Here is a 57,671-nt window from a genome sequence, read left to right as displayed (position 1 = left end):
ACGGGCGGCCAGAAGGGCATCATGATCGACTCGGCCGAGGGGGTGGTCATCGACTCGGTGACCGTGCACGACCTCGACATGGAGGGCGTCCACTTCCGCGACTCCAGCAGCGACGGCGTCATCAGGAACTCGAAGATCTACGACACCGGCCACGACGGCCGCGGCATGGGCGAGGGCGTCTACGTGGGCACGGCCAACACGCTGGACGACAGAAGCGACAACGTGCAGATCCGGGACAACGTCATCGGCCCGGGGGTGGGCGGCGAGAACGTCGACATCAAGGAGGGCACCACGGGCGCGGTGGTCTCCGGCAACACCTTCGACGGCAGCGGCCTGACCGGCGCGAACTTCGACGACTCCTGGGTCGACGTCAAGGGCAACGGCGTCGTCGTCGAGGACAACGAGGGCACACACACCACCAACGACGGCTACCAGACACACACCCAGCAGGACGGCTGGGGCTGCGGCACCGTCTTCCGCGGCAACACCTCCGACCTGACGGGTGCCTCGGGCCCCGACCAGCTCGCGATCCACGTCACCAACCAGAGCGACGACTGCCGCACCACGGTCTACGCCGACAACACGGTGACGGGCGGCAAGGGCCTGACCAACGTCGACGTCACGAACTGACCGCCCGAGCCCTGGAAGCCGACTCGCGCCCCGAAAGGGGCGCGGGGATGGGGGTACCTCCCACGCCTTTAGGGCAGTGGGGGAGCGAACAACCACCCACTCCCCGCAGACCGCAAACAACGGAGAGTCCCCTTGGGACCCGGCCGGCCGGAACGGCCGCGCCCACCGGAAGCGGAAACGGCGCTGGGGCCCGCACCCCAGATGGATGCGAGCCCCAGTACCAGTGTCCGTAACCGGCTCAACCCGAGCGGTCAGCGATCAGCTCTGGCCTCCGGCCAGCTTCTCGCGGAGCGCGGCAAGCGCCTCGTCAGAGGCAAGCGCACCGGAGTTGTCCTGCGACTCCGAGGAGTAGGAGCCGCCGCCGGACGCCGCCGGAGCCGGCTGCTCGCCGCCGCCCTCGGCCGCGGCCTGCGCGTCCGCCTCGCGGGACTTGATGACCTGCGCCTGGTGCTGCTCGAAGCGCTGCTGGGCCTCGGCGTACTGCGTCTCCCAGGCCTCACGCTGCTGCTCGTAGCCGGGCAGCCAGTCGTTGGTCTCGGGGTCGAAGCCCTCGGGGTAGATGTAGTTCCCCTGGTCGTCGTACGACGCGGCCATGCCGTAGAGCGTCGGGTCGAACTCGACCGAGGCCGGGTCGGCGCCGAAGGACTCGTTGGCCTGCTTCAGCGAGAGGCTGATGCGGCGGCGCTCCAGGTCGATGTCGATGACCTTGACGAAGATCTCGTCGTTGACCTGGACGACCTGCTCCGGGATCTCCACGTGGCGTTCGGCCAGCTCGGAGATGTGGACCAGGCCCTCGATGCCCTCGTCCACCCGGACGAACGCACCGAACGGCACCAGCTTGGTGACCTTGCCGGGGACGACCTGCCCGATCTGGTGAGTGCGGGCGAACTGCTGCCACGGGTCTTCCTGGGTCGCCTTGAGCGACAGGGAGACGCGCTCGCGGTCCATGTCGACGTCCAGGACCTCGACCGTGACCTCCTGGCCGACCTCGACGACCTCGGAGGGGTGGTCGATGTGCTTCCAGGACAGCTCGGAGACGTGCACCAGTCCGTCGACGCCGCCCAGGTCCACGAAGGCACCGAAGTTGACGATCGACGAGACCACGCCGGACCGCACCTGACCCTTCTGGAGGGTGGTGAGGAAGGTCTGGCGGACCTCGGACTGGGTCTGCTCCAGCCAGGCACGGCGGGAGAGGACCACGTTGTTGCGGTTCTTGTCGAGCTCGATGATCTTGGCCTCGAGCTCCTTGCCCACGTAGGGCTGCAGGTCTCGGACACGGCGCATCTCGACCAGGGAGGCCGGCAGGAAGCCGCGGAGACCGATGTCGAGGATGAGACCACCCTTGACGACCTCGATGACGGTACCGGTGACGATGCCGTCCTCTTCCTTGATCTTCTCGATGGTGCCCCAGGCACGCTCGTACTGGGCACGCTTCTTCGAGAGGATCAGGCGACCTTCTTTGTCCTCCTTCTGGAGGACAAGGGCCTCGATCTCGTCGCCCACGGCGACGACCTCGTTCGGGTCGACGTCGTGCTTGATCGAGAGTTCGCGGGACGGGATGACGCCCTCGGTCTTGTAACCGATGTCGAGCAGGACCTCGTCCCGGTCGACCTTCACGATGACGCCGTCGACGATGTCGCCGTCGTTGAAGTACTTGATCGTCTCGTCGATCGCGGCGAGGAACGCGTCCTCGTTACCGATGTCGTTGACCGCTACCTGCGGGGTGGTGGCGGTGGTCTCGGTGCTGCTCGTCATGTGGGAAAGGGCTCCGGTACGGACATTGAAGTCGTAGGTACTGCTTTGCGCCGGGAGCCCGTTTCGCTCTGATGAAGCCGGACAGCTTAGGAGGCGCGATCCTGACTTCTCACCGGGAACCGGAGGAACCGGAATACGCCTCGACAACCGAGGGGACATACAACAGATGCGAGCGCACCTGCTCCGTCTGAGGCGCGCAGGCCCGCAGCGCAACTTGTAGCATACGGGGGCAGCCGGACAGGGTCAATGCACGAAGAGGCACACCCGAGGCAGATCGCCACATATCCGGCACATATCCTGTTGCCTCAGGCCAGACGGGTCACGCACCATGCCGCATCGCCCGATCCCGGCGGGTCGCGCCGCGGGACCGGCAGCGGAGCTGGACCGGAGAATACGACGATGGAGCCGATCATCCAAGACCGCGATCCGATGCGGCCCGCACGGCGTTCCGCCGGGGAGAGCGCCGTCGCTTGGCGGCCGGAAACCGAGCCCGACACCGAACCGGAAGCGACCCGCCGTACCGCCTCGGCCGCGGAGAGCAGCCGGGCCAACCGCGGCTGGTGGGACCGGAACGCCGACGAGTACCAGCACGACCACGGCGTGTTCCTCGGGGACGACCGGTTCGTCTGGGGGCCGGAGGGCCTGGACGAAGCGGAGGCGGGGCTGCTCGGCCCGCCTGCCGCCCTGGCGGGCCTGCGGGTGCTGGAGGTCGGCGCGGGTGCCGCCCAGTGCTCGCGGTGGCTGGCGGCGCAGGGTGCGCGACCGGTCGCCATGGACCTCTCGCACCGGCAGCTCCAGCACGCACTGCGGCTCGCGGACGGGCCCACCGAGGACGCGCCTGCCGCAGGACAGGGCGGCTCCAAGGCCCCCGATGGCTCGCATGGCCCCAGCGGCGGGGTGCGCCTGGTGCAGGCCGACGCCACGGCGCTGCCCTTCGCGGACGGCTCCTTCGACCTGGCGTGCTCGGCGTACGGGGCGCTGCCGTTCGTGGCCGAGCCGGTACGGGTGCTGGCGGAGGTGCACAGGGTGCTGCGGCCGGGCGGCCGGTTCGTCTTCTCCGTGACGCACCCGATCCGCTGGGCCTTCCCGGACGAGCCGGGCCCGGAGGGCCTCTCCGTCAGCGCGTCCTACTTCGACCGGACGCCGTACGTGGAGCAGGACGAGGAGGGCCGTGCCGTCTACGTGGAGCACCACAGGACGCTCGGTGACCGGGTGCGGGACGTGGTCGGCGCCGGATTCCGGCTGGTGGACCTGGTCGAGCCGGAGTGGCCGTCCTGGAACGGCCAGGAGTGGGGCGGCTGGTCCCCGCTGCGCGGGAACCTGATCCCGGGGACGGCGATATTCGTCTGCGAGCGCTGAGGGCGGCTCCTCGCGGCCGCGGGAACGCTCCCCTCCGAGCGTCCGGGAGACTGGCCGCGTGATGCGTACCGATGCCGTGGACCGGCTGCCCGTCCGCACCGTGCTGCCCGAGCTGCGGGCCGCCCTTGAGGGGCCCGGCACCGCGGTCCTGAGCGCGGCCCCGGGCACCGCCAAGACCACCCTCGTGCCGCTGGCCCTGGCCGGGCTCCTCGGCGACGGTGCCCCGCCGCGGCGGGTCGTCGTCGCCGAGCCCCGGCGCATCGCGGCCCGTGCCGCGGCGCGGCGGATGGCGTGGCTGCTCGGCGAGCGGACCGGCGAGAGCGTGGGGTACGCGGTGCGCGGCGAACGCGTCATCGGGCCGCACACGCGCGTGGAGGTCGTCACGACCGGTGTGCTGATGCAGCGCGTCCAGCGCGACCAGGAGCTGGCCGGCGTCGACGCGGTGGTGCTCGACGAGTGCCACGAGCGGCACCTCGACGCGGACACGGTGGCCGCGTTCCTGCTGGACGTGCGCGCGGCGCTCCGCCCCGAGCTGCGGTTGGTGGCGGCGTCGGCCACGACGGACACCGCCGGCTGGGCGGAACTGCTGGGCGGCGCCCCCGTGCTCACGGCGGGCGGGGCCGCGCATCCCGTGGACGTCGTGTGGGCGCCGCCCGGGACGCCCGTGCGCCCGCCGCACGGCATGCGGGTGGATCCGGCGCTGCTCGCGCACGTGGCCGCGGTGGTGCGCAGGGCGCTCGACGAGCGGGACGGGGACGTGCTCTGCTTCCTGCCGGGCGTCGGGGAGATCGGCCGGGTGGCCGGACTGCTGGGAGGGCCACCCGGGATCGAGGTACTCCAGGTGCACGGCCGGGCTCCGGCGGCGGTCCAGGACGCGGCGCTGAAAGGCGGCACCGATCGGCGGGTGGTGCTGGCCACGTCGGTGGCGGAGTCCAGCCTGACGGTGCCGGGAGTGCGGATCGTCGTGGACTCGGGGCTCGCCAGGGAGCCGCGCACGGACCATGCACGCGGGCTCACCGCGCTCGCCACCGTGCGTGCCTCGCGGGCCTCCGCGGGCCAGCGCGCGGGCCGTGCGGGCCGCGAGGCGCCCGGCGCCGTGTACCGCTGCTGGGCCGAGGCGGAGCACGCCCGGCTGCCGCGGTTCGCGGCCCCGGAGATCAGGGTCGCTGACCTGACGGAGTTCGCGTTGCAGGCGGCGTCCTGGGGCGACCCCGGCGCCACGGGCCTGGCGCTCCTGGACGCGCCTCCCGCGGGCGCTCTGGCTGCCGCCCAGGAGGTTCTGAGGGCCCTGGGCGCGGTCGGCGAAGGAGGCCGGGCGACCGAGCGCGGTGCGCGGATGGCACGGATCGGCGTGCATCCCCGGCTGGCGCGGGCCCTGCTGGACGGGGCGCGGGAGGTGGGCGTCCGGCGCGCGGCGGAGATCGTCGCCGTCCTGAGCGAGGAGCCGCCGCGTGCCTACGGGGACGACCTGACGGCGGCCTGGCGGGCGGCACGGCGCGGCGGGGACGCCTCCGGGGACGGCTATCCCGCCCGGTGGCGGCGCGAGGCGGACCGGCTGAGCAGCGCGGCCCGGTCGGCACAGCGGGAGAGCGGGACGGGGCGGGGGAAGGGCCACGCCGCGAGCGAGAGGGAAGGTGGCGGCGGGGCCGGGGAGCCGCGGGCGGGGTCCGGGGACGACCGGGCTGCCGGGCTGGTGGCGGCTCTGGCGTTTCCCGAGCGGCTGGCGCGGGACCGGGGCGACGGCACGTACCTGATGCTGTCCGGCACCGGAGCCGAGGCGGCGGAGGGCTCGGCCCTGCGGGGCACACCCTGGCTGGCGGTGGCCGTGGCGGACCGTCCCCTGGCGCGGGCACACGCGCGCGTGCGGCTCGCAGCGCCGGTCGACGAGGACACCGCCCGGCGCGCGGCCGCCGCCCTGCACGGCACGGCCGAGGAGGTCGGCTGGTCGGCGGGGGACGTGGTGGCCCGCAGGGTGGAGCGGCTCGGCGCCGTGGAGCTGGCGGCCCGGCCGCTGTCCAGGCCCGCGCCCGAATTGCTGCGCTCGGCACTCCTGTCGGGCCTGAGGCAGGAGGGCCTCGGGCTGCTCCACTGGACCCGCGAGTCCCGGGAACTGCGCATGCGGCTGGCTTTCCTGCACCATCTCTCGGCGGAGCGGGAGGACGGCGGGAGCGGCGTGTACGGCGACGACGGGTACGCGCGCGTGCCGCACGGTTCGCCGGGCGCGCGCGTACCGGACGGTCCCCCACGCGTGCGCGTGCCGGACGGTTCACCATCGGCGGGAGATGTGCCGGGGGCCGGGGCGGGGCCGGTGCCCGCGCACGGTGAGTGGCCCGACGTGTCGGACGAGGCGCTGCTCAGGCGCGCCGGCGAGTGGCTGGAACCGGAGCTGGGGCGCGCGCGGCGCCGCGCCGATCTGGGGCGGATCGACGCCGGCGCGTGTCTGCGGCGGCTGCTGCCGTGGGCGTCGGGCGAGGCCGCCCGGCTGGACGAGCTCGCGCCGGAGCGCCTGGTGGTGCCGAGCGGTTCCCGGGTCCGGGTCGACTACGCGGATCCGCGGCAGCCGGTGCTCGCGGTGAAGCTCCAGGAGATGTTCGGGCTGGCCAGGACGCCCGTGATCGCCGGGGTGCCGGTGCTGGTGCATCTGCTGTCGCCCGCGGGCCGGCCGGCGGCGGTCACCGCGGACCTGGCGTCGTTCTGGCGGGAGGGGTACCGGGCGGTACGGGCGGAGCTGCGCGGGCGCTACCCGAAGCATCCCTGGCCGGAGGACCCGACGTACGCGGAGCCGACACGGCACACCAATACGCGGGCGCGCCGCTGAGCGCGCCGGCGCGTAACGGTCCCATCGGGCCGCCCCCGATTTCCGGCCGGACCGCCGGCTTTGGGCCTCCCCGGGCGGGCCACGTACCCCTCGGGCGAGGGCCGTGGCCCGACCGGGGCCAGGTCTCAGGCGGCGGGCCTCACACGCATGTGCCCCACCCGTGCCACCCGTGCCACCCGTGCCACCCGTGCCACCCGTGCCACCCGTGCCACCCGTGCCTTGAACGTGCCGGAGGCCGCCTCAGGCGCCCAATCCGCCGCTGGGCTGCTGCGAGGGCTCACCGGTGGGCTGGTCGTCGGCCTTCTGGACGGTCAGCTTGACGTCGAGGCTGGCACCGCCGGCCGTGGTGATGCGGAGCGTGAAGGTGCCGGTGGTGTCGTCGGCGTAGAGCGTGGGGAGCTTCAGGATGCCGTTCTTGTCGGTCTTGAGGGTCTTCAGGGTGCGGACCGTCTTGCCGGCGTCGTCCTTGAAGTAGGGGCCCTTGTCGTTCTCCATCGGAATGAGGGGGGACGCGATGAGGGTCGCGGTCGCCGCGACTCCGGAGGCCACGGCGCCCTGGTCGGTGGCCTTGACCTCAACCTGGTTCTCGAAGGTGCCGCCGGGCGTGCAGATCAGGTCCGTGTCGGTGGTCCTGGCGAGCTTGTCGGCCTGCCGCTCGGCGACGGTGGCGTTGAAGTCCAGGGCGGTCACCGGACGTCCGACGACGGTGGCGCGGACCGTGAAGCCGCCGGTCTTCTGACCCGCCTTGAGGGCGGGGGCCGTGGCGACACCGTCGGTGTCGGTCTGCACGGTGGCGACGGTCTCGCCGCCGTCGAAGGTCGCGTCCGTGTCGCCGACCAGGGTGAAGCTCACCCGTACCCTGCTGACGGGCTTGTTCTGGGCGTCCTCGGTGCGCGCCTTGATGCGCTGGGCGAAGGTGTCGCCGGTGAGCGCGGAGAGCGTGCCCGTGCCGGCGTTCTCGATCTTCGTGACGGTGTCGGTGGGCGTCTGGCTGCCGGTGTCCCCGCCGGGGCCGCTGGCGGGCGGGCTCGGCTGGTCCGTGGAACCGTCGCCCGGCGTGTTCGGCCCGCTGGGCTTGCCGGGGGTGCTCGGCGTACCGGGAGCGCTCGGCTTGCCGGGCTTGTCCGGGGTGGCGCTCCCGCCCGGGGTCGGGGCGCCCGGGGTCTGGTCGCTGCGGCCGCCGGGCTGGACGCCGGTGCCGTTGGGGACCTCGTGCGTGCCCTTGCGGTAGTACTCGTACCAGGACAGGACCGTGTCCAGGTAGTTCTGCGAGTGGTTGTAGGCGAGGATCGCGGCGTTCAGGTCGCCGGTGCCCGCCAGGTCGCGGCCGCCCGCGCACAGGTAGTGGCCCGCGGCGAGCGCGGCGTCGTAGACGTTGTTGGGGTCCTTCTTGCCGTCGCCGTTGCCGTCGGCGCCCCAGCCGGTGTGGTCGGGTCCGCCGAAGTTCCAGGTCGAGGGTATGAACTGCATGGGGCCGACCGCGCGGTCGTGGACGGAGTCGCCGTCGAGCGCGCCGCCGTCGGTGTCGTTGATCGCGGCGAAGCCGTTGCCGTCGAGCACGGGGCCCAGGATGGGGCTGAGAGTGGTGCCGTTCGCGTCGACGGCGCCGCCGCGCGCCTGGCCGGACTCGACCTTGCCGATGGCGGCGAGCAGCTCCCACCGGAGGTTGCAGCCGGGCTGCGACGCCGCGAGGGCGTCCGCGGCCTTCTTGTAGGCGTCGAGCACCGAGGCGGGTATCCCGGCCTCGGGGCCGCCGACCGCCGGCGGCTGGTCTGCCGCGGGCGGCGGCGCGGGGCTGTTGAGCGGCGGCAGGTCCGTGTAGTACGGGGAGTCTCCGGTCGCCGACGAGCTGTCAGGAGGAGGAGTCGTGGTCTCCGACGCCTGTCCATGGTGGCCGTCGTCGCCGGTCACGGTGGAGGCCTGCGACGCGGACAGTGCCGCGACCGCGGCCGCGGCCACAGCTGTGGTGGCCGCTCCCCTGCGAAGCCTCCTGCCGAAATGCGCCGCCATCCCTGTGCACCCCTCCGTTGGTCGACTTCCCTCCGCGCGCGTTCCCCCGGCACGGACGGCCCTCGTGACCCTACGGCAACTTGCTGTGCGCGGGCAGCCGTTCGTGCCCGAAATTCACCAGTTGACTACATGCGCGGCACCTGCACGTCAGGCACACGACGGTGCCCCGGAAACGTCCGTATGGTGCGGACTGCCGGGGCCGGCGGGCCGGGTGGGCGGCTCATCAGCGGCGAACCCGGGGCGCCTTCGCCGGCTCCTCGCGCTCCGGGACCGCGGGAGCCGGGGGCCCAAGAGGGGCGCGCGGGACGGCCCGTGCAACCACCCGCCGGCCGGCGAACCGGAACACGGCCGAAACGGCCTCCTGAGAGGGAGGGGAGGAGGCGCGGCCCACCCGTTGCGGGGCGCCGCGCACGGCCTTCACGGCGCGGACCTCCCGTCCTTCTCGCCCGGGACGGGGCCTCAGTGGGCCGCGGACTCCCAGTTGGGACCGACGCCGACCGAGACGTCGAGGGGGGCGCGGAGCTCGACCGCCGAGGACATCTCGCGGCGCACGATCTCCTCGGCCGCCGCCTGCTCACCGGGGGCGATCTCCAGGACCACTTCGTCGTGGACCTGGAGCAGCATCCGGGACCTGAGCCCCGCCTCGGTCATGGCGCGGTCCACGTTCAGCATCGCGATCTTGACGATGTCGGCGGCGGTGCCCTGGATGGGGGCGTTCAGCGCCATACGCTCGGCCATCTCGCGGCGCTGGCGGTTGTCGCTGTTGAGGTCCGGGAGGTAGCGGCGGCGGCCGAGCATCGTCTCGGTGTAGCCGGTGTCCCTGGCCTCGTCGACCGCGCGGCGCAGGTAGTCGCGCACGCCCCCGAAGCGCTCGAAGTAGGTGTCCATCAGCGCGCGGGACTCGGCGGCGTCGATGCCGAGTTGCCCGGACAGGCCGAAGGCGGACAGGCCGTACGCCAGGCCGTACGACATCGCCTTGATCTTGCGGCGCATCTCCGCGTCGACCTCGGTGGTGGCCACCCCGAACACCTGGGAGGCGACCGTGGAGTGCAGGTCCTCGCCTGAGGTGAAGGCCTCGATGAGGCCCGCGTCCTCGGAGAGGTGGGCCATGACGCGCAGCTCGATCTGGCTGTAGTCGGCGGTCATCAGCGACTCGAAGCCCTCGCCGACGACGAAGCCGCGGCGGATGGCCCGGCCCTCGTCGAGCCGGACGGGGACGTTCTGGAGGTTGGGGTCCGTGGACGACAGGCGGCCGGTCGCCGCGACCGTCTGGCTGAAGTTGGTGTGGATGCGGCCGTCGGCCGCGATGCACTTCAGCAGGCCCTCGACGGTGACCCGCAGCCGCGCCTGCTCGCGGTGGCGGAGCATGATGACCGGCAGCTCGTGCTCGGTCTGGCCGGCCAGCCAGGCGAGCGCGTCGGCGTCGGTGGTGTAGCCGGTCTTGGTCTTCTTGGTCTTCGGCAGGGCCAGTTCGCCGAAGAACACCTCCTGGAGCTGCTTGGGCGAGCCGAGGTTGAACTCGTGCCCCACGGAGGCGTGGGCCTCCTTCACGGCCTGCTGCACGGCCGCGGCGAAGGTCTGCTCCATGACCTCCAGGTGGGCGCGGTCGGCGGCGATGCCGTGGCGCTCCATGCGGGCCAGCAGGGCGGAGGTGGGCAGCTCGATGTCCGTGAGCAGGCCGGCGGCGCCCACCTCCCTGAGCCGGTCGCCGAAGGCGGCGCCGAGGTCGAGGATGGTGCGCGCCTGCACCATCAGGGCCTCCGCCTCCTCGTGGTCGTCGGTACCGAAGGCGAGCTGGCCGTCGGCCTCGCCGGCCGGCACCAGCTCGCGGCCGAGGTACTCCAGGGACAGGGCGTCGAGCGCGAAGGAGCGGCGGCCGGGCTTGACGAGGTAGGCGGCCAGGGCGGTGTCCATGCTGACGCCCTCGATCGCCCAGCCGTGCTCCGCGAAGACCCGCATGGCGCCCTTGGCGTCGTGCACCACCTTGGGCTTGGCGGGGTCGGCGAGCCAGCCCGCGAAGGCGTTCTCGTCGGCCTCGTCGAGCTCGGAGGGGTCGAACCAGGCGGCGGCGCCGCCGGCCGCGGCCAGCGCGATCTCGGTGACCGAGCCGGCGCCGAGCTGCCAGGTGTCGACCGTGGTCATGCCGAGGACGGCGTTGCCGTGCTCCGCGAGCCAGGGGGCCAGCTCGCCGCCCGAGAGCACCGAGCCGTCCAGCTCGATCCCCTCGGGAGGCGGGGCGGCCTCGGCCTCGGCGGCACCGGGGTCGACGGCGAGCAGCCGCTCGCGCAGCGAGGGATTGCGGATCTCCAGGGTGTCCAGGACCATCGCCACGGCCTTGCGGTCGTACGCGGCGCGCTCCAGGTCGACGACCGTCCTCGGGACCTCGACGGTGCGGCTGAGCTCCGTGAGGCGGCGGTTGAGCTTGACGGACTCCAGGTGGTCGCGGAGGTTCTGGCCGGCCTTGCCCTTGACCTCCTCGACGCGCTCCACCAGCTCCGCGAACGACCCGAACTGGTTGATCCACTTGGCGGCGGTCTTCTCGCCGACGCCCGGGATGCCCGGGAGGTTGTCCGACGGGTCGCCGCGCAGGGCGGCGAAGTCGGGGTACTGCGAGGGGCTGAGCCCGTACTTCTCGGCGAGCTTCTCCGGGGTGTAGCGGGTGAGCTCGGAGACGCCCTTGGTGGGGTAGAGGACCGTGACGTTCTCGCTGATGAGCTGGAACGAATCGCGGTCGCCGGTGACGATCAGCACCTCGAAGCCGGCCTCTTCGGCCTGGGTGGCGAAGGTGGCGATGACGTCGTCGGCCTCGAAGCCCTCGATCGCGAAGCGCTCCGCGTGCATCGCGTCCAGCAGCTCGCCGATCAGCTCGACCTGGCCCTTGAACTCGTCCGGGGTCGTGCTGCGGTTCGCCTTGTAGTCGGTGAACTCCTGCGAGCGCCAGGTCTTGCGCGAGACGTCGAAGGCCACGGCGAAGTGGGTGGGCGATTCGTCACGGAGAGTGTTCGCCAGCATCGAGGCGAAGCCGTAGATCGCGTTCGTCGGCTGGCCGGTGACCGTCGTGAAGTTCTCCGCGGGCAGCGCGAAGAACGCACGGTAGGCCAGCGAGTGCCCGTCCATGAGCATCAGACGGGGGCGGGCCTGCTTGGTCGCCTTGCCGGACGACTGCTCGGTCGGCTTCTTGCTCTTCTTCGATGCGTTCTCTGCCACGTGTCCGATCCTGCCACGGAGCACTGACACTGTGAGCCGCCGCCGGGGTGCCCTCGTCCTTCGGGGTCCGGCAGGGGTCCGGCTTGAGCCCGGCTGGGCTCGGGGGCCTGCCTCCGGCCAGGGGTGCGACCTGCCGGTCGCCACCCGCCCCGACGCGGATCTTCCGGTCGTGTTCGGATCTATCTGCTGCGTGTGGTTGCTCGCGCAGTTCCCCGCGCCCCTGGTCGGGCGGGGCTCGCCCCAAAAGAAGCTGCGGGAAAACCGCACTCCCAGCCACAAGCGCGACCCTGCCGGTCACCACCCGCCCCGACGCGGATCTTCCGGCCGCATCCCGATCTATCCGCCGTGCGTGGTTGCTCGCGCAGTTCCCCGCGCCCCTGGTCGGACGGGGCTCGCCCCGAAGGAGGCACAGGGAACCGTGACTCCTGCCACAGCGCGACCCGCCGGTCGCCGGCGGCCCGAAGGGAGTGTTGCGGGCTGCATCCGGATCTACCTGCCACGTTGGGTTGATCGCGCAGTTCCCCGCGCTCCCACCGGGGCACCGGACGCGGGGGTCCGGCTTGCCGGTGCGTCTGATTCGCGTGGCACGATCATGATTGCACCCAGGTGCGCAGCACACGCTCGAAAGGGAGCCGAGATGGCCAGTAAGCCGCCCACGGGCGATCCCGTTCAGGACGCCCCCGAGGTCGCTGAGCCGAAGCACGCCGCCGCGGGCCTGCCCGCGATCAAACACTCGCTACGCATCGCGCAGCAGCAGATGGGCGTGCGCCGCACGGCGCTCACCCTGCTGCGGGTCAACCAGAAGGACGGGTTCGACTGCCCGGGGTGTGCCTGGCCCGAGCCGGGCCACCGGCACGCGGCGGAGTTCTGCGAGAACGGCGCGAAGGCGGTCGCGGAGGAGGCGACGCTGCGGCGGGTGACGCCGGACTTCTTCGCCGCGCACACGGTGGCCGACCTCGCGAACCGCAGTGGCTACTGGCTGGGGCAGCAGGGCCGCCTCACCCAGCCGATGTACCTGGCGGAGGGCGCGGAGCGGTACGAGCCGGTGTCCTGGGAGCAGGCTTTCGACATCGTTGCCGAGGAGCTGACGGGGCTCTCCTCTCCCGACGAGGCGGTCTTCTACACCTCGGGGCGCACCAGCAACGAGGCGGCGTTCCTCTACCAGCTCTTCGTGCGGGAGTTCGGCACGAACAACCTGCCGGACTGCTCCAACATGTGCCACGAGTCGTCCGGCTCCGCGCTCGTCGAGACCCTGGGCGTCGGCAAGGGCAGCGTGCTGCTGGAGGACCTGTACAAGGCGGACCTGATCGTCGTCGCCGGGCAGAACCCGGGCACCAACCACCCCCGGATGCTCTCCGCGCTGGAGAAGGCCAAAGCGAACGGCGCCCGGATCATCACCGTCAACCCGCTGCCCGAGGCGGGCCTGGAGCGCTTCAAGAACCCGCAGACGCCGAAGGGCCTGACCAGGGGCGCCGCGCTCACCGATCTCTTCCTCCAGATCCGGCTCGGCGGCGACCAGGCGCTCTTCCGGCTGCTGAACAAGCTGATCATCGAGACGGAGGGTGCGCTCGACGAGGAGTTCGTCCGCACGCACACGCACGGCTACGAGGCGTTCGAGAAGACCGCGCTGGCCGCGGAGTGGGACGAGACGCTGGCCGCGACGGGCCTGGAGCGCCACGAGATCGAGCAGACCCTGAGGATGGTGCTGGAGTCCGAGCGCACCGTCGTCTGCTGGGCCATGGGCCTCACCCAGCACAGGCACTCCGTGCCCACCATCCGCGAGGTGGTGAACTTCCTGCTGCTGCGCGGGAACGTCGGCCGCCCGGGCGCCGGCGTGTGCCCGGTGCGCGGGCACTCCAACGTGCAGGGCGACCGCACGATGGGCATCTTCGAGCGTCCTGACAAGGGCCTGCTGGACGCCCTGGAGCGCGAGTTCGGCTTCGCGCCGCCCCGGGAGCACGGCTACGACGTGGTGCGGGCCATCCGGGCGCTGCGCGACGGCGAGGCGAAGGTGTTCTTCGCGATGGGCGGCAACTTCGTCTCGGCCTCGCCGGACACGGAGGTCACCGAGGCGGCGATGCGCCGGGCCCGGCTGACGGTGCACGTCTCCACCAAGCTGAACCGCTCGCACGCCGTGACGGGGGCGCGCGCGCTGATCCTGCCGACCCTGGGCCGCACCGAGCGCGATCTCCAGGGCGGTGGCGAGCAGTTCGTCACGGTGGAGGACTCCATGGGCATGGTGCACGCCTCGCGGGGCCGCCTGGAGCCGGCGAGCGCGCACCTGCTGTCGGAACCGGCGATCGTGTGCCGACTCGCCCGCAGGGTGCTGGGCCACGAGTCGCTCACGCCCTGGGAGGAGTTCGAGAAGGACTACGCGGCGGTCCGGGACCGCATCGCGCGCGTGATCCCCGGCTTCGAGGACTTCAACGCGCGCGTGGCCGCGCCCGAGGGGTTCGCGCTGCCGCACGCCCCGCGCGACGAGCGGCGCTTCCCGACGACCACGGGCCGGGCCAACTTCACCTCGGCGGAGGTCGAGTACCCGCACCTGCCCCAGGGCCGGCTGCTGCTCCAGACGCTGCGCTCGCACGACCAGTACAACACCACGATCTACGGCCTCGACGACCGCTACCGCGGCATCAAGAACGGCCGCAGGGTGGTCCTGGTCAACCCCGAGGACGCGGCGGCGCTCGGCCTGGCCGATGGCGTGTACACGGATCTGGTCAGCGAGTGGGAGGACGGCGTGGAGCGGCGGGCGCCCGGTTTCCGGGTGGTGCACTACCCCACCGCGCGCGGGTGTGCCGCCGCGTACTACCCCGAGACGAACGTGCTGGTCCCGCTGGACTCGACCGCCGACACCAGCAACACGCCGACGAGCAAGTCGGTGGTCGTGCGCCTGGAGCGGTCCGCCGTGGCTTAGGGCCTGCCGTCAAGCTCCTGTCGGCCGTGCGACACGGCTCCCGTCCGCCGTGCGACCAGGCTCCGTCCCCCGTGCGACGTCAGGCCCTAAGCACTTGCTCAGCGGCGTCCTGGCGTATGAGATGGGGCAGCAACACGCACCCGAGGATCGGAGCCTGGCAGATGGGCGAGCAGGGCGGCGCGCCGCGCACCGTGAAGTTTCCGCAGGAGGTCATCGAGGAGTACGCAGCGTCCGGGATCGACCTGCCCGCGATGTTCTCGCCGGGCGCGCTCGACACCCGGATGGGCATCGAGGTCAAGGAGGCCTCGGCGGAGCGGGTGGTGGGCACCATGCCGGTCGAGGGCAACACCCAGCCGTACGGCCTGCTGCACGGCGGGGCCTCCGCGGTGCTGGCCGAGACGCTCGGCTCGGTCGGCACGATGCTGCACGGCGGGCCGAGCCGCGTGGCGGTGGGCGTCGACCTCAACTGCACCCACCACAGGGGCGCGCGCTCCGGCCTGGTCACCGGTGTCGCGACCCCCGTGCACCGGGGCCGCTCCATGGCCACGTACGAGATCGTGATCACCGACGAGGAGGAGAACCGGGTCTGCACCGCCCGCCTCACCTGCATGCTGCGCGAGACGGCGACGAACGGCAGCGCCGCCTGAGCGCGACGGGCGGCTTCACCCCGCGCGCCTCGCCCGGTGCCCGAACCCGGGCGAGGCGGCCGTGTCCGGCACGTCAGCGTGGCCCCTACACCCATCCACCGGCCCATCCACCCGACGGCCAAGCCCCGCACCGGCACCGGGCGTTGGCAAACCCGGGCACACCGCTGCCCGGTGGCGCGGAGGAAGAACCGGGCACAGGGCCGCCATCCGGTTGGCCGTCCGTGAATGGGCAATGGCCCCACGGAATGTCTGACTTCCTTTCCCGGACCTAACACTGCGTAATACGGTTGCAAAGCAGGGCGGAGTTTCATCCAGGCTTCATGGACGCTTTGGAAGCCTTCCAAGGCCACCACAGAGCAGCCCCACGAGCGGCCGCGTCATGACCAAAACCCCCGGACAGTCCTGCAGGTTCTCAACTGGTGGACAGAACGCCGCGAAGCATCCACACTCATCCGTCCCTTTTAGCGCAGCATTTAGGTCAGGTCATAACAAGAACGTCACAGCATCGGCGTGGACACTCCACTGTCTTCAAACCCCCGTTTAGAGTCACAGCCAGTCACCGCGCCACCGGATTCATTGTCAGTTCGGTTCTCGCGCTCGACCCGGTCGCCCCACAAGGGAGCGCCGCGCCCTGGGAAAGGACTGATCGTGCGCCAACGTTCGCTCATAGCCATCACCGCCGTGCTCTCCGCGGGAGCTCTCACGCTCACTGCCTGCGGTTCGCGCGACAAGAAGGACGACAGCAGTGGTGGCGACGGCGGCACCACGGTCGTCATCGGTGTTGACGCCCCGCTGACCGGCCAGAACTCGGCCACCGGCCTCGGCATCCAGTTCGGCACGCAGATCGCCGTCGACGAGGCCAACGCGAAGAAGACCGTCCCCGGCGTGACCTTCAAGGTGCAGGCCCTCGACGACAAGGCGCTGCCCGCCACCGGCCAGCAGAACGCCTCCCAGCTCGTCGCCAACAAGAAGGCGCTGGCCGTCATCGGCCCCCTCAACTCGGGCGTCGCCACCTCGATGCAGCAGACGTTCGCGGCCGCCAACATGGCCGAGATCTCGCCCGCCAACACGGCCCCGGAGCTCACCCAGGGCAAGAACTGGCAGACCTCGAAGAAGCGGCCGTTCAAGACGTACTTCCGCACCGCCACCACGGACGCCCTCCAGGGTGGCTTCGCCGCCCAGTACGCGGTGAAGACGCTCGGCAAGAAGAAGCTCTTCGTCGTCGACGACAAGCAGACCTACGGCGCCGGCCTGGCCAAGCTCTTCAAGTCGAACGCCCTGAAGCTCGGCGGCAAGGTCATCGGTGAGGACCACGTCAACACCGGCGACCGCGACTTCTCCAGCCTGGTCACCAAGATCAAGAACTCGGGCGCCGACATGGTCTACTACGGCGGCCAGTACGACGAGTCCCAGGTCATCACCAAGCAGCTGAAGGACGCCGGCGCCAAGATCCCGCTGTTCGGCGGCGACGGCATGTTCTCGGACACCTACATCAAGACCGCGGGCAAGGCCGCCGAGGGCGACCTCGCCACCTCCGTCGGCGTCCCGCTCGACACCGTCGACGCCGCGAAGAGCTTCATCAAGACCTACAAGGACAAGAAGTACCCCGGCGACTACGGCACCTACGGCGGCTACTCGTACGACGCCGCCAACGCCGTGATCAAGGCGGTCGGCGAGGTCGTCAAGGCCAACAGCAACAAGCTCCCCGACGACCTCGACAAGAACCGCGCGGACGTGGTCGCCGCCGTCCAGAAGACCAACTTCCAGGGCATCGCCGGCCCCGTCGCCTTCGACGAGTACGGCGACACGGTCAACAAGCAGCTCACCGTCTACCAGGTCAAGAGCGGCAAGTGGACCGCCGTGAAGAGCGGCACCTTCAACGCCGGCTGACCCTCCCGCGGTCGGCCGGCACCGGCTGACCTCCCGCGCCCGGCGCGGACCGCACCACGCGTCACGCCCGGCACCCCACCGCGGTGCCGGGCGTGACGCACTCGGGGCCCGGCAAGGGCGCAGACACCCGTCCCGGCCTCCCCGCCCATCCCCATCACTCACCCAGACACGGAGGCCACGCGGTGCATGCTCTGCCGCAGCAGCTGGCCAACGGGCTGTTCCTCGGCTCGATGTACGGGCTGATAGCCATCGGTTACACGATGGTCTACGGCATCGTCCAGCTCATCAACTTCGCCCACGGCGAGATCTTCATGACCGGCGGCTTCGGCGCACTCACGGTCTACGTCTACATCCTTCCCGCAGGCACCTCCATGTGGGTCGCCGTCCCCCTCATGATCGTGGGAGGCGGGCTCGTCGCGGTCCTCGTCGCGATCGGCGCCGAACGCTTCGCCTACCGGCCACTACGTGGCGCGCCCCGGCTGGCCCCGCTCATCACGGCGATCGGCCTGTCCCTCGCGCTCCAGCAGCTCGTCTTCAACCTCTACCCGCACGCCAGGTCCGCGATCTCGTTTCCCGGACTGCCCTTCGGGCCGTACCACCTGGGCAGCGTCCGCATCCAGGCCGGCGACATCTTCCTGCTGATCGCCGCCCCCGTGTGCATGGCCGCCCTGGCGTTCTTCACCAAGACCTCGCGCACCGGCCGCGCCATGCAGGCCACCGCCCAGGACCCGGACACGGCGCAGCTCATGGGCATCAACACCAACAAGATCATTGTGATCGCGTTCGCGATCGGCGGTTTCTTCGCCGCCATCGCCGGTGTCGCCTACGGGTTCAAGATCGGCAGCGTCTCGTACGACATGGGCTTCCAGGCAGGTCTGAAGGCCTTCACCGCGGCGGTCCTCGGCGGCATCGGGAACATCTACGGCGCCATGCTCGGCGGTCTGGTACTCGGCCTCGCGGAGGCCATCGCCACCTCCTACATCTCCGACATCCCCGGGATGCACCAGCTCGGCGGGCAGGCCTGGGCGGCGGTCTGGGCCTTCGTCCTGCTCATCCTTGTCCTGCTGTTCAGGCCACAAGGCCTCCTAGGCGAACGCGTCGCTGACAGGGCGTGATGAACACCATGACCACCACCACGAAAAGCACCCCACCGGCCATGGACACTCCCCCGGCGCGGGGTCTGCTGCCCCTGCCGGCCGGCCTCGCGCGGGCCCTCGTCCCGGCCGGCGGTCTGATCACCGTCGTCAGCGCGTTCCTGCCGTGGACCTGGACCTCCGACTTCGCCGGTGACCTCACCTACTACGGCTATCCGGCGGGGCTCCAGCTCCTCGCGATCGTCGCCGGAGTCATCACCGTCGCCTTCGGCCTCGGTGCCCACGGCGTGAAGGGGCTGCGCTGGCTCAACCCGGGCAAGAGCCCCAACGCGCTCTTCCTCGCCGCCCTCTCGGCGTTCGCGGTCACCTGGTACACGGGCATCGCCATCACCATCGAGCTCGGCGGCCTGGTCAACCTGGAGCCGGGCGGCCTCCTCGCCATGGCCGGCGGGCTCGTCGGGGTCCTGGGCGCCCTCGGCCTGCCGCAGCCCGCGGACAACGAGGCGACGGGCCTCGCCGCGTACTTCAGCAGGCCGGCCCACATACCCGAGGCCGACCTGCCCAGCGACTGGGTCCAGCGGGTCATCCTGACCCTGGTCGTCGCCCTCGGCCTGGTGGTCTTCACCTACGGCATCGGGATCGACCCGGAGGAGAGCGAGACCTTCATCGGCTTCGTCCTCCTCCTCGCCATCGGCGCCTGGGCCCTGAACACCTCCGGCCTGACCGTGCGGTACTCCCGGCTCAACGCCGGCCACCGCGGTTTCTCCACCACCATGGCCTTCATCGCCGCGGTGATCTTCCCGTTCACGCAGTCGGACGACCACAACGCCAACCTCGGCGTGAACATCCTGATCTTCGCCACGGTCGCCCTCGGCCTGAACATCGTCGTCGGCCTCACCGGCCTGCTCGACCTCGGCTACGTCGCCTTCCTCGGTGTGGGGGCCTACGCGGCGGCGCTGGTCTCCGGTTCCGAGTTCTCCCGGTTCTCCGGCGTGCACGTGCCCTTCTGGGGCGCGGCGCTCATCGGGATGGGCTCCAGCCTGGTCTTCGGTGTCCTCATCGGCGCCCCGACGCTACGGCTGCGCGGCGACTACCTGGCGATCGTCACCCTGGGCTTCGGAGAGATCTTCCGCATCGCCGTCAACAACATGGACGGCAGCTCGGGCCCGGACATCACCAACGGCCCGGACGGCATCACCAACGTGCCGGACCTCAACGTCTTCGGGTTCGACTTCTCCCAGTCGCACGATCTCGGCCCCTTCACCATCGGCCGGTTCGCGAACTACTTCTTCCTGATGCTGATCTTCACGGCGATCGTGGTGCTCGTCTTCACCCGCGCTGCCGACTCCCGCATCGGGCGGTCCTGGGTCGCCATCCGCGAGGACGAGACCGCCGCCACCGCCATGGGCATCAACGGCTTCCGGGTGAAGCTCGTCGCGTTCGCCCTCGGCGCCACCCTCGCCGGCCTGGCCGGCACGGTGTACGCGCACGAGACCTACGGCGTCGTGCCCAACCCGTACCAGTTCGCCGGCGCGGCCCCGCCCAACTCGGCGTTCCTGCTCGCCGCCGTGGTGCTGGGCGGCATGGGCACGGTGGGCGGCCCGCTGCTCGGCGCCAGCCTGCTGTACCTCATCCCGGAGAAGCTCGGCTTCCTCAAGGAGTACGAGCTGCTGGCCTTCGGTGTCGCCCTGGTCCTCCTGATGCGCTTCCGCCCCGAGGGGATCATCTCCGACAGCCGCAAGAAGCTCGAGTTCCGGGCGACCGGGCAGATGGACGTCCCGGACCAGACGACCCTGGAGCCGGCCACCGGCGTCGCCAAGGCGGGGGGCTGAACCAGCATGACCACCACCACCGAGACCACCACCGTCCTCCAGGCGGACGGCGTGACGATGCGTTTCGGCGGCCTCACCGCCGTCCGGGACGTCTCGCTCACGGTGAGCGCCGGCGAGATCGTCGGCCTCATCGGCCCCAACGGCGCCGGTAAGACCACCTTCTTCAACTGCCTCACGGGCCTCTACATCCCCACCGAGGGACGCGTCGCCTACCGGGGCACCACCCTGCCGCCCAAGCCCCACCTGGTCACCCAGGCCGGCATCGCGCGGACCTTCCAGAACATCCGGCTCTTCGCCAACATGACCGTCCTGGAGAACGTCCTCGTCGGCCGGCACACCCGCACCAAGGAAGGCCTCTGGTCGGCCCTGCTGCGCGGCCCCGGGTTCCGCAAGGCGGAGGCGGCCTCGCGGGCCCGCGCCATGGAGCTGCTGGAGTTCACCGGCCTCACCAGGAAGGCGGACCACCTGGCGCGCAACCTCCCCTACGGCGAGCAGCGCAAGCTGGAGATCGCCCGCGCCCTCGCCAGCGAGCCCGGGCTGCTGCTGCTCGACGAGCCGACCGCGGGCATGAACCCGCAGGAGACCAGGGCCGCCGAGGAGCTCGTCTTCGCCATCCGGGACAAGGGCATCGCCGTCCTGGTCATCGAGCACGACATGCGGTTCATCTTCAACCTCTGCGACCGCGTCGCCGTCCTCGTCCAGGGCCAGAAGCTCGTCGAGGGCACGCCCGACGTCGTCCAGGCCGACGAGCGCGTCATCGCCGCCTACATCGGCAGCCCCATGGACGACTCGCCGGAGGACGAGGCACTCGCCGAGGTCGAGGCCGCCGAGGCGGCGGTCGGCGCCGCGGACACCCAGGAGGACGCCAAGTGACCGCGCTCCTAGAGGTCGACGACCTCCGCGTCGCCTACGGCAAGATCGAGGCCGTCAAGGGCATCTCCTTCCAGGTGAAGGCGGGTGAGATCGTCACCCTCATCGGCACCAACGGCGCCGGCAAGACGACCACCCTGCGCACCCTCTCCGGGCTGCTCAAGGCGCGTTCCGGCACCGTCACCTTCGACGGGGAGCCGCTCAAGAGGCTGCGGCCCGACCAGATCGTGGCCCGCGGGCTCGCCCACTCCCCCGAGGGCCGGCACATCTTCCCGCGCATGACGATCGAGGAGAACCTCCTCCTCGGCGCCTTCCTCCGCAAGGACAAGGCGGGGGTCGCGGCGGACGTGCAGCGTGCCTACGACCTCTTCCCCATCCTCGGGGAACGCCGCAGGCAGGCCGCGGGCACGCTCTCGGGCGGTGAGCAGCAGATGCTGGCCATGGGCCGGGCGCTGATGTCCCGGCCGAAGCTGCTCATGCTCGACGAGCCCTCCATGGGCCTCTCGCCGATCATGATGCAGAAGATCATGTCGACGATCCGCGAGCTCAGCTCCGAGGGGATCACCATCCTGCTCATCGAGCAGAACGCGCAGGCAGCCCTCTCGCTGGCCGACCAGGGCCACGTCATGGAGGTCGGCACGATCTCCGTCTCGGGCACCGGCCAGGCCCTCCTGCACGACGAGTCCGTCCGCAAGGCGTACCTCGGCGAGGACTGACGCCGCCGGCGGCCCGCTCCCGGAGCGATCCGGGGACGGGCCGTCGGCCAGGCCGGAGCTGAACGGGCCCCCAGGGCCCGCCACCGGCTCCGGCCTGCCCGCTCCCGGCTCCGCGGACGGAAAACGGCCCGCCCTTCCCTTTCCGGAAGGGCGGGCCGTTTTCCGTCCGCCGCTACTTGTCCTTGGCCGCCTTCTTCTCCTCGGCGTCCTCGATGACCGCTTCCGCCACCTGCTGCATGGACATCCGGCGATCCATCGAGGTCTTCTGGATCCACCGGAACGCCGCCGGCTCGCTCAGCCCGTAGTCGGTCTGGAGAACGGACTTCGCGCGGTCCACCAGTTTCCTCGTCTCCAGCCGCTGGGTGAGGTCGGCGACCTCCTTCTCCAGGGCGCGCAGCTCGGTGAACCGGGAGACCGCCATCTCGATGGCCGGGACCACGTCGCTCTTGCTGAACGGCTTCACCAGATACGCCATGGCGCCCGCGTCCCGCGCCCGCTCGACCAGGTCGCGCTGGGAGAACGCGGTGAGCATCAGCACCGGCGCGATCGACTCCTCGGCGATCCGCTCGGCCGCCGAGATGCCGTCCAGCTTCGGCATCTTCACATCGAGGATGACCAGGTCGGGGCGGTGCTCTCGGGCCAGCTCGACGGCGCGCTCGCCGTCTCCCGCCTCGCCGACGACGGAGTAGCCCTCCTCCTCGAGCATCTCCTTGAGATCGAGGCGGATCAATGCCTCGTCCTCGGCGATGACGACGCGGGTCGTCGCCGGTGGGACGTGTTCCTTCCCATCGTCGGCAGAAGGCTGAGGGGACTCGGGGGCGGTCACGGGGACTCCTCGGTGCGGGGCAGGTTCCTGCTCGTACGAGCCTACCCAGCTACGATATGGTGGTGGCGCGAGGGGGTTGGGCATTCCTCTTGATTTCCAGGGCCCCAGTACTCCAACTGGTCAGAGAGGCCGCTCTCAAACAGCGGACAGTGTGGGTTCGAATCCCACCTGGGGCACTTCGTTTTCCTCCGGAAATCCGCCGCCCGTTCCGGGGCCCGCGGAATCATTCCGGGATTCCATGTCGGCCATGACACGCGACGGCCCTGCCGGAAGGTCCGACTCCACAAATCCGAGCCGGACCGTGACGTGTGCCACACCTGCTGTCCACCGCGCCGAATCGCTGCCCACCGCCATGGCCTTTTCCGGTCACCGCGATGGGCCCTGGCCGTTCCACCGCGGTGATCCGTGGCCGTCCGGTGGGACGCCCGGTCCACCGCGGTGGGCCGTTGCCGAGCTAGCGCGGTGAGTCGTCCTCGCCGATGTGGTGCACCCGGAGCAGGTTCGTGGTGCCGGACACCCCGGGCGGCGAGCCTGCCGTGATGATCACGATGTCGCCCTTGGCGCACCGCCCGAGCCTCAGCAGCTCGTCGTCCACCTGCTCCACCATGGCGTCGGTGGAGTTCACGTGCGGGCCGAGGAAGGTCTCCACGCCCCAGGTGAGGTTGAGCTGGGCCCGGGTGGCCGGGTCGGGGGTGAAGGCGAGCAGCGGGATCGGCGAGCGGTAGCGGGACAGGCGCCGCACGGTGTCGCCGGACTGCGTGAAGGCGACCAGGAACTTCGCGCCCAGGAAGTCTCCGATGTCGGCGGCCGCGCGGGCCACCGCACCGCCCTGGGTGCGGGGCTTGCTCCGCTCGTTGATCGGCGGCAGCCCCTTGGCGAGGATGTCCTCCTCGGCCGCCTCGACGATCTTCGCCATCGTCCTGACGGTCTCGACGGGGTACTTGCCGACGCTGGTCTCCCCGGAGAGCATCACGGCGTCGGTGCCGTCGATCACGGCGTTGGCGACGTCGGAGGCCTCGGCGCGGGTCGGCCGGGAGTTGTCGATCATCGACTCCAGCATCTGGGTGGCGACGATCACCGGCTTGGCGTTCCGCTTGGCCAGGGCCACGGCGCGCTTCTGGACGATCGGCACCTGCTCCAGCGGCATCTCCACGCCGAGGTCGCCGCGGGCCACCATGATGCCGTCGAAGGCCGCCACGATCTCGTCGAGGTTCTCGACGGCCTGCGGCTTCTCCAGCTTGGCGATGACGGGGACCCGGCGGCCCTCCTCGTCCATGATGCGGTGCACGTCCACGATGTCCTGCCCGCTGCGGACGAAGGACAGGGCCACGACGTCGGCGCCGGTGCGCAGCGCCCAGCGGAGGTCGGCCTGGTCCTTGTCGGAGAGCGCGGGGACGGAGACGGCGACGCCCGGGAGGTTGAGGCCCTTGTGGTCGGAGACCATGCCGCCCTCGACCACCAGGGTCTGCACGCGCGGGCCGTCCACGCCGGTCACCTCCAGGGTGACCTTCCCGTCGTCGACGAGGATCCGCTCGCCCGTGGTGACGTCCGCCGCGAGGCCCTCGTAGGTGGTGCCGCAGCACTGGCGGTCGCCTTCGAAGTCCTGCTCCACCGTGATGGTGAAGGTGTCACCGCGTTCAAGAAGTACGGGTCCCTCGGTGAAGTGGCCGAGCCGGATCTTCGGGCCCTGAAGGTCGGCGAGGATTCCGACGCTCCGCCCGATCTCGTCGGAGGCCTTCCGCACGCGCTGGTAGCGCTCCTCGTGCTCGGCGTAACTGCCGTGGCTGAGATTGAGGCGGGCTACGTCCATTCCGGCGTCGACCAGTGCCTTGATCTGGTCGTACGAATCGGTGGCGGGGCCCAAAGTACAGACGATCTTTGCTCGACGCATGCTTCGAGAGTAGGCCTTACCGGCGGGTAGAGAATTGGCCGCACGTGACCACTCAACAACCGTTGCATGAAGGGTTATTGACAACTGTTGAATTGTGCGACTGGTCGCTCTGATGAGCGATAATAGCGGCGATATAACACGGTCGTCACTCGCGACATCACAAGTCACAAATGCGGCGCAATCATAGTGAAGCGAGCATTGACCTGAGCATGGACGTGCTGGCGTTGCGGTTGGAGGTCGAGCGGGGCGGCCTCCCCTCCGGGGGCACCGGCGAACGACGAGGTGGGCATCCGCCTGTGCATGCCGGCGGGGGCACCGGGGGCTATCGGCTGCTCGGCGCCGATGTCCGCTATCTCCACCAGCGCGGCGAGTTCCGTACCCAGCGCCTGGGCGTACTCGCGGGCGCGCTGCACCGCCTCACGCACCGCCTGCTGGCGGACCTCGCGGTGCACGGGCGAGTCGGGGCGCAGCGCCCACCAGGGGCCGTCGACCTGGGTGAGGTCCTGGTCGGCGAGGCGGCTGACGAGCTCGCCGAGCGCGGTGAAGTCGGCCAGCTCGGCACCGATGCGGACCCGGCCGTGGTAGGCGCGGACCCGTTCGCCGCGGCCGTGCCGTGAGAGCTCGGGGCTGATGGAGAAGGCGCCCGTCTCCAGCCGCTCCACGGCATCCCCGTACTCCCCGACCAGGTCGAGGACGGCCGCGTTCCGGCCGGTGAGGTCGTCGAGGGCGGCGCGCCTGCTGGAGCCGCGGGCACCGACGGTGATGTCGATCCGGGCGATCTCCGGATCACGCTCCAGGTGCGCCTCGCCGCGGACCGCGACGCGGGGGGCTTCGGGGGTGCCGTAGGGCACGGGCGCGGACGGCTCGGCGCCGCCGGCGGGCGGGTGCGTGGTCATGCCGACCACTGTCGCACCGGACGGCACACCCCGCCCCCGCCTTGCGGAACCTCCGCCGGCGCCGTCGACACGCCCCGCCCCCGCCTCGCGCAGCCTCCACCGGCGCCGTCGGCACGCCCCACCCGCCGGACGCTCCCTTGCTCCCCCGCCGTGCGCCCGAGCGCCCTCAACCCGGCTCAGCCGGGCTCAGTCCGTCCGGTAGCCCCACTCGTCCGCGAGCTCCCCCAGCCGGCCCGGCAGCCGGACGTCCGGGTCGGCACCGCGGGCGCTCTGGATGCGGCCCGACTTGATCGCGCTGCTCCAGTCCCCCAGCTGGGGCTGGAAGTCGCCGTGGTCATGGCTGCCGTAGTCGAGCATGCCGCTCTCCCAGGGGACGCCGAGGTGGTCGCAGAGGCCCCGGGTGACCTTCTCGGGCTCGGCGGTGAGCTGCTCGTAGGTGACCACATGGGCCCGCAGGTGCGTGCGCGCCTCCTCCAGCTTCTCGCTGTAGTTCAGCACCTCCGCCTCGATCTCGGTGAGGTCGGGGTCGGTGCGGCGGCTGGCCAGCGAGGTGACGACGGCGGCCGGATGGCGCAGCAGGATGATGTAGCGGGCGTTCGGCCAACATCGACTCAGGCGCGGCCACATCAGGGTGTTCGGGGGCGTCTTGTCGACGATGACGTCCTTGCCGCTGCGCTTCAGCTCCAGGTGGAGCAGCCGGTCCCACAGGACGTGCTCCAGCTCCTCCTTGTCGAGCGCCAGCTCCTTCATGGCCTGCGCGGTGAACTCGCGGGCCAGGTGGACGTGGAGGGTGCGCAGGTGCATCTCGTGCGGGGCGCGGATCTGGGAGTGGCTGTTCAGCAGGACCCTCAGCAGGGTGGAGCCGGAGCGCACGGAGGAGAGCACGAAGACCGGCGAGTCGACCAGCCGGGGGGCGGGCGGGGCGACGTACCCGACCGCCCGGTCCAGTGCGCCGTCCACGCCGTCCGCGTGGGACCCGGACGAGCCGGAGGGCCCGGAGAACTTGGTCGAACGCGGCGAGCGCGACGCCGGACTCCGCCGTGGTGGGCTCACCGCCTGGGCCATCAGTCTACCCCGCCGCTTGAGCCCCTTTCGGAGGTTCGACATCCGAGTCTGTCGCACGCTGGCGCTCCTTCCGTCACGTACTGCCGTGCTGTGCCGGCGGTCGTGTCCGGAGCGCCGCGTCCCGAGCGCCGCGCCCGGACCGCCTGGCCGGTGGTGGCCTCCCCCCACATCGGCCATACCAGGGGCAACAGGCGAACAAGAGGTGTCCAACAGGCAACCAACGCCCCCGAGACGCGGTCACATATACCTTCTGACCTGCGGCTTTGCTTGTTCCTTAATTCTTTATGGGATTCTGACCGAACGTTGTGCCGAACCGGGGAACCCTTGACCTGCACCAAGTCCCCTTTGCGGCATTCATCCCATATATATCCATGTGAACCGATCGAATCGAGACACGGCGAGAGTGCGACCCGGGGGCGGGTGCGCCAGAATCCAGGTGTGTTGTCAGTGTGGTCGTGCACGACGACACGGCTCACGACGAGGAGACGGGATGCCGCACGGCAGAGGGACCTTCCCGGGGCGGTCCGCCGTCACGGGAGCGGGCATGGCCGTGGCGGGCGGCACCGCCGCGCCCGGGGCGGCCGCCGGAGCGGACGCCGACCCTGAACCGGGCACCGGGCGGCTCGGAGGCCGGGAACCGCGGCGCTACTCGTTCACCGTCATGGGCACCACGGATCTGCACGGGAATGTCTTCAACTGGGACTATTTCACCGACCGGGAATTCGACGACGACGCCCACAATGACGTCGGCCTCGCGAAGGTGTCCACGCTGGTGTCCGGCGTCCGCGAGGAGAAGGGCCCCGGGAACACCCTGCTGATCGACGCCGGCGACACCATTCAGGGCACCCAGCTCTCGTACTACTACGCCAGGGTCGATCCGATCACCGCGGATGCGGGTCCGGTGCATCCGATGGCGCGGGCCATGAACGCCATGGGATATGACGCCGCGGCCCTCGGCAATCACGAGTTCAATTACGGTATTCCGCTGCTGCGGAAGTTCGAGGAGCAGTGCGACTTCCCGCTGCTGGCCGCGAACGCCCTGGACGCCGGAACGGGGCGGCCCGCATTCCGCCCCTATGTCCTCAGACGGCTGGGCACTCCTGGCGGCCCCGACGTGCGGGTCGCGGTCCTGGGGCTCACCAATCCCGGTATCGCCGTCTGGGACAAGCAGAACGTCTCGGGGCGGATGACCTTCCCCGGCCTGGTGGAGCAGGCCGCCCACTGGGTGCCGAGGCTGCGGTCGATGGGCGCGGACGTGGTGGTCGTCGCGGCGCACTCGGGTGCGGACGGCGGCCCGTCGTACGGCGGCCAGCTCCCGTACGACGAGAACGTCGCGGCTCGGATCGCGGAGCGGGTGCCGGGCATCGACGCGATCCTGGTGGGCCACGCGCATGTGGAGATCCCGGAGCGGCGGGTCGCCAACGAGGAGACGGGGCGGCAGGTCGTGCTCTCCGAGCCGCTCAAGTGGGGGCAGCGGCTGACCCTGTTCGACTTCGACCTGGTGTGGTCGCGGGGGCAGTGGGTGGTGGAGCGGGTGGGCGCGGGGGTCCTGAACTCCAACACGGCCGCCGAGGACCCGGCGGTCACGGGTCTGCTGGCCGAGGAGCACAAGAAGGTCGTCGCGTACGTCAACCAGGTCGTCGGCACCTCGAAGACGGCGACGGACACCGCGGAGGGGCCCTACAAGGACGTGCCGCTGATCGCCCTGATCAACCAGGTGCAGACCGAGACCGTGCGGGCGGCGCTGGCCGGCGGTGCGTACGCGGACCTGCCGGTGCTGTCACAGGCCTCGTGCTTCTCCCGGGCGGTTCGGATCGCGGCCGGTGACATCACGATCAGGGACGCCGCCGGGCTCTACCCGTTCGACAACACCCTGGAGGCCCGGCTGGTCACGGGTGCACAGGTGCGGGACTACCTGGAGTACTCGGCGAAGTACTACGTACGGACCGCGCCGGGCGCGCCGGTGGATCCGGCGAGGCTCACCAACGCGGAGGACACCCCGGACTACAACTACGACGTGGTGTCCGGCCTGACCTACCGGATCGACATCGCGCGGCCTGCCGGTTCCCGGATCACGGATCTGCGGTTTCGGGGCGAGCCGCTGGACGACTCCGCGCGGTTCGTGTTCGCGGTGAACAACTACCGGGCGGGTGGTGGGGGCAACTACCCGCACCTGCCGGGGGCGGAGCGGGTCTGGTCCAGTTCGGAGGAGATCCGGGACACGATCGTCGCGTGGGTGCAGAAGCAGGGGGCGATCGATCCGGGATCGTTCGCCCCGGTGGGGTGGGGGCTGACCCGGGCCGGGGTGCCGGTGTTCGGCGGGGCCGCTTCCTCAGTCCGGTGAGTCCGATGCGGGGCCTGCGCCCCGGCTCGTAGTTGGGGCGGTGGGTCGGGCACGACAGAACCAGCCCCTTCGGACGGTGGCGATCTGACGGTGTCGTCGTGGCTGGTCGCGCAGTTCCCCGCGCCCCTTCAGGGCAGTGGGGGACGGTGGGTCGGACACGACAGAACCAGACTCCTCAGGACAGTGGCGATCTGACGGTGTCGTCGTGGCTGGTCGCGCAGTTCCCCGCGCCCCCTGGGGTGGGCCGGGGCACCCCGACGGCCTGCTCGCCCCGGCAGGGGCATGCGCTTATGTGGCCGGCAGGCCGAACGTGGTGAACGCCGTGCGTTCCGGGAGCGGGTAAGCCTCCTTGGCCGTGAGGGTGTTGAGGATCGTCGCGCTGCGCCAGGCCGCGAGGCCGAGGTCCGGGGTGCCCACGCCGTGGCTGTGGCGTTCCGCGTTCTGCACGTAGATGTGCCGGCCGGCGCCGCCGATCGACGGGTCGAGGACCAGGCGGTGCTGCTCGTCGACCAGCGGGCGGCCCGCGGAGTCCCGCCGTATCAGGGCGGTGATGTCCGCGAGCAGTCCCTCCAGGGGCCGTTCGCGGTAGCCGGTGGCCAGGACGACCGCCTCGGTGGTGAGTCGGGAGCGGCTGCCCTGGTGGACGTGCTCCAGGTGCAGCTCGACCTGGCCGAGGGCCACCCGGCCCGCCGTGCGCACCAGCACGCCGGGGGTGAGCACCGCGTCGGGCCAGCCGCCGTGCAACGTCCGCTGGTAGAGCTCGTCATGGATGGCGGCGATGGTGTCGGCGTCGATGGCCTTGTGGAGCTGCCACTGGCGCGGCACCAGGCCGTCGCGCACCGGCTCCGGCAGGGCGTGGAAGTAGCGGGTGTAGTCGGGGGTGAAGTGCTCCAGGCCCAGCTTCGAGTACTCCATGGGCGCGAAGGCCTCGGTGCGCGCCAGCCAGTGCAGCCCCTCGCGCCCGGCGGGGCGGTTCCGCAGCAGGTCGAGGAAGACCTCGGCGCCGGACTGGCCGGAGCCGATGACGGTGACGTGCGCGGCGGCGAGGATGCCCTCGCGGTGCCGCAGGTAGTCGGAGGAGTGGATCACCGGCACGCCCCGGGCCTCCACCAGCGGCTTCAGCGGCTCGGGTACCTCGGGTGCCGTGCCGATGCCCAGGGCGACGTTCTTGGCGTAGGTGCGGCCGGAGTCCTGCGTGTGGCCGCCCGGGCCGAGCCGGGTGAAGTCGACCTGGAACAGGCTCCGTTCGGCGTCCCAGTGGATGCCGTCGACGCGGTGGCCGAAGTGCAGTCCGGGGAGGTTCTCGCTGACCCAGCGGCAGTACGCGTCGTACTCCGCGCGGCGGATGTGGAAGCGCTCGGCGAAGTAGAACGGGAAGAGCCGGTCGATGCTGCGCAGGTAGGCGAGGAAGGACCAGGGGCTCGCGGGGTCGGCGAGGGTCACCAGGTCGGCCAGGAACGGCACCTGGAGGGTGGCGCCGTCGATGAGGAGCCCGGGATGCCACTGGAAGGCCTGCTGCTGGTCGTAGAAGACGGCGTCCAGGGCGTCCAGCGGCTGGGCGAGCGCCGCGAGGGAGAGGTTGAACGGGCCGATGCCGACGCCGACCAGGTCGCGGGGGGCGGTGTCGGCGGGGGCGCCGGACGCGGCCTCTGCATCGTCCGGCTCGGTGCCGGACGCGGCCTCGGCGGTGTCGTGTGAGGTGTGGGGCGCGAGGCCGGCTGTGGGGGGTGTCGGGCTCATCGGGGGGCGTGTCCTTCCACCAGTTTCAGGAGTGCGGCGAGATCGCTGGTGCGGGTGTGCGGGTTGAGCAGGGTCGCCTTGAGCCAGAGCCGTCCGGCGAGGTGGGCGCGGCCGATGACGGCGCGGCCCTCGGTGAGCAGCCGGCGCCTGATGTGCGCGACATGGGTGTCGTCGGCGCCGGACGGCCGGAACAGGACGGTGCTGATGGTGGGCGTGCCGTAGAGCTCGAAGCCGGGGTGCTCGGCGATCAGCGCGGCGAGTTCGCGGGCGTGTGCGCAGACCGCGTCGGCCAGCGCTCCGAGCCCGCTCCGGCCGAGGGCCCGGACGGTGACCGCGATCTTGAGGATGTCGGGGCGGCGGGTGGTGCGCAGCGAGCGGCCCAGCAGGTCGGGCAGTCCGGCCTCGGTGTCGTCGGCGGCGTTGAGGTAGTCGGCGCTGTGCCCGAGGGTGTCGGCGTCCCGGGGGTCCGCGACGGCGAGCAGGCCCGCAGCGACCGGCTGCCAGCCGAGCTTGTGCAGGTCGAGGGTGACGGTGTCGGCCCGGTCCAGCCCGGCGAGCAGTGGCTTCAACTTCTCGCTGAAGAGCAGGGGGCCGCCGTACGCCGCGTCGACGTGCAGCCGGGCACCGGCCGCGCCGCAGACGTCGGCGATGCCCGGCAGCGGGTCGATGAGCCCGGCGTCGGTCGTCCCGGCGGTGGCGGCCACCAGCACCGGGGTGTCCGGCGCCCGGGCGCGCAGGGCGTCGGCGAGGGCGAGCGGGTCGACGACGCCGGTGGGCGCCGGCACCGTGACCGGTGCGGGCAGCCCGAGCAGCCAGGCGGCGCGGGGCAGGGAGTGGTGGGCGTTGGCGCCGCAGACGAGCTGGACGGTGCCGCCGTACCGCTCCCGGGCGAGCAGTAGGGCGAGTTGGTTGGCCTCGGTGCCGCCGGTGGTCACCAGTGCGTCGGGGGACCGGCGGGTGCCGTCGGGCCGTGCGTAGACCTCGGCGGCGAGGGCGCGGGTGAGCAGGGCCTCCAGGGCCGAGGCCGCGGGGGCCTGGTCCCAGGAGTCCATGGAGGGGTTGAGCACGGACGCGGCGAGGTCGGCCGCGGCGGCCACGGCGAGCGGGGGGCAGTGCAGGTGCGCGGCGCACAGCGGGTCGGCGGGGTCGGCGGAGCCCTCGGCGAGGACGGCCACCAGCTGGCGCAGGGCCGCCTCGGCGCCGTCCCCCCGCTCCGGCAGCACGGCGCCCACGGTCTGGCGCACCCGCGCGGCCACGGCCTCGGGCCCTCCGGCCGGCAGGGGGCCGCCGCGCAGCACCGCGCCGTCGTGCAGGGAGTCGAGCACGGTCGCCAGCAACGGCCGCAACGCCGCGGGGCCTTCGGTGCCCGAGGCGAGCGGCTGCAAGAGGCTCATCGGTGGTCCTTCGGGTGCGCATGGACGGGACCACCAGCCTGTCCGCCGCACCGGCCCACCACCCGGGAGTACGGCCAACCCCGCTCGAAAGGGGGAACGTCGTCCGCCGTGAACACTTTGGTGTGCTAGGGGGCTGGTGGCGTACCGTCGGTTGGATGGCGGACGCGTATCGAGACATACGGGCCGGGGACGGCACCGGTCCGGACGGCGACGGCATCCGGGTCGACGGCCCGGGCGGGGCGTGGACCGTACTGCGCGAGGCGGTACCCGGTGACGAGGGCGCGCTCAGCGCACTGTTCGAGGGCTGCGAGGACTGGTTCGTGGCGGCCACCGGACTGCCGTCGGCGCCCGGAGACGTGCAGAGCCTGTACTACGCCCTGCCCGAGGGCGCGGACCCGGACGGCAAGCGGGTGCTGGTCGTCGAGGGCGGGGGCGGCCTGGTGGGGGTGGTGGACGTGGTGCTGGGACACCCGGGTCCGGACGGCGCGGCGGTGGGGCTGTTCCTGCTGGCACCCGAGGTCCGCCGCACCGGCCTGGGGTCCGAGCTGGCCCGCGCGCTGCTGGAGCGCGCCGCGGCCGAGGGCGTCCGGCGGGTGACGGCGACGGTTCCGCCGGGCTGGGCGCCGGGGGCGGCGTTCCTGTCCGCGCTCGGCTTCACGCTCGGCGCGGAGCCGGCCGCAGCGGACGGCACGGGCAGCCGCGCCGGTACGGGCAACCGCCGTCCGGGCCCCCGGGAGGGCGCCGTGCGGCGGGCGGAGCTGCGCTTGGACGGCTGACTTGGACGGCTGAGGGCCCCGTCCCTTACCCGTACCGGCGGGCACGGGCTCCGGCCCGGACTCCCCCGCGGAGCCGCAGGGCACACAACCCCTCCTGAGCAGCCCTGCGGCCACAGCCCCACCTGCGCAGCCCTGCCGGAGTAGACCTGCGCCACGGCCCCGCGCCCGACGGGCCCCTCAATCCCCCCGTACCCGCAGCGCCCGCTGGAGGTCGTCGAGCTGGTCGGCGAGCCCGCGGCGGAGCGCCGGCACCGGGTCGGCGTCGCGGAGGCAGGCCTCGCCGACGCGGAGGTGCTCGGTGTCCACCGCGTGCACCGGGAACGCGTACCGGGCCGCCGCCGAGGCCATGGCGGGACCGCGGCGGGCGGCGAGCGCGACGGCGTCGGGGTAGTAGCGGGGCACGTAGTCGCGCAGCAGGTCGAGCTGCTCGGGCTGCCAGAAGCCCTCCGCGGTGGCCACGAAGAGGTAGTTGGAGAGCTCGTCGCCGGTGAACAGGGCCTGCCAGGCGCGGCTCTTCGCGCCCGGGTCGGGCAGCGCCGCGCCGCAGCGGGCCGCGCCCTCCTGGCCGGTCGCGCTCGGGTCCCGCTCCAGCTCGGCCCCGATGGCCGCCTCGTCGGTGGCGCCCAGGACGGCGAGCCGGGTGAGGATCCGCCAGCGGAGTTCGGGGTCGAGCTCCGGGCCGCCGTGCACGGTGCCGTCGGCGAGCCAGGCCGCGATGGACGCGGGGTGCTGGGCGGCGTCGACGAAGTGGCGCACGGCGACGAGCCTGAGGCCCGGGTTCTCCCCGCTCTCGGTGCGCCTCAGCAGGTCGCGGCAGAGGGCGGTGAGGGTGCTGAGCGCGGCCGCGCGGGCGTCGCCGGCCAGGTAGCGGGCGGCGATCTGCCGGCCGGCGAAGGTCAGCACGCCCTGCACGATGGCGAGGTCGCTCTCGTGCGGGAGGTGGGCGCGGGCCGCCTTCAGGTAGTCGGCGGGAGCCAGTTCGCCGTCGCGGACCATGTCGCGGGCGGCGTTCCAGATGACGGCACGGGCCAGCGGGTCGGGCAGGCCGGACAGGTCCTCGACGGCGGTGCTCCAGGAGTCCGGGTCGAGCCGGACCTTGGCGTAGCTGTAGTCCTGGTCGTTGAGGAGGACCAGGGCGGGCCGGGCTCCGTCGCCCTTCAGGCTGGTCAGGCCGCCCTGGGCGGGGAAGTCGCGCTCCCAGCGGGTCCGCGGGACCAGCCGGCCGGGCTCGGCCGGGTCGCGGTCGTAGAGGCCGACGGCGAGCCGGTGCGGGCGGCCTCCGGTGTGCTGGACCTCCAGCGTCCAGGCGCCCTTGTCGCCGCCGAGCGCCGGGGTGAAGGTGTCCACGCCCGTGGTGCGCAGCCAGGACGCCGCCCAGGAGTGCATGTCGCGGTCGGTGTGCCGGGCGAGCGAGTCGATGAAGTCGGCGAGGTCGGCGTTGCCGAACCGGTGGCGCGCGAAGTGGGTGTTGATGCCGGCCAGGAAGTTCTTCTCGCCGAGCCAGACGACGAGCTGGCGGAGCGCGGAGGCCCCCTTGGCGTAGGAGATCCCGTCGAAGTTGAGCATGGCGCTCGCGGTGTCCTCGACGCCCTCGGGGGCGACGGGGTGCGTGGAGGGCCGCTGGTCGGCGTCGTAGCCCCAGGCCTTGCGTGCGACACCGAAGTCGACCCAGGTGTCGGTGAAGCGGGTGGCCTCGGTGAGCGTCTGGAAGCCCATGTACTCGGCGAACGACTCGTTGAGCCAGACGTCGTCCCACCAGGCGAGGGTGACCAGGTCGCCGAACCACATGTGGGCCATCTCGTGGGCGATCACCATCGCCCGGGTCTGCCGCTCCGTGTCGGTGACCGCGGAACGGTAGACGTACTCGTCGCGGAAGGTCACCAGGCCCGGGTTCTCCATCGCACCGTGGTTGAACTCGGGGACGAACGCCTGGTCGTAGGAGTCGAAGGGGTAGGGCTCCTCGAACTTCTCGTGGTAGCGGTCGAAGCACGCCCGGGTGATCTCGAACAGCTCGTCCGCGTCGGCCTCCAGGTGGGACGCCAGCGAACGGCGGCAGTGCAGGCCGAACGGCAGGCCGCGGTGCTCGGTGCGCACCGAGTGCCAGGGTCCCGCGGCGACGGCGACCAGGTAGGTGGAGATCGGCTGGGTGGCCGCGGCCCGCCACCGGCCGCCGCCGAGGTGTTCGGTGATGCCGTTGGCGAGCACCTGCCAGCCCTCGGGCGCGGTGACGGAGAGCTCGAAGACGGCCTTCAGGTCGGGCTGGTCGAAGGCGGCGAAGACCCGCTTGATGTCGTCCAGGAAGAGCTGCGTGTAGACGTAGGTCTCGCCGTCGGTGGGGTCGGTGAAGCGGTGCATGCCCTCGCCCGTGCGGGAGTAGCGCATGGCGGCGTCGACCGCCAGCTCGTGCTCGCCGGGGGCCAGGCCGGTGAGCGGCAGGCGTCCGCCGTCGAGCGCCGCGGTGTCCAGGGACTGCCCGTCCAGGGTGGCGGAGCGCAGCTCGGCCGGGTCGAGCTCGACGAAGGTGTCCGCGGTGCCGGTGTCCTGCGGCGCCCGGACGGTGAAGCGGATCAGGGTCCGCGAGTCGAAGGTCTCGTCGCCGCGGGTGAGGTCGAGCTCGATCGTGTAGCGCTGCACGTCGAGGAGCCGGGCACGGGTCTGCGCTTCATCGCGCGTCAGTACGGGCATGGAGACATGCTGCCCGATCGCGGACGAGCGGCACAGAGCGGGTGCCCGAGCGCTCAGCCGAGTTCCAGGGTGGTGACCCCGAAGACCCTCCCCTCGTCGACGGGGCGGATGGGGCCGGTGTACATGCGGGCCGTCTCGAAGGACGGGGTGAGGCCGAGGCCCTCCGCCATGGCGACGGCCGCGGGGTTGGACTCGGGCACGTCGAGGGCGACGGGGGTGCGGCCGGTACCGGCGGTCAGGGCGTCGAACAGCGCGCGGGCGTCCGCCGGGGTGTCGGCGAACAGCGGGCCGATGCGGTACGTGGTCCGGGCCGGCCTGATCACGCCGTATCCGGTGAGCCGGCCGTCGGTGACACGGGCGAGCGCCCGGTGGCCCGGGACGGTGAGCCAGGCGGCGACGAAGCGGGGCCGGTCGGCGGGGTGGCAGGCACTGTCGTAGGCGGCGATGGCCTCGGTGCCGAGGGTGGCGGCGGGCACGATGCCGTCGGGCTGCGGGACGTAGCCGGGGGCCGGGCCGGTGTAGCGGTGGGTGCGGTGGGCGGGGGCGAAGCCGGATCGGCGGTAGTTGCCCTGCTGGGCGACCACGCCGTCCAGGCCCACGGTGCGGCTGCCCGCGGCGGCGAGACCGGCCTGCCAGACGCCGAGGCCGAAGCCGCGGCCGCGCTGGTCGGGGCGGACCAGGTAGAAACCGAGGAAGGCGTAGTCGGGGCCGTAGCGGACCACGGAGACCGCGGAGACGGGCTCGCCGTCCAGGCGGCCCAGGTGGAAGCCGTCCGGGTCCTGGGCGAAGAAGGCGGGGGCGTCCGAGAGCCCTGGGTCCCAGCCCTCGTCATGGGCCCAGCCGCTGACCACCGCCCAGTCGTCGAGCGTGGCGCGGCCGATGGTGTAGCGGCCGGCCGGCAGGGTCACGGCGCTTCCTCCCCGGCCCCGGGGCGCGGGGCGGGCGCGGTGGCGGGCCCCCGGGAGTCCTCCGCGATCCGCTCGTGGTGCCTGATCACCTCGGCGACGATGAAGTTCAGCAGCTTCTCCGCGAACGCGGGGTCGAGCTTGGCGCTCTCGGCGAGGCCCCGCAGCCGGGCGATCTGCTGGGCCTCCCGGGACGGGTCGGCGGGCGGCAGCCGGTGGGCGGCCTTGAGGTGGCCCACCTGCTGGGTGCACTTGAAGCGCTCGGCGAGCATGTGGACGACGGCGGCGTCGATGTTGTCGATGCTGTCGCGCAGCCGGCCCAGCTCGGCGCGGACGGCGGGATCGACTTCGGACGTCCCGGAGGGTGCGCCGTGCCCGTCGTCGGCACCGCCGTGGTGCGCGGGTGCGGAGAGGGGCTCCGCCTCGTTGGCGTTGCTGGTCGTCATGGGTGCAAACCCTAGTCCCAATGCCGTTCGGTTAAGGGTTCGACCGGTGGCGCAAGTCTCGGCGTTTCGGCTGGTGGTGTGGGTGCAGCCCTTGTAGTGGTTCTCGGGTCCGCCAAGACTCGTGTTCCTCCACAAGGGCTGCAGTGTCTGATTCTGTCATTACGCATGCTCCCGGTGTGCTGGCCGTGGGGCACCTGGGCGAGTTGACCCAGGTTGTTCCGTTCGACCTCGTCGACGAGGCACTCGCGTCCGCGGGTGGTCCGCAGCTTCGGATACGGCGGCTGCCGTCCCGGGTGGTGGTCTACCTCCTCCTCGCAGGTGCGTTGTTCACCGGCCTGGGCTGGTCACGGGTCTGGTCCCGGCTGACGGCCTCGCTGCCCCTACGGCTGCCCGCACCGGCGCCTTCATCGATCACGGCTGCGATGCGACGGGTGGGCCCCAAGCCGTTGAAGGCCCTATTCGACCTGGTCAAAGGCCCCGCGGCAGTGACCGCGACACAGGCGGCACGGTTCGCGGGCAGGCTGGTGGTCGCAATCGACGGCACCCAGATCGCCCTGCCGGACACACCCGCGAACCTGTCAGTGTTCCTGAAGGCGAAGGCCGGGCCGAACGGGCCGGCCGGCTACCCCATGCTGCGCCTGGTCGCACTGGTGGCCTGCGGGACCCGCACCCTCCTAGACGCCGTCTTCGGCACCGATCTGACCGGGGAGCTGACCTACGCCGACCGCCTGGTCACCACCGCGGGCGCGACCGGAACACTCCGGCCCGGGATGCTGTTGCTGGGCGACCGGAACTTCTCGGCCACCGCCTTCGTGGAAACGGTCGCCTCCACGGGCGCGGACTTCCTCATACGCGCCAAGACCCACAGCACAGCACTCAAGCTACCGGTCCTGCGTCGTCTGCCGGACGGCACGTTCCTCTCCCGCATCGGCGAGGTCACCGTCCGCGTCATCGACGCGACGATCACCGTCACCCCCGCGGACCACGCCGCCATACGCACCGTCACCCACTGCGCCTACCGGCTCGTCACCAGCCTCCTCGACCCCGACGAGGCACCCGCGGCCGCCCTGGCCAGGCTCTACCACGAACGCTGGGAGATCGAGACCAGCTACTGCGAGCTGAAGTCGACCATCCTCGGCGGCAGGGTCCTCCGTGGTCGCCATCCAGCAGCCGTCACCCAGGAAACCTGGGCACTGCTGGTCGCCTACCAGGCATTACGCACCGCGATGAGCGACGCCGTCCTGCACCGGCCCGACATCGACCCCGATCGTGCAGCATTCACCGTCGCACTCCACGCAGCACGAGACCAGATCGTCCGGGCCGCCGGCATCGTCGCGCACACCCGGATCGACCTCGTCGGCCGGATCGGCACCGCCATCCTCGACGACCTCCTGCCCGCCCGCCGCAACCGAACCCGGCCCCGCGTGAAGAAACGAGCGATCAACTCCAAGTACCGCGCCGTCGGCCGAGACATCGACCACCGAACCCACAGAACCACCGTCCACATCGCGATCAACCCATTGCCAAGCACGCCATACGGCTAACCGAACGGCATTGACCCTAGTCCGTGCACGTGAACGGCATCGAAGGGCGGGATGCCGTTCGCTCGACCGTGGCAGGGCCGGCCGCGGCGCGCGAAAGGCGTTCGGTCCTTTCCGGACAGCGCCCCGGGCCTCGTTCCCGTGATCACGGACTCCAGGGGCCCGTGTTTTTCCGGTGCGGCCTGGGACGGCGCTCTCGTACGGCCGGGGCGCGGCAGCCGGAAGGCCGGGGCCGGCGCGTCTACAGTGGGAAGCGGCGCCGGGCGGCGGGACGTGGTCCGCCCTTCGGCGACCGGTGCCCGGCGGCGCGGCCCGGTAGGGGTTCCGCGGCCTCTGAAGGGGGTTGCGCGTGGCGAACGACGGACCGGTGGAACACGGCTTCCCGCACCTCGACACGGTGCGCACGGCCCTCACGGCGCTCTACAAGCGGCTCTCCTACGACACCGTGCACACCTTCGAGACCAGCGTGATCCCCGCCGACGTGGCCTTCTGCGACCAGGACGACCTCTATCTGGGCGTGCAGCGGGTGGCCCACGAGATGGTGCGGCACTACCGCCTGCCGGACGCCCGGGTGATCGTCAGCTTCCGCGAGATGACGCATGCCGCCCATGTGGAGCTCGCCGCGGGCCCCGAGTACTTCGTCGAGCTGAACGACCGCTTCCGCACCCACCGCAACGACATCGGCGCGGCCCTGGCGCACGAGGTCATGCACGTCTACCTGCACCGCCTCGACCTCTCCTTCCCCGGCACCCGGGACAACGAGATCCTCACCGACACCGCGGCCGCCTACCTGGGCGCGGGGTGGCTGCTGCTCGACGCGTTCCGGGAGGACGCCGTCTCCTCGCAGAAGCTGGGCTACCTCACCCCGGAGGAGTTCGGGTACGTCCTGGCCAAGCGCGCCCTGGTGTTCCACGAGGACCCCTCGCCCTGGTTCACCAGCCCGCAGGCCTACACGGCCTACACCAAGGGCATGACGCTGGCGCAGCACGACGAACGGCAGCCGCCGCTGACCGCGGCCGGCTGGGCGGGGCGCCGGCGGTACGCCAAGGACCGGCGGTATGCCCAGGACCACGGCGCGCCGTACCCGGCCGATGGCCCGTACACCTTCGACGGCGAGGGTCCGATGCGGGTGTCGTTCGCCTGCCCGACCTGCCGGCAGCGGGTCAGGGTGCCGGTGCGGGGGCGGGTGCGGGCGCGGTGTGGGCTGTGCAGGACGGTGCTGGAGTGTGATACCTGAGCGCACGCGTGGGGCTGCGCCCCGGCGCGGTGGGGTGCGCTTCTGTGTGCGGCTCTGCGGGGCTCTTCTGGCTTGTCGCGCAGTTCCCGCGCCCCGTTCATGGCGCTTCGCGCCTCCTGCCAGGTGCCCCTTCCGGTGCGTGGCGGGCTGACCGCGTCGTCGTGGCTTGTCGCGCAGTTCCCCGCGCCCCTGATAGGGCGCTTCGCGCCGACCCGCCGAGTGCCCCATCCCGTTCGTGGCGGACCGACCGCATCGTCGTGGCTTGTCGCGCAGTTCCCCGCGCCCCTGATAGCGCGCTACGCGCCCCCGCCGAGTGCCCCATCCCGTTCATGACGGACCGACCGCGCCATCGTGGCCTGTCGCGCAGTTCCCCGCGCCCCTAAGGCCGGACAGCGCAACGGCGCCCGCATGGTCCGGTCGGGGACGCGCAGGCGCCGCGCTCAGTTCCGTACGCCGTTGTACGGGACGTCCTGTTCAGCGCCGTTCGGCGCACGGCGCCCCATAGGGGCGCGGGGAACTGCGAAAAGCAGCCGCAGGCCCGAAGCGGACTCTCAGACCGTCAGCGCGCGGTCCATCGGGCCGATGGGGGCCGGCAGGTCGCTGGTGCCGGCCAGGTACCGGTCCACGCCGCGGGCGGCCGAACGGCCCTCCGCGATCGCCCACACGATCAGCGACTGGCCCCGGCCCGCGTCACCGGCGACGAACACGCCCGGCACGTTGGTCTGGAAGTCGGCGTCCCGGGCGATGTTGCCGCGTTCGTCGAGCTCCAGGCCGAACTGGCGGACCAGGCCGTTCTCCTGGTCGGTGCCGGTGAAGCCCATCGCGAGCGTGACCAGCTGCGCCGGGATCCGCCGCTCGGTGCCCTCCTTCGACGTGAGCTTGCCGTCGACGAACCCGACCTCGGCGAGGTGCAGCCACTGCACGTTGCCGTCCTCGTCGCCCTCGAAGTGGGTGGTGGACGCCGAGTAGATGCGCTCGCCGCCCTCCTCGTGCGCGGAGGTCACCTTGTAGAGCATGGGGTACGTCGGCCAGGGCTGGCCTGCGCTGCGCTCCTCGCCGGGTCGCGGCATGATCTCCAGCTGGGTGACGGAGGCGGCGCCCTGCCGGTGGGCGGTGCCCACGCAGTCGGCGCCGGTGTCGCCGCCGCCGATGACCACGACGTGCTTGCCCTCCGCGCTGATGGGCGGGGTGACGTAGTCGCCCTCCTGCACCTTGTTGGAGAGGGGCAGGTACTCCATCGCCTGGTGGATGCCGTTCAGCTCGCGGCCCGGCACGGGCAGGTCGCGGGCGGTGGTGGCACCGGCGGCGATCACCACCGCGTCGTAGCGGCCGCGCAGCTTGGCCGCGTCGAGGTCCCGGCCGACCTCGACGCCGGTGCGGAACTTGGTGCCCTCCGCGCGCATCTGCTCGATACGGCGGTTGATGTGCCGCTTCTCCATCTTGAACTCGGGGATGCCGTAACGGAGCAGGCCGCCGATGCGGTCGGCGCGCTCGTAGACGGCGACGGTGTGGCCGGCGCGGGTGAGCTGCTGGGCCGCGGCGAGTCCCGCGGGGCCCGAGCCGATCACGGCGACGGTCTTGCCGGAGAGCCGCTCGGGGGCCTGGGGCGCGACGGTGCCGTTCTCCCAGGCCTTGTCGATGATGGAGACCTCGACGTTCTTGATGGTGACCGCCGGCTGGTTGATGCCGAGCACGCACGACGACTCGCAGGGCGCCGGGCAGAGCCGGCCCGTGAACTCCGGGAAGTTGTTGGTGGCGTGCAGCCGCTCGGAGGCGGCGCTCCAGTCCTCCCGGTAGGCGAAGTCGTTCCACTCGGGGATCAGGTTCCCCAGCGGGCAGCCGTGGTGGCAGAACGGGATGCCGCAGTCCATGCACCGGCTGGCCTGCTTGCTGATGATCGGCAGCAGGGAGCCGGGGACGTAGACCTCGCTCCAGTCCCTGACGCGCTCCTCGACCGGGCGGGTCTCGGCGACCTCGCGGCCGTGGGTGAGAAAGCCCTTGGGGTCAGCCATTGGTCGCCGCCTCCATCATCTTCTCGGTGGTCTCGGTCTCGGAGAGACCGTCCCGCTCGGCGGCTTCCTTGGCGGCGAGCACTGCCTGGTAGGTGCTTGGGATGATCTTGCTGAAGCGCTGCACGGCGGTGTCCCAGTCCGCCAGCAGCTTCTCGGCGACCGTGGAGCCGGTCTCCTGGTGGTGCCTGCGCACGGTGTCGTGCAGCCACTGCCGGTCGGTGTCGTCGAGCGGGCTGAGGGAGGCCAGGTTGCCCGGGTTGACGTTGGCCTCGTCGAGGTCGATGACGTAGGCGATGCCGCCGGACATGCCGGCCGCGAAGTTCCGTCCCGTCGGGCCGAGGACGAGCGTCCGGCCGCCGGTCATGTACTCGCAGCCGTGGTCGCCCACGCCCTCGGTGACGACGGTCGCGCCGGAGTTGCGCACGCAGCACCGCTCGCCGGTGCGGCCGCGCAGGAAGAGCTCCCCGCCGGTCGCCCCGTAGGCGATGGTGTTGCCGGCGATCGTGGAGAACTCGGCGAGGTGGTCGGCCCCCCGGTCCGGGCGGACGATCACCCGGCCGCCGGACAGGCCCTTGCCGACGTAGTCGTTGGCGTCGCCCTCAAGGCGCAGCGTCACACCGCGCGGCAGGAAGGCGCCGAAGGACTGGCCCGCGGAGCCGGTGAAGGTGATGTCGATGGTGTCGTCGGGCAGGCCGGCGCCGCCGAACTTCCTGGTCACCTCGTGGCCGAGCATGGTGCCGACGGTGCGGTTGATGTTGCGGATGGGCACCTGGGCGCGGACCGGCTGGGCCTCGGTGCCGACGCCTGCGGCCAGGGCGTCCGCGGCCAGCTTGATGAGCTGGTTGTCGAGCGCCTTCTCCAGGCCGTGGTCCTGCGCGATCGCCCGGTGGCGCACCGCGCCGTCCAGCAGGTCGGGCACGTGCAGCAGCGGCTCCAGGTCGAGCCCCTGCGCCTTCCAGTGCTCGACGGCGCGGGAGATGTCGAGCGCCTCGGCGTGCCCGACGGCCTCCTCGATGGAGCGGAAGCCCAGCTCGCCGAGGAGCTCGCGGACCTCCTCGGCGATGAACTCGAAGAAGTTCACGACGAACTCGGGCTTGCCGGAGAACCGGTCGCGCAGCACCGGGTTCTGCGTGGCGATGCCGACCGGGCAGGTGTCCAGGTGGCAGACGCGCATCATGATGCAACCCGAGACCACCAGCGGCGCGGTGGCGAAGCCGAACTCCTCGGCGCCGAGGAGCGCCGCGACGACCACGTCCCGGCCGGTCTTCAGCTGGCCGTCGGTCTGCACCACGATGCGGTCGCGCAGGCCGTTGAGCAGCAGCGTCTGCTGGGTCTCGGCGAGCCCCAGCTCCCAGGGGCCGCCCGCGTGCTTGAGCGAGGTGAGCGGGGAGGCGCCGGTGCCGCCGTCGTGCCCGGAGATCAGGACGACGTCCGCGTGCGCCTTGGAGACGCCCGCCGCGACGGTGCCCACGCCGACCTCGGAGACCAGCTTCACGTGGACCCTGGCCCGCGGGTTCGCGTTCTTCAGGTCGTGGATGAGCTGGGCGAGGTCCTCGATCGAGTAGATGTCGTGGTGCGGCGGCGGCGAGATCAGGCCGACGCCCGGGGTGGAGTGCCGGGTCTTGGCGATCCAGGGGTAGACCTTGTGGCCGGGCAGCTGGCCGCCCTCGCCGGGCTTGGCGCCCTGCGCCATCTTGATCTGGATGTCGTCGGAGTTGACCAGGTACTCGCTGGTCACGCCGAACCGGCCGGAGGCGACCTGCTTGATGGCGGAGCGCCGCGCCGGGTCGTACAGCCGGTCGGGGTCCTCGCCGCCCTCACCGGTGTTGGACTTGCCGCCGAGCTGGTTCATGGCGATGGCCAGCGTCTCGTGCGCCTCCTGGGAGATGGAGCCGTACGACATGGCGCCGGTGGAGAACCGCTTGACGATCTCGGAGACCGGCTCGACCTCCTCGATCGGGATCGGGGAACGCGCCGAGTCGCCCGTCACGAAGCCGAACAGGCCGCGCAGCGTCATCAGCCGCTCGGACTGCTCGTTCACCCGCGAGGTGTACTTCTTGAAGATGTCGTAGCGGCGGGAGCGCGTGGAGTGCTGGAGGCGGAAGACCGACTCCGGGTCGAAGAGGTGCGGCTCACCCTCGCGGCGCCACTGGTACTCGCCGCCGATCTCCAGCGCGCGGTGCGCCGGGGCCATGCCGGAGGCCGGGTAGGCCTTGGCGTGCCGGGCGGCGACCTCGCCGGCGATCACGTCGAGGCCCACGCCGTTGATCTTCGTGGCGGTGCCGTCGAAGTACTTGGCGACGAACTCCTCGTCGAGGCCGACCGCCTCGAAGACCTGCGCGCCCCGGTAGGAGGCGACGGTGGAGATGCCCATCTTGGACATCACCTTGAGCACGCCCTTGCCGAGCGCGTGGATGAGGTTGCGGATGGCCTGCTCGGCCTCGACGTCGGGCAGGAACGTCCCCGCGCGCACCAGGTCCTCGACGGACTCCATCGCCAGGTACGGGTTGACCGCGGCGGCGCCGTAGCCGATGAGCAGGGCGACGTGGTGCACCTCGCGGACGTCGCCGGCCTCCACCAGCAGGCCGACGTGGGTGCGCTGCCGGGTGCGGATGAGGTGGTGGTGCACGGCCGCGGTGAGCAGCAGCGAAGGGATCGGGGCGTGCTCGGCGTCGGAGTGCCGGTCGGAGAGCACGATCAGCCGGGCGCCGGCCTCGATGGCGGCGTCGGCCTCGGCGCAGATCTCGTCGAGACGGGCGGACAGCGCCGGACCGCCGCCGTTCACCCGGTACAGGCCGGAGAGGGTCACGGCCTTCATGCCGGGCATGTCGCCGTCGGCGTTGATGTGGATGAGCTTGGCCAGCTCGTCGTTGTCGATCACCGGGAACGGCAGGGTGACGCTGCGACAGGACGCCGCGGTGGGTGCGAGCAGGTTTGCGCCCGGGCCGACCGAGGAGCGCAGCGAGGTGACCAGCTCCTCCCGGATGGCGTCCAGCGGCGGGTTGGTGACCTGCGCGAAGAGCTGCGTGAAGTAGTCGAAGAGCAGCCGGGGACGGTCGGAGAGCACGGCGATGGGGGTGTCGGTGCCCATCGAGCCGATCGGCTCGGCCCCGCTCTTCGCCATCGGCGCGAGGAGGATGCGCAGCTCCTCCTCGGTGTAGCCGAAGGTCTGCTGACGGCGCGTGACGGAGGCGTGCGTGTGCACGATGTGCTCGCGCTCGGGCAGGTCCTCCAGCTCGATCTCGCCCGCCTCCAGCCACTCGGCGTACGGGTGCTCGGCGGCGAGCTCGGCCTTGATCTCGTCGTCCTCGATGATGCGGTGCTCGGCGGTGTCGACGAGGAACATCCGGCCCGGCTGGAGGCGGCCCTTGCGGACCACCTTGGCGGGGTCGATGTCCAGCACGCCCACCTCGGAGCCGAGCACCACGAGGCCGTCGTCGGTGACCCAGTAGCGGCCGGGGCGCAGGCCGTTGCGGTCCAGCACGGCGCCGACCTGGGTGCCGTCGGTGAAGGAGACGCAGGCCGGGCCGTCCCAGGGCTCCATCATGGTGGAGTGGTACTGGTAGAAGGCGCGCCGGGCCGGGTCCATGGAGGGGTGGTTCTCCCAGGCCTCCGGGATCATCATCAGCACGGCGTGCGGGAGCGGGCGGCCGCCGAGGTGGAGCAGCTCCAGGACCTCGTCGAAGGTGGCCGAGTCGGAGGCGCCGGGGGTGCACACCGGGAAGACGCGGGCGAGCTCGCCGTCCCCGAAGAGGTCGGAGGCGAGCTGCGACTCGCGGGCCCGCATCCAGTTGCGGTTGCCCATGACGGTGTTGATCTCGCCGTTGTGCGCCACGAAGCGGTACGGGTGGGCGAGCGGCCAGCTCGGGAAGGTGTTCGTGGAGAACCGCGAGTGGACCAGCGCGATCGCGGACGCGAACCGGCGGTCCGACAGGTCCGGGAAGAACGGCTCCAGCTGCCCCGTGGTGAGCATGCCCTTGTATACGAGGGTGCGCGCGGACAGCGACGGGAAGTAGACCCCCGCCTCCCGCTCGGCGCGCTTGCGCAGCACGAAGGCCTTGCGGTCCAGCTCGATGCCGCGCGCCGTGCCCGCCTCGTCGGCGACGAAGAGCTGGCGGAAGGCCGGCATCGTGGAGCGGGCGGTGGTGCCCAGCATCTGGGGCGCTACGGGGACGTCGCGCCAGCCGAGCACGGTCAGCCCCTCGTCGGCGGCCAGGGTCTCGATGTGGGCGACGGCCTTGGCCGCGGCGTCCACGCCGGCGGCGCGCGGGTCGGCGTCCGGCGCGGCGGCGTCGGCGACGAGCGCGTCGGCGCGCGGCAGGAAGGCGATGCCCACGGCGTACGCCCCGGCCTCGGGCAGCGTGAAGTCGGTGACCTCGCGCAGGAACGCGTCGGGCACCTGGGAGAGCAGGCCCGCGCCGTCCCCGGTGTCGGGCTCCGAGCCGGTCGCGCCCCGGTGCTCCAGATTGCGCAGTACGGTCAGCGCCTGCTCGACCAGCGCGTGGCTCGCCTCACCGGTGAGGGTGGCCACGAAACCGACGCCGCAGGCGTCGTGCTCGTAACGCGGGTCGTACATGCCCTGGGCGACAGGGCGGGCATCCATGGACCCCCGGAGGGAGTGCGCCTCAGGCGCGGAATGCGGGGACGGCTGGCGCGGCGTACGCATCGGCTCTCCCGTCGTCGTCGTGGCGATGGGCACCTCCCAGAGGTGCGAATGCCGAGGGACGACTTTGGCCCTCCGCGAAAATTTCGTGCAGGTTACATGATGAAACGCTTCCCGAGAATCGGACGTTGCATTCCAACATGCGGACAACGCAGGTGAACGGCCGTGTGCCGGTCGAGGCGATGCAGTGGGTACCCAGGCGGACCCATGGGGCGGACGCCTGTGTCCCTCGCAGCATGCGCTGTCGAGGCAGACGCCGATGTCACGGGCGGATACCCGTTGGTATGTACAACACGGACACTGTGCTGGCCGACGGACCCGATTCCGGTACGCCAGACCCTGTAGTGGCTTCTCAGGATGGGACCGTACGTACAGATCGATGCGCGTCGGCCCGGTGACCGGCGAGCTTCGTTGCCCACCAGCGCTTAGCCCTCATGCCCAGGGGTCCGCGCATTGAAACCGTCGCGTAACAGCTACTTGCGCCGCCACGCGGATGGGTGCACCGGGAAAACAGGCCGGCACATCATCCTACGGCCGCGCCGAAGAGCGTGCCCAGGGCATATGTCACACCGGCGGCGGCGCCGCCCAGGGCGAGCTGGCGCAGCCCGCTGAACCACCAGGACCGGGCGGTGACGCGGGCCACCACGGCGCCGCATCCGAAGAGGCCGATCAGGGCCAGCAGCAGGGCGGGCCACAGGGCGGTCGCACCCAGCAGGTAGGGCAGGACGGGCAGCAGGGCGCCCAGGGCGAAGGAGCCGAAGGACGACGCGGCGGCGACGGTCGGCGACGGCAGGTCGCCGGGGTCGACGCCCAGCTCCTCCCGGGCGTGTATCTCCAGGGCCTGCTCGGGGTCCTTGGACAGCTGGCGGGCGACCTCCCGGGCGAGGGCGGGCTCGACGCCGCGGGCCTGGTAGAGCGCGGCGAGCTCCTGCTCCTCGTCCTTGGGGTGGCCGAGCAGTTCCCGGCGCTCCACGTCGAGCTCGGCCTCGACCAGCTCGCGCTGGGAGGCGACGGAGGTGTACTCGCCGGCGGCCATGGAGAAGGCACCCGCGGCGAGACCGGCCAGGCCGGTGATGACGATGGTGTGCTGCGAGACGGCTCCGCCGGCCACGCCGGTCATCAGGGCGAGGTTGGAGACCAGGCCGTCCATCGCACCGAACACCGCGGGGCGCAGCCAGCCGCCGTTCACGTCACGGTGCGTGTGGTTGTCGCGATGGGCCTCGTGCAGTGCGGCCTCGGTCTCGATGATGGACATCCGCCCACCGCTCCCTTCCTCCTGTGAGCCGGCGAAATTCTCTTCCGGCACCCTCGAAAGTACGCAGCGAAAAGCTTTGCCGCTAGCAAGGAAGGCCGTACTTACCTGCGTAAACGCGGTGGCGGTGAGCCGGAAAAACCCGTGGTCACCCGGGTTCCGGTGGGGTGCTGTCCGGCTACCGCCGGACGGGGTTTTCCGGCTCCGCCGGGGGTGGTTTTCCGGCACCGCCGGGGGGTGGTTCCGGTGGATTTCGGCTCCACGGAATTCTCCGGCTGCTGCGGTTTCCGGCTCCGCCGGGGGTGTGGTTTGGGGTCTCGCCTGTGACCACCGGCAGGTGGTGCCGAATCGCGCAGTTTCCCCGCGCCCCTTTACGGGCTGCGCCCAGCCCCTTGCGGTTCGTCGCGGTCATCGGCTTCTGGCTGGCTGGTCGCGCAGTTCCCCGCGCCCCTGGGCGGAAGCGGGGAACCCTCAGTGTTTGGACTCCGTCGAGTCGGCCAGAGACTCGGAACCGGAGGAAGCGGAAGCCGTCTCCGCGCCGTCCGCCGGTACCGCCGCACCGGAGCCCTCCTCGGGAGAGTCCTCAGAGGGAGAGTCCGCCGAGGCAGAGGAACCCGGGGCGGAGGGAGCCGTGAGGGGCTCGACGACCTCCTCACGACCCGGCCGCACCCGCGCCGACACCACGAAGTACACGACGGCCACCAGGAAGATGACGACCGCGGTCCACTCGTTCAACCGCAGCCCGAGGACATGGTGCGCCTCGTCCACCCGCAGGTACTCCGTGCCGGCCCGGCCCACGCAGTACGCCGCGACGTACAGCGCCAGCACCCGCCCGTGTCCCAGCTGGAAGCGCTTGTCGGCCCACATGACCAGCAATGCCACGAGAACGCACCACAGCGACTCGTACAGGAACGTCGGGTGGTAGAGGCCGGGCACGCGGCCGTCCGTGTTCGACGTGATCTTCAGCGCCCACGGCAGATCGGTGTGCCGCCCGTACAGCTCCTGGTTGAACCAGTTGCCCCAGCGCCCGCAGGCCTGCGCCAGCGCCACGCCGGGCGCGACCGCGTCGGCCCACGCCGGCAGCGGGATGCCGCGCCTGCGGCAGCCGATCCACGCGCCGACCGCACCGAGCGCGATGGCGCCCCAGATGCCGAGGCCGCCCTGCCAGATCTTGAAGGCGTCGACCCAGTCGCGGCCGGGGCCGAAATACAGCTCGTAGTCGGTGATGACGTGGTACAGCCGGCCGCCGACGAGGCCGAAGGGCACCGCCCACACGGCGATGTCGGCCACGGTGCCGGAGGTCCCGCCGCGGGCGATCCAGCGCCGGTTGCCGAGCCAGACGGCCACGAAGACGCCGACGATGATGCAGAACGCGTAGCCGCGCAGCGGGACGGGGCCGAGGTACAGCACACCTCGGGACGGGCTGGGGATGAAAGCTAGGTCCATGGCAGTTCTGACGCTACCTTGCCGAGCCGGGCGAGCGGCAACCCAACGGGCTACGGCTCCATAACGGGCCCCGTCCGCACCGCCCGGATCGGCCGCTGGGGGCATCTTCCGGCCTTTGAGGCACTGGGCGAGGCCCCTGGAAAGAGCCGGACGCCCGCCGGGAGGGCCCTCGCGCCACTGGAGGCCCTCGCACCCCAGCCTTCCGGACGGCCGACGACCCCGGGGCCATGAGGCCAGACACCGTGCCCGCAGCGCCCGGCCGGGAACCCGAACCGGCCCGCGCCCCTGATTGCCGCCCCTGCCTGCCCTACCGGTCCGCCGCCTGCACCATCTGCTTCAGCTTCTGCGGGGTGAGCGGGTTGCTCGGGTTGCCGAAGACGTTCTTGCCGTTGAGCAGGATGGTCGGGGTGCCCTGGAAGGTGCTGTCCTGGAAGGCGTCGTTGGACTTGGCGACCCAGCTGTTGTGCGTGCCGTCGTCGACGCATTTGCGGAAGGCCGGCGTGTTGAGGCCGCTGACCTTGTCGGCCAGGCGCAGGAGGGTGGCGTTGTCCGCGTAGCCGTCCTCGGTCTCGGCGGGCTGGTTCTCGTAGAGCACGTCGTGGTACGGGGAGAACTTGCCGGCCTCCTGGGCGCAGGCCGCGGCGTTCGCCGCGTGCAGGGAGCCGCTGCCGCCTGCGTTGTCGTCGATCAGCGTGACCAGGTGGTACTCGGTCTTGAGCTGTCCGCTGCCGGTCAGCTCGTGGAGCGTGGGGCGGAAGGTGGTCTCGAACTGCTTGCACGCCGGGCAGCGGAAGTCCTCCCAGACCGTGAGCGTCGACTTCGCGCTCTGCTGCCCGACGGGGATGGCGAGCCCGCCCTTGCCGACGGCGCCCTTCGGGGGGATGACGGGCCCCGCGGAGTCGCTCTTGTCACCGCCCGCATTGGCGGCCAGCACGCCCACCGCGGCTGCCAGGCCCATGATGCACACCACGGCCGCTCCCACGAGCAGCGTCCGCCGCCGCTTCTCGCGCGCCTTGAGGTGCTCACGCTCCTCCGCCAGCCGCTCGCGGGCCGTGCGCTTCTTCCCCTTGTCGTTCTTGTCGTTCACACCCCGCAAACGACCCGGGGAGGCACGTGCGTGCCTCCCCGGTGCCAGGTCCACCCGGACGGGTTACGCCCGCCGGCGCACGCCCTCGGCGAGCTCCCCGGCGAGCGCCCTTGCGGCGTCCACGCCGGCCCGGTGGTCCGGTGCGTCCAGCATCCGCTTGACGAAGGCGGAGCCCACGATCACTCCGTCGGCGAAGCCCGCGACCTCGGCTGCCTGGACGGCGTTGGAGACCCCGAGGCCGACGCAGACGGGCAGCCCGGTGGTCGCCCTGGTGCGCCGGACCAGGTCCTCCGCCTGGGCGCCCACGGACTCGCGGGTGCCGGTGACGCCCATCAGCGAGGCCGCGTAGACGAAGCCCGAGCCGGCCGCCGTGATGGTGGCGAGCCGGGCGTCGCGGCTGCTGGGGGCGACGACGAAGACGGTGGCGAGGTCGTGCTTGGCGGCGTGCTCCCGCCAGGTCGCCGACTCCTGGACCGGCAGGTCGGGCAGGATGCAGCCGGCGCCGCCCGCCTCGGCGAGCTCGGCCGTGAAGCGCTCGATGCCGTACCGGTCGATGGGGTTCCAGTACGTCATCACCAGGACCGGTTTCCCGGTGGCCCGGTGGGTCTCGCGGACCGTCCGCATCACGTCCGCGATCCGCACGCCGCCGCGCAGCGCGATGTCGTCGGCGGTCTGGATGACGGGGCCGTCGAGCACGGGGTCGCTGTGCGGCAGGCCGACCTCCATGATGTCGGCGCCGCCGTCGAGGACGGCCGTGATCGCCTCGATGCCGCCCTCGACGGTCGGGAACCCCGCCGGCAGGTACGCGATGAGGGCGGACCTGCCCTCCGCCCTGGCGGTGGCGAGGGTGTCGTTCAGCAGCTGGATGTTCCCGCTCACCGGGCGTCCCCCTTGATCTCGGCGGCGTCGCCGCGGCCCGCGGAGGCGTCGGCCTCGACCGCCGCGTCCGTGTCGTACAGGCTGAAGTAGCGGGCGGCCGTGTCCATGTCCTTGTCGCCGCGCCCGGAGAGGTTGACGACGATCAGCCCGTCCGGGCCGAGCTCGCGGCCGACGTCCAGGGTGCCGGCGAGGGCGTGGGCGCTCTCGATGGCCGGGATGATGCCCTCGGTCTGCGAGAGCAGTCGCAGTGCCTGCATCGCCCCGTCGTCGGTGACGGCGCGGTACTCGCCGCGCCGGCTGTCCTTGAGGTAGGCGTGCTCGGGTCCGATGCCCGGGTAGTCGAGCCCGGCGGAGATCGAGTACGGCTCCGTGATCTGGCCCTCGTCGTCCTGGAGGACGTAGGAGCGCGAGCCGTGCAGGATGCCGGGCTCGCCCGCGGTGAGGGTGGCGGCGTGCTCGCCGGTGGCGATGCCGTGGCCGGCCGGCTCGCAGCCGATCAGGCGGACGTCCGGGTCGTCGAGGAAGGCGTGGAACAGGCCGATGGCGTTGGAGCCGCCGCCGACGCAGGCCACCGCCGCGTCGGGCAGCCGGCCCGCGCGCTCCTGGAGCTGGCGGCGGGCCTCGACGCCGATGACGCGGTGGAAGTCGCGGACCATCGCCGGGAAGGGGTGCGGACCGGCCACCGTGCCGAACAGGTAGTGGGTGTGGTCGACGTTGGCGACCCAGTCGCGGAACGCCTCGTTGATGGCGTCCTTGAGGGTCCTGGAGCCGGACTTCACGGCGATGACCTCGGCGCCCAGCATGCGCATCCGGGCGACGTTCAGCGCCTGGCGCTCGGTGTCGATCTCGCCCATGTAGATGGTGCATTCGAGCCCGAAGAGAGCGCAGGCGGTGGCGGTGGCCACGCCGTGCTGGCCGGCGCCGGTCTCGGCGATCACCCGGGTCTTGCCCATCCGGCGGGTGAGGAGGGCCTGGCCCAGGACGTTGTTGATCTTGTGGGAGCCGGTGTGGTTGAGGTCCTCGCGCTTGAGGAAGATCCGCGCGCCGCCGGCGTGCTCGGCGAACCTGGGGACCTCGGTGAGGGCGCTGGGGCGGCCCGTGTAGTTCACCAGCAGGTCGTCCAGCTCGGCGCCGAACGCGGGGTCGGACTTGGCCTTGTCGTACTCGACGGCGACCTCGTCGACGGCCGCGACGAGGGCTTCCGGGATGAACTTTCCGCCGAAGGCGCCGAAGTAGCCCTCGGTGCTCGGGGTGTTGCCCGACGAGTCGGGGAAGAAGTGCTTGCTCGGCATGTGGGATGACCTCACGGTGCCTCTCAGGGGCGTGGCCCCTGGATCGGGTGGTCTGGTGTCGTGTGCGGCCTGTGGCCGCCTCGGGATGCGCCCCGGAGGACCCGCCCGCGGCGAGCGCGTGGCGGGACACCCTGCGGTGGTCCGCCGCTGCCTGTCGCGTGCGGTGATCTCGGCTGCGCCGGCTGTCGCCGTCCCGGCTGCGCGCCACCGGAGCGGGGGCACGTCACGGGGTGGCTTCCTCGTACGCGCTCCTGCTTCCGCCGCGGTGCCCGTGGACGCCTTGGCCGGTGGCGGGCCGCGAGCCACGTGTGGTGGCCGCGGTGCGCCTGCCCGCGCCGCCGTCCCCGTTCCGCCGCGGCGGAACGGGTCGGTACGCGCGTGAGTCGCCGGAACCCGGCAGGGGTCAGCGGTGGTGCCCCCGGGGACGGGGCCATCGCATGCCGTTGACCTGGCCCGGCTCGTCGCCGATCACGTAACGGACGCGGCGGCCGTGCACGCGCCGCGCCGGTGCCCGGCAGCCGCGGGGGCGGCAGCCGCGCGCCAGGCGGGCATAGGGGTCGCGTGCCGCCCCTGAGCCGGGACCGGCGCACCGGCCCGGCTCGGGTGCCCGGGCCGTGACCGCGCCGTCGCACGACGGGTCATGGGCCATCGGGGTGGTGGGGACGGCACGCACGAAGGGTGGTCAGCCCCTTCCGTTGCGCAGGGCCGGGTGCTCGCCGGCCGCGACGAGGTCGGAGACCGCGGTCTTGGGGTCCTTGCCCGTGACGAGCGACTCGCCGACCAGCACGGCGTCGGCACCGGCGTTGGCGTAGGCGATCAGGTCGTGCGGCCCTCGGACACCCGATTCCGCGACCTTGACGACGCCCCCCGGGACCTCCGGGGCGACCCGCTCGAAGGTCGACCTGTCGACCTGGAGCGTCTTCAGATTGCGGGCGTTGATCCCGATGACCTTGGCTCCGGCCGCCACGGCCCGCTCGACCTCGTCCTCGTCGTGGGCCTCGACGAGGGGGGTGAGGCCGATGGACACCGCGCGCTCGATCAGCGACTCCAGGGCGGGCTGCTCCAGCGCGGCGACGATCAGCAGCGCGAGGTCCGCTCCGTAGGCGCGCGCCTCCCAGAGCTGGTACGAGGTGACGATGAAGTCCTTGCGGAGCACCGGGATGTCGACCTTGGCGCGGACGGCCTCCAGGTCGGCGAGCGTGCCGCCGAACCTGCGCTGCTCGGTCAGCACCGAGATCACGGCGGCGCCGCCGGCCTCGTAGTCGGCGGCCAGCGCCGCGGGGTCGGCGATCGCGGCCAGCGCGCCCTTGGAGGGGCTGGAGCGCTTGACCTCGCAGATCACCTTCACACCCTGGCCGCGCAGGGCGGCGACCCCGTCGCGGGCCTGGGGAGCCCGGCGTGCGCGCTCCTTGAGCTCGTCGAGGCTGACACGCGCCTGCCGCTCCGCGAGGTCGGCACGGACCCCCTCGATGATCTCGTCGAGCACACTCACGCGCGCGGTCCCCTTTCAGACGGCTCTGCGGCACCGACCGGCGCCGGGTCCTGGCCCGGCCGCGGTCCGGCGGCCGAAGATCGAAATTGTGTCCCGGATCACCCCTTCATGGGGCGACCCGATGCTCTCTGTGATGGTATCCGCAGCACGGTCCAGAGTTCGCACCCGGGCCGACAAAGAGCTCGTTACCTGGGACTTCCTTGTTCGATCAAGGATGAAGCCAGCCACCGAGGGGCAGGTTCCGGACAACGGTGAAGAGGGTGAGCAGCGCACCCAGCGTCCAGAGGTGCCCGCGCCGGAGCGCGGGCGCCCACGCGCGCCCTTGCGCTGCCCTGACCATCCACACACCCCAGCACACCGCGAAGAGCCCGTAGCCCGCGACCGCGGCGGCATTGGCGGTGAGCGCACCGGTCAGGTCGCCGTGCACGAGGGCGTGGGCGCTGCGCAGGCCCCCGCAGCCGGGGCACCAGAGACCGGTGCACTGCCGCAGCGGGCACACGGGGTAGTGGCCGGGGTCGTTCGGGTCCACGGCGCCCACGTAGGCGAAGGCCGCGGCGACGGCGAGGAGGGCGCCGAGGGGCGCGAGGAGCCTGCGGGAGGCCCTGGGGGCGCTGGAGCGCCCGGCGGGGTGGCTTGGGGTGCCGGGGGGTGGTGCGGGGTGCTCGGGAGCGCCGGGAGCGCGGTGCGAGGGTGCGGGGTGAACGGCTGCCACGCCCGCAGTGTCACCCGCGACGGCCGGTGCCGCCTCTCGGCGCCCCCGCATCCGGCTCTCCGTGCCGGGCCCGGTTCCGGGCCCCAGCGCGGCTCGGATCAGCTCTCGGAGGGGGCGGTGCGCGCCGGGGAGCGCCGCTCCTGGCCCAGGCCGGCGAGGCGCATGATGCCGCCCACGACGCCGCCGAGGAAGATCACGCCGATTCCGACCCAGAAGCCGACCGGCTGGTCCATGACCATGAAGGCGCCCGCGAGGAGGAAGCCGACGAAGGTGATGATGACACCGGTCCAGGCGGCCGGGGTGTGTCCGTGGCTGCTGCCCGACATGACTTGCTCCTCGTTGCTCTATGCGGTCGATGCGGTTGCCGTGCGTCGGTGCGGTGTGCGGTGCCGCGGCGCGCCGCGGCACCAGGCGCCTGAAAATCATTGTCCCGCACGTGCGGGGGCGGTCGTGCGCGGGGTGGGCAGGTACGGGGATCCGCACGGCGGAGGGCGCCCCTGCGGGTTCGTGACGGCGTTCGGGCGACGGCGTGGCCGCTCGCGGCCACGCGGCGGAGCCGCACATCAATACAGCCCCGCGCCCCTTCGACTTCAACGGCGGGGCTGCGCCCCGATCAGGCTCCGCCCGTCGTCGGGTCCTCGCCGCGGTCCAGGGCCTTCCACAGGTCCTCGGGGCGGTCGGGGTCGACGGGGCGGGGGGTGGTGCGCCGTGGGGTGCCGTCGCGTTCGTAGCGGCCCGACATGGCCGGCCACAGGCGGCCGTAGCGCAGTGCCAGGATCCCCGCGAGGAGGATGAGGACGCCGCCGGCGGCCGCCACGTACGGCCATGCGGTGTGGCTGAGCGCCTCGACGCCGGCGGTGGTGCTGCCGGAGACCTGCGCGGCCTTCTCGTCGAGCGCGTCGCCCGCGGAGTCACGGGTGGCGCCCGTCACGGCGGCGGCCACCGTGCCCGCTCCGCTGAGCGCGAGCAGCGCGGAGACCAGCAGGCGGCCGGCGCGGCGTACCGCGAAGACGGCGACGAGGGCGGCAAGACCGACGATGGCGAGGGCGGCGGGGACGCCGGTGACGTCGCTGCCCCTGGCCGTCAGCGGGAGGTCGCCGCCGGCCACCGCCGCCGTGCCCTGGGCCCAGCCCTGGCGCGAGGCGAGCAGTGCCACGGCCGCGCCCACGGAGCCGAGCAGCAGGGCGGCGGCCAGGCTGCGCCGCCCTCCCCCGGTGCCCGAATGGCCGGGGAGGTCCCCCCTGCGGGCGGCGGACGGCGCGGTCCCGCCGTTGGAACGGGGCTGTGGTACGGCAGAAGTCACCCCTCCACTATCCCTTACGTCCGACTCGCCCCCGTAGGCCGGGGTGTACCAGGACGCAGGGACCGCTCCTGGCCTGCGGTGCCGAGGCGGTTCGCCGTGTGCACCGCCCTGAGGACGGCCGCCGCCTTGTTCCGGCACTCGGTGTCCTCGGCCACGGGGTCGGAGTCGGCGACCACCCCGGCGCCGGCCTGGACGTATGCGGTGCCGTCCCGCAGGAGCGCGGTGCGGATGGCGATGGCCGTGTCCGAGTCGCCGGCGAAGTCCAGGTAGCCGACGCAGCCGCCGTACACGCCGCGGCGCGTGGGCTCCAGCTCGTCGATGATCTGCAGGGCACGGGGCTTGGGGGCGCCGGAGAGCGTGCCGGCCGGGAAGCAGGCCGTGAGGACGTCGAACGCGCTGCGGCCCTCGGCGACGCGGCCGGTGACCGTGGAGACGATGTGCATCACGTGGGAGTAGCGCTCGATCGACATGAAGTCGACGACCTCCACCGAGCCGGGTTCGCAGACCCGCCCCAGGTCGTTGCGCCCGAGGTCGACGAGCATGAGGTGCTCGGCGCGCTCCTTGGGGTCGGCGAGCAGTTCCTCGGCGAGCGCCTGGTCCTCCTGCGGGGTGGCGCCGCGGGGCCGGGTCCCGGCGATGGGGTGGAGCAGGGCCTGGCCGTCCGTGACCTTGACGAGGGCCTCCGGGCTGGAGCCGACGACGTCGAAGGCCTCGCCGTCCGCGCACGGGAAGCGGAAGAGGTACATGTACGGCGACGGGTTGGTGGCCCGCAGCACGCGGTAGACGTCCAGCGCGCCGGCCGTGCAGGGGGTCTCGAAGCGCTGCGAGGGCACCACCTGGAAGGCCTCGCCCGCGTGGATGCGCTCCTTGATGTCGGCCACGGCCGCCTGGAAGTCCTCGCCGCCCCATCGGACGGTGAACTCCGGCAGCTGGGAGGGCGGGAGGGCGGCCGGGGGCTGCGGCACCGGGCGGGAGAGGTCGGCCTCCATCGCGTCGAGCCGGGCGACGGCGTCGGCGTGGGCCTCGTCGACGCCGGTCGCCAGGTCGTTGTGGTTGATGGCGTTGGCGATGAGCAGGACCGTGCCGTCCCAGTGGTCGAGGACCGCGAGGTCGGAGGTGAGCAGCATCGTCAGCTCGGGCAGCCTCAGGTCGTCCCGGTCGCCGGGGCCGACGTTCTCCAGGCGGCGGACGATGTCGTAGCCGAGGTAGCCGACCATGCCGCCGGTGAAGGGCGGCATGCCGGAGGCGAGGTCGTGGGGGGTGTGCAGGGCCTCGATCGTGGCGCGGAGCGCTTCAAGGGGGTCGCCGTCCGTGGGGACGCCGACGGGCGGGGTGCCGAGCCAGTGCGCCTGCCCGTCGCGCTCGGTGAGCGTGCCGGTGGAGCGGACGCCGACGAAGGAGTACCGCGACCACGTTCGGCCTCCTTCCGCCGACTCCAGCAGGAAGGTGCCGGGGCGCTCTGCGGCGAGCTTGCGGTAGAGCCCGACGGGTGTGTCGCCGTCCGCCAGGAGCTTGCGGCTGACGGGGATGACTCGGCGGTCGGTGGCCAGCTTGCGGAACGTGTCGAGGTCCATGGCGGGAGACCTTACTGATTCCGGTTCGGGCCGCTGCCTGCGGCGGGGCGCCCCGCCCGGGCCGCGGCGGCGTCCTCGCGGGGCTCCGCGAGCGGCAGCTCATCGGCGTCGAAACAGGTGCGGTCTCCCGTGTGGCAGGCGGCGCCGACCTGGTCGACCTTCACCAGGACGGTGTCCGCGTCGCAGTCCAGGGCGACCGACTTCACGTGCTGCACGTGGCCGGAGGTGTCGCCCTTCACCCAGTACTCGCCGCGGCTGCGGGACCAGTAGGTGCAGCGGCCCGTGGTCAGCGTGCGGTGCAGCGCCTCGTCGTCCATCCAGCCGAGCATCAGCACCTCTCCGGTGTCGTACTGCTGGGCGATGGCGGGGACGAGCCCGTCGGCGCCGCGCTTGAGGCGGGCGGCGATGGCGGGGTCGAGCTGGCTGGGCTGCCGTGGCGCACTGGTCATGGGTGCCATTGTGCGCGAT

40 protein-coding genes and 1 tRNA gene (1 of these 41 only partly in view) are annotated in these 57,671 nt (G+C 71.9%); 15 read left to right on the top strand and 26 right to left on the bottom strand.

All coding sequences use genetic code 11. The annotated features are described in order from the left end of the window. Window positions 1-630 carry the 3' portion of a right-handed parallel beta-helix repeat-containing protein gene (locus Sm713_RS18795; RefSeq protein ID WP_212910751.1) on the top strand. 348 nt of this gene lie to the left of the window's left edge, so 630 of the gene's 978 nt are visible here — the last part of the coding sequence; the start codon falls outside the window, past its left edge; it ends in the stop codon at window positions 628-630. Window positions 631-888: 258 nt separating this feature from the next. Here the strand turns inward: Sm713_RS18795 and rpsA are convergent, their stop codons facing one another. Beyond that, window positions 889-2,385, bottom strand: coding sequence for a 30S ribosomal protein S1 (gene rpsA / locus Sm713_RS18790; protein WP_212910750.1), 1,497 nt, complete (start codon window positions 2,383-2,385; stop codon window positions 889-891). 300 nt (window positions 2,386-2,685) lie between these two features. Here rpsA and Sm713_RS18785 point away from each other — a divergent pair, with 300 nt between their 5' ends. Further along, window positions 2,686-3,744: a class I SAM-dependent methyltransferase gene (locus Sm713_RS18785; RefSeq protein WP_374196005.1), complete on the top strand. Its 1,059-nt coding sequence runs from the start codon at window positions 2,686-2,688 to the stop codon at window positions 3,742-3,744. Between the two features lie 58 nt (window positions 3,745-3,802). Further along, entirely contained in the window at window positions 3,803-6,562 is a 2,760-nt protein-coding gene (locus tag Sm713_RS18780) for an ATP-dependent RNA helicase (RefSeq protein ID WP_249416373.1), read from the top strand. A 240-nt stretch (window positions 6,563-6,802) separates the two neighbouring features. On the opposite strand, the gene Sm713_RS18770 is transcribed toward Sm713_RS18780, so the two are convergent. Further along, the gene (locus tag Sm713_RS18770; protein ID WP_212910748.1) at window positions 6,803-8,572 is read right to left on the bottom strand and encodes a lytic transglycosylase; all 1,770 of its coding nucleotides are present in this window, start codon (window positions 8,570-8,572) and stop codon (window positions 6,803-6,805) included. A 459-nt stretch (window positions 8,573-9,031) separates the two neighbouring features. Next, a complete protein-coding gene (polA, locus tag Sm713_RS18765; protein WP_212910747.1) occupies window positions 9,032-11,779 on the bottom strand; it encodes a DNA polymerase I in 2,748 nt (915 codons plus the stop codon). A gap of 637 nt (window positions 11,780-12,416) precedes the next feature. Between polA and Sm713_RS18760 the strand changes: the two genes are divergently transcribed. The 7 genes from Sm713_RS18760 (at window position 12,417) to Sm713_RS18730 (ending at window position 21,745) form a co-directional block, all read left to right on the top strand. After that, the gene (locus Sm713_RS18760; RefSeq protein WP_212910746.1) at window positions 12,417-14,696 is read left to right on the top strand and encodes an FdhF/YdeP family oxidoreductase; all 2,280 of its coding nucleotides are present in this window, start codon (window positions 12,417-12,419) and stop codon (window positions 14,694-14,696) included. Window positions 14,697-14,857: 161 nt separating this feature from the next. Next, the gene (locus Sm713_RS18755; protein WP_212912104.1) at window positions 14,858-15,343 is read left to right on the top strand and encodes a PaaI family thioesterase; all 486 of its coding nucleotides are present in this window, start codon (window positions 14,858-14,860) and stop codon (window positions 15,341-15,343) included. Between the two features lie 648 nt (window positions 15,344-15,991). Beyond that, a complete protein-coding gene (locus Sm713_RS18750; RefSeq protein ID WP_212910745.1) occupies window positions 15,992-17,233 on the top strand; it encodes a branched-chain amino acid ABC transporter substrate-binding protein in 1,242 nt (413 codons plus the stop codon). A gap of 182 nt (window positions 17,234-17,415) precedes the next feature. Beyond that, window positions 17,416-18,348 (top strand): branched-chain amino acid ABC transporter permease, encoded by a 933-nt coding sequence (locus Sm713_RS18745; RefSeq protein ID WP_212910744.1) that lies wholly within the window; start codon window positions 17,416-17,418, stop codon window positions 18,346-18,348. Beyond that, on the top strand, window positions 18,348-20,159 hold the full coding sequence (locus Sm713_RS18740) for a branched-chain amino acid ABC transporter permease (protein ID WP_212910743.1): 1,812 nt from the start codon (window positions 18,348-18,350) through the stop codon (window positions 20,157-20,159). Before Sm713_RS18745 ends, Sm713_RS18740 begins: the two co-directional genes overlap by 1 nt. A gap of 6 nt (window positions 20,160-20,165) precedes the next feature. Further along, window positions 20,166-21,032, top strand: coding sequence for an ABC transporter ATP-binding protein (locus Sm713_RS18735; protein WP_212910742.1), 867 nt, complete (start codon window positions 20,166-20,168; stop codon window positions 21,030-21,032). Beyond that, window positions 21,029-21,745: an ABC transporter ATP-binding protein gene (locus Sm713_RS18730; RefSeq protein ID WP_212910741.1), complete on the top strand. Its 717-nt coding sequence runs from the start codon at window positions 21,029-21,031 to the stop codon at window positions 21,743-21,745. Before Sm713_RS18735 ends, Sm713_RS18730 begins: the two co-directional genes overlap by 4 nt. A gap of 172 nt (window positions 21,746-21,917) precedes the next feature. On the opposite strand, the gene Sm713_RS18725 is transcribed toward Sm713_RS18730, so the two are convergent. Then, a complete protein-coding gene (locus Sm713_RS18725) occupies window positions 21,918-22,571 on the bottom strand; it encodes an ANTAR domain-containing response regulator (protein ID WP_212910740.1) in 654 nt (217 codons plus the stop codon). Between the two features lie 101 nt (window positions 22,572-22,672). On the opposite strand from Sm713_RS18725, the gene Sm713_RS18720 reads away from it, so the two are divergent. Next, a tRNA-Leu gene (locus Sm713_RS18720) sits at window positions 22,673-22,747 on the top strand. 278 nt (window positions 22,748-23,025) lie between these two features. Here the strand turns inward: Sm713_RS18720 and pyk are convergent. The 3 genes from pyk to Sm713_RS18705 all read right to left on the bottom strand — a co-directional run bounded on the left by pyk (window position 23,026) and on the right by Sm713_RS18705 (window position 26,318). Beyond that, the gene (gene pyk / locus Sm713_RS18715; protein WP_212910739.1) at window positions 23,026-24,462 is read right to left on the bottom strand and encodes a pyruvate kinase; all 1,437 of its coding nucleotides are present in this window, start codon (window positions 24,460-24,462) and stop codon (window positions 23,026-23,028) included. Window positions 24,463-24,626: 164 nt separating this feature from the next. Beyond that, window positions 24,627-25,358, bottom strand: coding sequence for an SIMPL domain-containing protein (locus Sm713_RS18710; RefSeq protein WP_212910738.1), 732 nt, complete (start codon window positions 25,356-25,358; stop codon window positions 24,627-24,629). Between the two features lie 186 nt (window positions 25,359-25,544). Continuing rightward, window positions 25,545-26,318 carry a sulfotransferase gene (locus Sm713_RS18705; protein ID WP_249416371.1) on the bottom strand — a complete coding sequence of 258 codons (774 nt, stop codon included), beginning with the start codon at window positions 26,316-26,318 and terminating at the stop codon, window positions 25,545-25,547. Window positions 26,319-26,913: 595 nt separating this feature from the next. On the opposite strand from Sm713_RS18705, the gene Sm713_RS18700 reads away from it, so the two are divergent. Continuing rightward, window positions 26,914-28,767, top strand: coding sequence for a bifunctional UDP-sugar hydrolase/5'-nucleotidase (locus Sm713_RS18700; RefSeq protein ID WP_212910736.1), 1,854 nt, complete (start codon window positions 26,914-26,916; stop codon window positions 28,765-28,767). 288 nt (window positions 28,768-29,055) lie between these two features. Here Sm713_RS18700 and Sm713_RS18695 read toward each other — a convergent pair whose 3' ends face one another. Together Sm713_RS18695 and Sm713_RS18690 are read right to left on the bottom strand one after the other, a co-directional pair. Then, window positions 29,056-30,507 carry a lysine N(6)-hydroxylase/L-ornithine N(5)-oxygenase family protein gene (locus Sm713_RS18695; RefSeq protein WP_212910735.1) on the bottom strand — a complete coding sequence of 484 codons (1,452 nt, stop codon included), beginning with the start codon at window positions 30,505-30,507 and terminating at the stop codon, window positions 29,056-29,058. After that, on the bottom strand, window positions 30,504-31,901 hold the full coding sequence (locus Sm713_RS18690; protein WP_212910734.1) for an aminotransferase class V-fold PLP-dependent enzyme: 1,398 nt from the start codon (window positions 31,899-31,901) through the stop codon (window positions 30,504-30,506). The genes Sm713_RS18695 and Sm713_RS18690 overlap by 4 nt, the downstream gene beginning before the upstream one ends. Window positions 31,902-32,056: 155 nt before the next feature. Between Sm713_RS18690 and Sm713_RS18685 the strand changes: the two genes are divergently transcribed. Further along, entirely contained in the window at window positions 32,057-32,677 is a 621-nt protein-coding gene (locus Sm713_RS18685) for a GNAT family N-acetyltransferase (protein WP_212910733.1), read from the top strand. Between the two features lie 177 nt (window positions 32,678-32,854). On the opposite strand, the gene pepN is transcribed toward Sm713_RS18685, so the two are convergent. From pepN to Sm713_RS18670, 3 genes are read right to left on the bottom strand one after another with little or no spacing between them, the layout of a single operon-like run. Continuing rightward, window positions 32,855-35,362, bottom strand: a complete 2,508-nt coding sequence (pepN, locus tag Sm713_RS18680) for an aminopeptidase N (protein ID WP_212910732.1) — start codon at window positions 35,360-35,362, stop codon at window positions 32,855-32,857. Between the two features lie 53 nt (window positions 35,363-35,415). Beyond that, window positions 35,416-36,270: a GNAT family N-acetyltransferase gene (locus tag Sm713_RS18675; RefSeq protein WP_212910731.1), complete on the bottom strand. Its 855-nt coding sequence runs from the start codon at window positions 36,268-36,270 to the stop codon at window positions 35,416-35,418. Further along, window positions 36,267-36,713 carry a chorismate mutase gene (locus tag Sm713_RS18670; RefSeq protein WP_212910730.1) on the bottom strand — a complete coding sequence of 149 codons (447 nt, stop codon included), beginning with the start codon at window positions 36,711-36,713 and terminating at the stop codon, window positions 36,267-36,269. Before Sm713_RS18670 ends, Sm713_RS18675 begins: the two co-directional genes overlap by 4 nt. Window positions 36,714-36,856: 143 nt before the next feature. Between Sm713_RS18670 and Sm713_RS18665 the strand changes: the two genes are divergently transcribed. Both Sm713_RS18665 and Sm713_RS18660 read left to right on the top strand, forming a co-directional pair. Next, window positions 36,857-38,257 (top strand): IS4 family transposase, encoded by a 1,401-nt coding sequence (locus Sm713_RS18665; protein ID WP_249416017.1) that lies wholly within the window; start codon window positions 36,857-36,859, stop codon window positions 38,255-38,257. A 346-nt stretch (window positions 38,258-38,603) separates the two neighbouring features. Further along, a complete protein-coding gene (locus Sm713_RS18660; RefSeq protein WP_212910729.1) occupies window positions 38,604-39,491 on the top strand; it encodes a hypothetical protein in 888 nt (295 codons plus the stop codon). A 551-nt stretch (window positions 39,492-40,042) separates the two neighbouring features. Here Sm713_RS18660 and Sm713_RS18655 read toward each other — a convergent pair. The 14 genes from Sm713_RS18655 to hisI all read right to left on the bottom strand — a co-directional run bounded on the left by Sm713_RS18655 (window position 40,043) and on the right by hisI (window position 57,652). Then, a complete protein-coding gene (locus tag Sm713_RS18655; protein WP_212910728.1) occupies window positions 40,043-41,503 on the bottom strand; it encodes a glutamate synthase subunit beta in 1,461 nt (486 codons plus the stop codon). Then, window positions 41,496-46,169: a glutamate synthase large subunit gene (gltB, locus tag Sm713_RS18650; protein WP_212910727.1), complete on the bottom strand. Its 4,674-nt coding sequence runs from the start codon at window positions 46,167-46,169 to the stop codon at window positions 41,496-41,498. The genes Sm713_RS18655 and gltB overlap by 8 nt, the downstream gene beginning before the upstream one ends. A 520-nt stretch (window positions 46,170-46,689) precedes the next feature. Beyond that, on the bottom strand, window positions 46,690-47,421 hold the full coding sequence (locus tag Sm713_RS18645; protein ID WP_212910726.1) for a VIT1/CCC1 transporter family protein: 732 nt from the start codon (window positions 47,419-47,421) through the stop codon (window positions 46,690-46,692). A 468-nt stretch (window positions 47,422-47,889) separates the two neighbouring features. Then, window positions 47,890-48,864: a prolipoprotein diacylglyceryl transferase gene (gene lgt / locus Sm713_RS18640; protein ID WP_212910725.1), complete on the bottom strand. Its 975-nt coding sequence runs from the start codon at window positions 48,862-48,864 to the stop codon at window positions 47,890-47,892. 307 nt (window positions 48,865-49,171) lie between these two features. Then, window positions 49,172-49,951 carry a thioredoxin domain-containing protein gene (locus Sm713_RS18635; protein ID WP_212910724.1) on the bottom strand — a complete coding sequence of 260 codons (780 nt, stop codon included), beginning with the start codon at window positions 49,949-49,951 and terminating at the stop codon, window positions 49,172-49,174. A 63-nt stretch (window positions 49,952-50,014) separates the two neighbouring features. Next, complete coding sequence (trpA, locus tag Sm713_RS18630; protein WP_212910723.1) at window positions 50,015-50,830, bottom strand: tryptophan synthase subunit alpha; 816 nt, start codon at window positions 50,828-50,830, stop codon at window positions 50,015-50,017. Then, window positions 50,827-52,122, bottom strand: coding sequence for a tryptophan synthase subunit beta (gene trpB, locus Sm713_RS18625; RefSeq protein ID WP_212910722.1), 1,296 nt, complete (start codon window positions 52,120-52,122; stop codon window positions 50,827-50,829). The genes trpA and trpB overlap by 4 nt, the downstream gene beginning before the upstream one ends. Window positions 52,123-52,525: 403 nt before the next feature. Beyond that, complete coding sequence (gene trpM, locus Sm713_RS41700; RefSeq protein ID WP_374196052.1) at window positions 52,526-52,771, bottom strand: tryptophan biosynthesis modulator TrpM; 246 nt, start codon at window positions 52,769-52,771, stop codon at window positions 52,526-52,528. 33 nt (window positions 52,772-52,804) lie between these two features. Next, window positions 52,805-53,614 (bottom strand): indole-3-glycerol phosphate synthase TrpC, encoded by an 810-nt coding sequence (gene trpC, locus Sm713_RS18620; RefSeq protein WP_212910721.1) that lies wholly within the window; start codon window positions 53,612-53,614, stop codon window positions 52,805-52,807. Between the two features lie 208 nt (window positions 53,615-53,822). Further along, the gene (locus Sm713_RS18615; protein ID WP_249416370.1) at window positions 53,823-54,326 is read right to left on the bottom strand and encodes a DUF2752 domain-containing protein; all 504 of its coding nucleotides are present in this window, start codon (window positions 54,324-54,326) and stop codon (window positions 53,823-53,825) included. Between the two features lie 98 nt (window positions 54,327-54,424). Then, the gene (locus Sm713_RS18610) at window positions 54,425-54,652 is read right to left on the bottom strand and encodes an HGxxPAAW family protein (protein WP_212910719.1); all 228 of its coding nucleotides are present in this window, start codon (window positions 54,650-54,652) and stop codon (window positions 54,425-54,427) included. Window positions 54,653-54,939: 287 nt separating this feature from the next. After that, complete coding sequence (locus tag Sm713_RS18605) at window positions 54,940-55,629, bottom strand: TIGR02234 family membrane protein (protein ID WP_212910718.1); 690 nt, start codon at window positions 55,627-55,629, stop codon at window positions 54,940-54,942. 14 nt (window positions 55,630-55,643) lie between these two features. Beyond that, complete coding sequence (locus Sm713_RS18600) at window positions 55,644-57,203, bottom strand: anthranilate synthase component I (protein WP_212910717.1); 1,560 nt, start codon at window positions 57,201-57,203, stop codon at window positions 55,644-55,646. 11 nt (window positions 57,204-57,214) lie between these two features. Then, window positions 57,215-57,652, bottom strand: coding sequence for a phosphoribosyl-AMP cyclohydrolase (gene hisI, locus Sm713_RS18595; RefSeq protein ID WP_249416369.1), 438 nt, complete (start codon window positions 57,650-57,652; stop codon window positions 57,215-57,217). Window positions 57,653-57,671 lie beyond the last annotated feature (19 nt).

Source organism: Streptomyces sp. TS71-3 (genome assembly GCF_018327685.1).
Taxonomy (GTDB): Bacteria; Actinomycetota; Actinomycetes; order Streptomycetales; family Streptomycetaceae; genus Streptomyces.
This window is presented reverse-complemented; position numbering and strand designations above follow the sequence as displayed.

Bases quoted from the DNA above. Each gene is read 5' to 3' on its own strand.
- rpsA (WP_212910750.1), bottom strand. From the start codon at position 2,385: ATGACGAGCAGCACCGAGACCACCGCCACCACCCCGCAGGTAGCGGTC.
- Sm713_RS18770 (WP_212910748.1), bottom strand. From the start codon at position 8,572: ATGGCGGCGCATTTCGGCAGGAGGCTTCGCAGGGGAGCGGCCACCACA.
- Sm713_RS18760 (WP_212910746.1), top strand. From the start codon at position 12,417: ATGGCCAGTAAGCCGCCCACGGGCGATCCCGTTCAGGACGCCCCCGAG.
- Sm713_RS18755 (WP_212912104.1), top strand. From the start codon at position 14,858: ATGGGCGAGCAGGGCGGCGCGCCGCGCACCGTGAAGTTTCCGCAGGAG.
- Sm713_RS18740 (WP_212910743.1), top strand. From the start codon at position 18,348: ATGAACACCATGACCACCACCACGAAAAGCACCCCACCGGCCATGGAC.
- Sm713_RS18735 (WP_212910742.1), top strand. From the start codon at position 20,166: ATGACCACCACCACCGAGACCACCACCGTCCTCCAGGCGGACGGCGTG.
- pyk (WP_212910739.1), bottom strand. From the start codon at position 24,462: ATGCGTCGAGCAAAGATCGTCTGTACTTTGGGCCCCGCCACCGATTCG.
- Sm713_RS18710 (WP_212910738.1), bottom strand. From the start codon at position 25,358: ATGACCACGCACCCGCCCGCCGGCGGCGCCGAGCCGTCCGCGCCCGTG.
- Sm713_RS18700 (WP_212910736.1), top strand. From the start codon at position 26,914: ATGCCGCACGGCAGAGGGACCTTCCCGGGGCGGTCCGCCGTCACGGGA.
- Sm713_RS18695 (WP_212910735.1), bottom strand. From the start codon at position 30,507: ATGAGCCCGACACCCCCCACAGCCGGCCTCGCGCCCCACACCTCACAC.
- Sm713_RS18690 (WP_212910734.1), bottom strand. From the start codon at position 31,901: ATGAGCCTCTTGCAGCCGCTCGCCTCGGGCACCGAAGGCCCCGCGGCG.
- Sm713_RS18685 (WP_212910733.1), top strand. From the start codon at position 32,057: ATGGCGGACGCGTATCGAGACATACGGGCCGGGGACGGCACCGGTCCG.
- pepN (WP_212910732.1), bottom strand. From the start codon at position 35,362: ATGCCCGTACTGACGCGCGATGAAGCGCAGACCCGTGCCCGGCTCCTC.
- Sm713_RS18670 (WP_212910730.1), bottom strand. From the start codon at position 36,713: ATGACGACCAGCAACGCCAACGAGGCGGAGCCCCTCTCCGCACCCGCG.
- Sm713_RS18655 (WP_212910728.1), bottom strand. From the start codon at position 41,503: ATGGCTGACCCCAAGGGCTTTCTCACCCACGGCCGCGAGGTCGCCGAG.
- gltB (WP_212910727.1), bottom strand. From the start codon at position 46,169: ATGCGTACGCCGCGCCAGCCGTCCCCGCATTCCGCGCCTGAGGCGCAC.
- Sm713_RS18645 (WP_212910726.1), bottom strand. From the start codon at position 47,421: ATGTCCATCATCGAGACCGAGGCCGCACTGCACGAGGCCCATCGCGAC.
- lgt (WP_212910725.1), bottom strand. From the start codon at position 48,864: ATGGACCTAGCTTTCATCCCCAGCCCGTCCCGAGGTGTGCTGTACCTC.
- trpB (WP_212910722.1), bottom strand. From the start codon at position 52,122: ATGCCGAGCAAGCACTTCTTCCCCGACTCGTCGGGCAACACCCCGAGC.
- trpM (WP_374196052.1), bottom strand. From the start codon at position 52,771: ATGGCCCATGACCCGTCGTGCGACGGCGCGGTCACGGCCCGGGCACCC.
- Sm713_RS18610 (WP_212910719.1), bottom strand. From the start codon at position 54,652: ATGTCGGGCAGCAGCCACGGACACACCCCGGCCGCCTGGACCGGTGTC.
- Sm713_RS18600 (WP_212910717.1), bottom strand. From the start codon at position 57,203: ATGGACCTCGACACGTTCCGCAAGCTGGCCACCGACCGCCGAGTCATC.
- hisI (WP_249416369.1), bottom strand. From the start codon at position 57,652: ATGACCAGTGCGCCACGGCAGCCCAGCCAGCTCGACCCCGCCATCGCC.